At 64.0% G+C, this 57,489-nt stretch carries 50 protein-coding genes (2 of these 50 cut by a window edge); 33 read left to right on the top strand and 17 right to left on the bottom strand.

Features of this window, described 5'->3' with window-relative positions; all coding sequences use genetic code 11:
- On the bottom strand, positions 1–453 hold the start of the coding sequence (mutS, locus tag C7G41_RS04690; protein ID WP_106941431.1) for a DNA mismatch repair protein MutS. It extends 2,286 nt beyond the left edge of the window; 453 of the gene's 2,739 nt are visible here — the first part of the coding sequence; it begins with the start codon at positions 451–453; its stop codon lies off the left edge, out of view.
- A gap of 216 nt (positions 454–669) precedes the next feature.
- Between mutS and pcaF the strand changes: the two genes are divergently transcribed.
- The 7 genes from pcaF (at position 670) to C7G41_RS04655 (ending at position 9,544) form a co-directional block, all read left to right on the top strand.
- Entirely contained in the window at positions 670–1,878 is a 1,209-nt protein-coding gene (gene pcaF / locus C7G41_RS04685; protein WP_007598148.1) for a 3-oxoadipyl-CoA thiolase, read from the top strand.
- A 112-nt stretch (positions 1,879–1,990) separates the two neighbouring features.
- Positions 1,991–2,884: a dioxygenase gene (locus tag C7G41_RS04680; protein WP_106941430.1), complete on the top strand. Its 894-nt coding sequence runs from the start codon at positions 1,991–1,993 to the stop codon at positions 2,882–2,884.
- A 91-nt stretch (positions 2,885–2,975) separates the two neighbouring features.
- Positions 2,976–3,677, top strand: a complete 702-nt coding sequence (gene pcaH / locus C7G41_RS04675) for a protocatechuate 3,4-dioxygenase subunit beta (protein WP_106941429.1) — start codon at positions 2,976–2,978, stop codon at positions 3,675–3,677.
- A complete protein-coding gene (gene pcaG, locus C7G41_RS04670; protein WP_106941428.1) occupies positions 3,678–4,268 on the top strand; it encodes a protocatechuate 3,4-dioxygenase subunit alpha in 591 nt (196 codons plus the stop codon).
- Between the two features lie 224 nt (positions 4,269–4,492).
- Positions 4,493–6,484, top strand: a complete 1,992-nt coding sequence (locus C7G41_RS04665) for a methyl-accepting chemotaxis protein (protein WP_106941427.1) — start codon at positions 4,493–4,495, stop codon at positions 6,482–6,484.
- A gap of 226 nt (positions 6,485–6,710) precedes the next feature.
- The gene (locus C7G41_RS04660) at positions 6,711–8,402 is read left to right on the top strand and encodes a methyl-accepting chemotaxis protein (protein ID WP_106941426.1); all 1,692 of its coding nucleotides are present in this window, start codon (positions 6,711–6,713) and stop codon (positions 8,400–8,402) included.
- Between the two features lie 77 nt (positions 8,403–8,479).
- Entirely contained in the window at positions 8,480–9,544 is a 1,065-nt protein-coding gene (locus tag C7G41_RS04655; RefSeq protein ID WP_106941425.1) for a phosphotransferase, read from the top strand.
- Positions 9,545–9,705: 161 nt separating this feature from the next.
- Here the strand turns inward: C7G41_RS04655 and C7G41_RS04650 are convergent, their stop codons facing one another.
- Genes C7G41_RS04650 through C7G41_RS04640 form a run of 3 tightly spaced genes read right to left on the bottom strand, consistent with a single transcriptional unit; the run spans position 9,706 to position 12,917 of the window.
- Entirely contained in the window at positions 9,706–11,262 is a 1,557-nt protein-coding gene (locus C7G41_RS04650; protein WP_106941424.1) for an MDR family MFS transporter, read from the bottom strand.
- Between the two features lie 4 nt (positions 11,263–11,266).
- Positions 11,267–12,442, bottom strand: a complete 1,176-nt coding sequence (locus C7G41_RS04645) for an HlyD family secretion protein (protein ID WP_106941423.1) — start codon at positions 12,440–12,442, stop codon at positions 11,267–11,269.
- Complete coding sequence (locus tag C7G41_RS04640) at positions 12,435–12,917, bottom strand: MarR family winged helix-turn-helix transcriptional regulator (RefSeq protein WP_106941498.1); 483 nt, start codon at positions 12,915–12,917, stop codon at positions 12,435–12,437. The genes C7G41_RS04645 and C7G41_RS04640 overlap by 8 nt, the downstream gene beginning before the upstream one ends.
- A gap of 157 nt (positions 12,918–13,074) precedes the next feature.
- Here C7G41_RS04640 and C7G41_RS04635 point away from each other — a divergent pair, with 157 nt between their 5' ends.
- The 6 genes from C7G41_RS04635 to C7G41_RS04610 all read left to right on the top strand — a co-directional run bounded on the left by C7G41_RS04635 (position 13,075) and on the right by C7G41_RS04610 (position 19,157).
- Complete coding sequence (locus tag C7G41_RS04635; protein ID WP_007598132.1) at positions 13,075–13,569, top strand: Fur family transcriptional regulator; 495 nt, start codon at positions 13,075–13,077, stop codon at positions 13,567–13,569.
- A 36-nt stretch (positions 13,570–13,605) separates the two neighbouring features.
- Positions 13,606–14,559: a DMT family transporter gene (locus C7G41_RS04630; protein ID WP_106941422.1), complete on the top strand. Its 954-nt coding sequence runs from the start codon at positions 13,606–13,608 to the stop codon at positions 14,557–14,559.
- Positions 14,560–14,571: 12 nt separating this feature from the next.
- The gene (gene ispG, locus C7G41_RS04625; RefSeq protein WP_106941421.1) at positions 14,572–15,855 is read left to right on the top strand and encodes a flavodoxin-dependent (E)-4-hydroxy-3-methylbut-2-enyl-diphosphate synthase; all 1,284 of its coding nucleotides are present in this window, start codon (positions 14,572–14,574) and stop codon (positions 15,853–15,855) included.
- Positions 15,856–16,011: 156 nt separating this feature from the next.
- Positions 16,012–16,908, top strand: coding sequence for a TauD/TfdA family dioxygenase (locus tag C7G41_RS04620; protein WP_106941420.1), 897 nt, complete (start codon positions 16,012–16,014; stop codon positions 16,906–16,908).
- An 86-nt stretch (positions 16,909–16,994) separates the two neighbouring features.
- Entirely contained in the window at positions 16,995–18,332 is a 1,338-nt protein-coding gene (locus C7G41_RS04615; RefSeq protein WP_106941419.1) for a Rieske 2Fe-2S domain-containing protein, read from the top strand.
- A gap of 3 nt (positions 18,333–18,335) precedes the next feature.
- Complete coding sequence (locus tag C7G41_RS04610) at positions 18,336–19,157, top strand: N-acetylmuramoyl-L-alanine amidase (protein ID WP_199198143.1); 822 nt, start codon at positions 18,336–18,338, stop codon at positions 19,155–19,157.
- A 26-nt stretch (positions 19,158–19,183) separates the two neighbouring features.
- On the opposite strand, the gene C7G41_RS04605 is transcribed toward C7G41_RS04610, so the two are convergent.
- The 3 genes from C7G41_RS04605 to C7G41_RS04595 all read right to left on the bottom strand — a co-directional run bounded on the left by C7G41_RS04605 (position 19,184) and on the right by C7G41_RS04595 (position 22,275).
- Positions 19,184–20,791, bottom strand: a complete 1,608-nt coding sequence (locus C7G41_RS04605; protein ID WP_199198141.1) for a Na+/H+ antiporter — start codon at positions 20,789–20,791, stop codon at positions 19,184–19,186.
- 48 nt (positions 20,792–20,839) lie between these two features.
- Positions 20,840–21,709, bottom strand: coding sequence for a class A beta-lactamase (gene bla, locus C7G41_RS04600; protein ID WP_106941417.1), 870 nt, complete (start codon positions 21,707–21,709; stop codon positions 20,840–20,842).
- Between the two features lie 191 nt (positions 21,710–21,900).
- On the bottom strand, positions 21,901–22,275 hold the full coding sequence (locus tag C7G41_RS04595) for a nuclear transport factor 2 family protein (RefSeq protein WP_106941496.1): 375 nt from the start codon (positions 22,273–22,275) through the stop codon (positions 21,901–21,903).
- A gap of 92 nt (positions 22,276–22,367) precedes the next feature.
- Between C7G41_RS04595 and C7G41_RS04590 the strand changes: the two genes are divergently transcribed.
- Both C7G41_RS04590 and C7G41_RS04585 read left to right on the top strand, forming a co-directional pair.
- Positions 22,368–22,796, top strand: a complete 429-nt coding sequence (locus C7G41_RS04590) for a GFA family protein (RefSeq protein WP_106941416.1) — start codon at positions 22,368–22,370, stop codon at positions 22,794–22,796.
- 180 nt (positions 22,797–22,976) lie between these two features.
- Entirely contained in the window at positions 22,977–24,809 is a 1,833-nt protein-coding gene (locus tag C7G41_RS04585) for a caspase family protein (protein WP_106941415.1), read from the top strand.
- Positions 24,810–24,825: 16 nt separating this feature from the next.
- On the opposite strand, the gene C7G41_RS04580 is transcribed toward C7G41_RS04585, so the two are convergent.
- Together C7G41_RS04580 and C7G41_RS04575 are read right to left on the bottom strand one after the other, a co-directional pair.
- Complete coding sequence (locus C7G41_RS04580; RefSeq protein ID WP_106941414.1) at positions 24,826–25,515, bottom strand: DUF1345 domain-containing protein; 690 nt, start codon at positions 25,513–25,515, stop codon at positions 24,826–24,828.
- Between the two features lie 7 nt (positions 25,516–25,522).
- Positions 25,523–26,446: a polyprenyl synthetase family protein gene (locus tag C7G41_RS04575; RefSeq protein ID WP_106941413.1), complete on the bottom strand. Its 924-nt coding sequence runs from the start codon at positions 26,444–26,446 to the stop codon at positions 25,523–25,525.
- Between the two features lie 160 nt (positions 26,447–26,606).
- Between C7G41_RS04575 and mtgA the strand changes: the two genes are divergently transcribed.
- From mtgA to C7G41_RS04560, 3 genes are all read left to right on the top strand, one after another.
- The gene (gene mtgA / locus C7G41_RS04570) at positions 26,607–27,281 is read left to right on the top strand and encodes a monofunctional biosynthetic peptidoglycan transglycosylase (RefSeq protein WP_106941412.1); all 675 of its coding nucleotides are present in this window, start codon (positions 26,607–26,609) and stop codon (positions 27,279–27,281) included.
- Positions 27,282–27,450: 169 nt separating this feature from the next.
- Entirely contained in the window at positions 27,451–27,633 is a 183-nt protein-coding gene (rpmF, locus tag C7G41_RS04565; protein WP_007598106.1) for a 50S ribosomal protein L32, read from the top strand.
- A gap of 142 nt (positions 27,634–27,775) precedes the next feature.
- On the top strand, positions 27,776–28,408 hold the full coding sequence (locus C7G41_RS04560) for a hypothetical protein (RefSeq protein WP_199198139.1): 633 nt from the start codon (positions 27,776–27,778) through the stop codon (positions 28,406–28,408).
- Between the two features lie 6 nt (positions 28,409–28,414).
- Here C7G41_RS04560 and C7G41_RS04555 read toward each other — a convergent pair whose 3' ends face one another.
- The gene (locus C7G41_RS04555) at positions 28,415–28,675 is read right to left on the bottom strand and encodes a hypothetical protein (RefSeq protein WP_199198137.1); all 261 of its coding nucleotides are present in this window, start codon (positions 28,673–28,675) and stop codon (positions 28,415–28,417) included.
- A gap of 221 nt (positions 28,676–28,896) precedes the next feature.
- Between C7G41_RS04555 and C7G41_RS04550 the strand changes: the two genes are divergently transcribed.
- A complete protein-coding gene (locus C7G41_RS04550) occupies positions 28,897–30,591 on the top strand; it encodes a bifunctional diguanylate cyclase/phosphodiesterase (RefSeq protein WP_199198135.1) in 1,695 nt (564 codons plus the stop codon).
- 21 nt (positions 30,592–30,612) lie between these two features.
- Here the strand turns inward: C7G41_RS04550 and C7G41_RS04545 are convergent, their stop codons facing one another.
- The 4 genes from C7G41_RS04545 to C7G41_RS04530 form a co-directional block, all read right to left on the bottom strand.
- Positions 30,613–33,480, bottom strand: coding sequence for a PAS-domain containing protein (locus C7G41_RS04545; RefSeq protein ID WP_106941408.1), 2,868 nt, complete (start codon positions 33,478–33,480; stop codon positions 30,613–30,615).
- A 156-nt stretch (positions 33,481–33,636) separates the two neighbouring features.
- Positions 33,637–34,512 (bottom strand): acyl-CoA acyltransferase, encoded by an 876-nt coding sequence (locus C7G41_RS04540; RefSeq protein ID WP_106941495.1) that lies wholly within the window; start codon positions 34,510–34,512, stop codon positions 33,637–33,639.
- Between the two features lie 37 nt (positions 34,513–34,549).
- Positions 34,550–35,530: an amino acid--[acyl-carrier-protein] ligase gene (locus C7G41_RS04535; protein WP_106941407.1), complete on the bottom strand. Its 981-nt coding sequence runs from the start codon at positions 35,528–35,530 to the stop codon at positions 34,550–34,552.
- Between the two features lie 75 nt (positions 35,531–35,605).
- Positions 35,606–36,823 carry an acyl-CoA dehydrogenase family protein gene (locus C7G41_RS04530; RefSeq protein ID WP_106941406.1) on the bottom strand — a complete coding sequence of 406 codons (1,218 nt, stop codon included), beginning with the start codon at positions 36,821–36,823 and terminating at the stop codon, positions 35,606–35,608.
- A 357-nt stretch (positions 36,824–37,180) separates the two neighbouring features.
- On the opposite strand from C7G41_RS04530, the gene C7G41_RS04525 reads away from it, so the two are divergent.
- From C7G41_RS04525 to mtnA, 3 genes are all read left to right on the top strand, one after another.
- Positions 37,181–37,453 (top strand): phosphopantetheine-binding protein, encoded by a 273-nt coding sequence (locus tag C7G41_RS04525; RefSeq protein ID WP_106941405.1) that lies wholly within the window; start codon positions 37,181–37,183, stop codon positions 37,451–37,453.
- A gap of 266 nt (positions 37,454–37,719) precedes the next feature.
- A complete protein-coding gene (locus C7G41_RS04520) occupies positions 37,720–38,595 on the top strand; it encodes an S-methyl-5'-thioadenosine phosphorylase (RefSeq protein ID WP_018455934.1) in 876 nt (291 codons plus the stop codon).
- An 18-nt stretch (positions 38,596–38,613) separates the two neighbouring features.
- A complete protein-coding gene (gene mtnA / locus C7G41_RS04515; protein WP_106941404.1) occupies positions 38,614–39,723 on the top strand; it encodes an S-methyl-5-thioribose-1-phosphate isomerase in 1,110 nt (369 codons plus the stop codon).
- Positions 39,724–39,844: 121 nt separating this feature from the next.
- On the opposite strand, the gene C7G41_RS04510 is transcribed toward mtnA, so the two are convergent.
- Entirely contained in the window at positions 39,845–40,480 is a 636-nt protein-coding gene (locus C7G41_RS04510; protein WP_199198133.1) for an HAD-IA family hydrolase, read from the bottom strand.
- Positions 40,481–40,590: 110 nt separating this feature from the next.
- On the opposite strand from C7G41_RS04510, the gene C7G41_RS04505 reads away from it, so the two are divergent.
- On the top strand, positions 40,591–41,349 hold the full coding sequence (locus C7G41_RS04505; protein WP_199198131.1) for a trypsin-like serine protease: 759 nt from the start codon (positions 40,591–40,593) through the stop codon (positions 41,347–41,349).
- 125 nt (positions 41,350–41,474) lie between these two features.
- The gene (locus C7G41_RS04500; protein WP_199198129.1) at positions 41,475–42,974 is read left to right on the top strand and encodes an NAD(P)/FAD-dependent oxidoreductase; all 1,500 of its coding nucleotides are present in this window, start codon (positions 41,475–41,477) and stop codon (positions 42,972–42,974) included.
- Between the two features lie 221 nt (positions 42,975–43,195).
- On the opposite strand, the gene C7G41_RS04495 is transcribed toward C7G41_RS04500, so the two are convergent.
- Together C7G41_RS04495 and C7G41_RS04490 are read right to left on the bottom strand one after the other, a co-directional pair.
- Positions 43,196–44,125: a response regulator gene (locus C7G41_RS04495; RefSeq protein WP_199198128.1), complete on the bottom strand. Its 930-nt coding sequence runs from the start codon at positions 44,123–44,125 to the stop codon at positions 43,196–43,198.
- On the bottom strand, positions 44,109–47,480 hold the full coding sequence (locus tag C7G41_RS04490) for an ATP-binding protein (protein WP_106941400.1): 3,372 nt from the start codon (positions 47,478–47,480) through the stop codon (positions 44,109–44,111). The genes C7G41_RS04495 and C7G41_RS04490 overlap by 17 nt, the downstream gene beginning before the upstream one ends.
- Before the next feature lie 173 nt (positions 47,481–47,653).
- Here C7G41_RS04490 and urtA point away from each other — a divergent pair, with 173 nt between their 5' ends.
- The 9 genes from urtA to C7G41_RS04445 all read left to right on the top strand — a co-directional run.
- Complete coding sequence (gene urtA, locus C7G41_RS04485; RefSeq protein WP_106941399.1) at positions 47,654–48,913, top strand: urea ABC transporter substrate-binding protein; 1,260 nt, start codon at positions 47,654–47,656, stop codon at positions 48,911–48,913.
- Between the two features lie 130 nt (positions 48,914–49,043).
- Positions 49,044–49,970 (top strand): urea ABC transporter permease subunit UrtB, encoded by a 927-nt coding sequence (gene urtB / locus C7G41_RS04480; RefSeq protein ID WP_106941398.1) that lies wholly within the window; start codon positions 49,044–49,046, stop codon positions 49,968–49,970.
- A 17-nt stretch (positions 49,971–49,987) separates the two neighbouring features.
- A complete protein-coding gene (gene urtC, locus C7G41_RS04475) occupies positions 49,988–51,127 on the top strand; it encodes an urea ABC transporter permease subunit UrtC (RefSeq protein WP_106941397.1) in 1,140 nt (379 codons plus the stop codon).
- A 10-nt stretch (positions 51,128–51,137) separates the two neighbouring features.
- Complete coding sequence (urtD, locus tag C7G41_RS04470; protein WP_106941396.1) at positions 51,138–51,893, top strand: urea ABC transporter ATP-binding protein UrtD; 756 nt, start codon at positions 51,138–51,140, stop codon at positions 51,891–51,893.
- A gap of 11 nt (positions 51,894–51,904) precedes the next feature.
- Entirely contained in the window at positions 51,905–52,594 is a 690-nt protein-coding gene (urtE, locus tag C7G41_RS04465) for an urea ABC transporter ATP-binding subunit UrtE (protein ID WP_106941395.1), read from the top strand.
- Positions 52,595–52,621: 27 nt separating this feature from the next.
- Positions 52,622–53,851 carry a formamidase gene (gene fmdA / locus C7G41_RS04460; RefSeq protein WP_007615916.1) on the top strand — a complete coding sequence of 410 codons (1,230 nt, stop codon included), beginning with the start codon at positions 52,622–52,624 and terminating at the stop codon, positions 53,849–53,851.
- Between the two features lie 90 nt (positions 53,852–53,941).
- The gene (locus C7G41_RS04455; protein WP_106941394.1) at positions 53,942–54,304 is read left to right on the top strand and encodes a zinc ribbon domain-containing protein; all 363 of its coding nucleotides are present in this window, start codon (positions 53,942–53,944) and stop codon (positions 54,302–54,304) included.
- Positions 54,305–54,342: 38 nt separating this feature from the next.
- Positions 54,343–55,383, top strand: coding sequence for an aliphatic amidase (locus C7G41_RS04450; protein WP_106941393.1), 1,041 nt, complete (start codon positions 54,343–54,345; stop codon positions 55,381–55,383).
- A 298-nt stretch (positions 55,384–55,681) separates the two neighbouring features.
- Positions 55,682–57,489, top strand: partial view of an autotransporter domain-containing protein gene (locus tag C7G41_RS04445; protein ID WP_245446445.1) — the 5' portion only. 1,222 nt of this gene lie beyond the right edge of the window; only the first 1,808 of its 3,030 coding nucleotides appear in the window; its start codon is at positions 55,682–55,684; the stop codon falls past the right edge of the window.

Raw genomic sequence — 57,489 nt, 5'->3', positions numbered from 1 at the left:
GTTGGCGCGCGCGTCGAGCAGCGTGTCCTCGGTCAGCGTGCCCGGCGTGACCAGGCGCACCACGCCGCGGCGCACGACGCTCTTGTTGCCGCGCGCCCTGGCGGCGGCGGGATCCTCGGTCTGCTCGCACACCGCGACCCGGTGGCCGGCGGTGATAAGGCGATGCAGATAGTCCTCGGAACGCTCGACCGGCACGCCGCACATCGGGATATCGGCGCCTTGATGCTTGCCGCGCTTGGTCAGGACGATGCCGAGTGTCCTGGAGGCGATCTCGGCGTCCTCGAAGAACAGCTCGTAAAAGTCGCCCATCCGGTAGAACAGCAGGAGGCCCTGATGCGCCGCCTTGATTTCAAGGTACTGTTCCATCATCGGCGTGACGCGCGCGGCAGCTTCCGCCTGCGGCGCGGGCGTATCGTCGGGGGGCGGTACAGGGATCGGTTGTTGCATTGTCATGGGCGGCGCAACCTACAAAATTTCACCCCGCGCTCCTATCGCTTTGGCCGGCGAGGGGAGGTTTTCCACGTTGTCCGCACCGCGGCATGCGCAACTCGCGTGCGCACCCCTCGGAACAAGCGCGTATCGGTCAATTGACCTGCCGCAGGCGCCCTCCTAAAACTCCGTCGACATTGAAGAATTTAGGCCGGATCGCGGCATTCAGGGAGAACAACGATGCGTGACGTCTTTATCTGCGATGCCGTGCGGACCCCGATCGGCCGTTTTGGCGGCTCGCTCGCCAAGGTGCGTGCCGACGACCTTGCGGCGGCCCCGATCAAGGCGCTGATGGCCAAGCACCCCAATCTCGATTGGGCGCAGGTTGACGAGGTCTTCTTCGGCTGTGCCAACCAGGCCGGCGAAGACAACCGCAACGTGGCACGCATGGCGCTCCTGCTGGCGGGCCTGCCGGATTCGGTTCCGGGCCAGACCCTGAACCGCCTCTGTGCCTCCGGCCTCGATGCGGTCGGTGCCGCCGGCCGTGCTATCCGTTCCGGCGAGATCGAGCTTGCGATTGCCGGCGGCGTCGAATCCATGACGCGCGCGCCCTTCGTGATGGGCAAGGCGCAGGAAGCGTTCTCGCGCTCGGCTGAGATATTCGACACCACGATCGGCTGGCGCTTCATCAATCCGCTGCTGAAGGCGCAGTATGGCGTCGACGCGATGCCCGAGACCGGCGAGAACGTCGCCGAGGAATTCCAGGTCTCGCGCGCCGATCAAGACGCCTTCGCGATCCGCTCGCAGCAGCGCGCGGGCGCCGCGATCGCGGCCGGCTATTTCGCCGAAGAAATCATCCCGATCACCATTCCCGGCGGCAAGGCCGGCCCTGTTACCGTCGACAAGGACGAGCATCCGCGCCCCGAGACCACGCTCGAAGCCCTGACGAAGCTCAGGCCGATCGTGCGCAATCCCGGCACGGTGACCGCCGGCAACGCCTCCGGCGTCAATGACGGTGCCGCCGCGATGATCCTGGCGTCCGAGGCTGCCGTGAAGAAGCACGGCCTGACGCCGCGCGCGCGCATCCTCGGCCTCGCTTCGGCCGGCGTGCCGCCGCGCATCATGGGCATCGGCCCGGTGCCCGCCACCCGCAAGCTGATGGAGCGTCTCGGCAAGAAGATCAGTGATTTCGACCTGATCGAGCTCAACGAGGCCTTCGCCTCGCAGGGTATCGCCTGCATGCGCCAGCTCGGCGTTGCCGACGATGCCGATTTCGTCAATCCGCATGGCGGCGCGATCGCGCTCGGTCATCCCCTCGGCATGAGCGGCGCGCGCCTCGCGCTCACGGCGGTGCACGGCATGGAAAAGCGCGGCGGCAAACTGGCGCTCGCCACCATGTGCGTCGGCGTCGGTCAGGGCGTGGCTGTCGCGATCGAGAAGCTGAACTGACGGGACAGCGTCCCGTCATCCCGGAGCCGCTCGTTAGAGCGGACTCCGGGATCTCGAGATTCCGGGTTCAGCCCTGTCGGGCTGCCCCGGAACGGCAGGGAGAAAGTAGCCCATGATCATCGCGCGCGAGCAGGACGTCACGGCCGCGGCATTGGCGGTGATGGAGCAGACATCCGATCCCCGGCTGCGCCAGATCATGGTCTCCCTGGTCAAGCATCTGCACGGTTTTGTTCGCGACGTTCGCCTGACCGAGAAGGAATTCCGCGACGCCGCGGCTGTTATCGCCGAACTCGGCAAGCTCTCGACCGACACGCATAACGAGGTCGTGCTGTTGGCAGGCTCGCTCGGCGTCTCGTCGCTGGTGTGCCTGCTGAACAATGGCGATCAGGGCAACACGGAAACCGACCAGTCGCTGCTCGGGCCGTTCTGGCGGCTGAATTCGCCGCGGGTGGAAAATGGCGGATCGATCGTCCGCTCCGAGACGCCGGGCGCGCCGCTGTTCGTCAACGGCCGCGTTGTGGACAAGGACGGCCGTCCCGTCGCCGGCGCCGAGGTCGACGTCTGGCACGCGTCGCCGGTTGGTCTCTATGAAAACCAGGACCCCGAGCAGGCCGACATGAACCTGCGCGGCAAGTTTACGACCGACCAGGACGGAGGCTTCTCTTTCCGCTCCGTGATGATGATCGGCTATCCCATTCCGACCGACGGCGTGGTCGGCCGCCTCCTGGAGGCGCAGAGCCGGCATCCCTATCGTCCCGCGCACCTGCACGCGTTGGTCTTCAAGCCCGGATTCAAGGTGTTGATCTCGCAGGTCTACGACCCCGCCGATCCGCATATCGATAGCGACGTGCAGTTCGGCGTGACGAAGGCACTGGTCGGCAAGTTCCTGCGCCATGACACGCCGCATCCGACCGGGCGCGACGTCGCGACGCCCTGGTATTCGCTCGACCATGTCTACCGGCTCGAAGCCGGCGAGGCCGTCCTGCCGCGTCCGCCGATCAAATAGGGCTCAAAGTCGCTTCCCCCAATTAGTTATATCCTATAATGATTGGCGGAAGCGTTGACCGGTCGGAAAAGGGCCGGGGAGGAGTTCGCCAATGACATTCATCTATCCCGTCGACAGCAACGCGGCGCATCCGCTGCCGCTGTCGCCCGAGTACAAGAGTTCGATCAAGCGCGCGCCGAGCAAGCCCTTGATCCCGATGCGCCATACGCTGTCGGAGCTGACCGGACCGGTCTACGGCCACGAGACCGTGCGCGAGGGCGACAATGACCTCACCACCCAGCACACCGGCGAGCCGCTCGGCGAACGCATCATTGTGCACGGCCATGTGCGCGACGAGGATGGCCGCGGCGTGTCGAACTCGCTGGTCGAGATCTGGCAGGCCAATTCCTGCGGGCGCTACGTCCACGTCCGCGACCAGCATCCGGCGCCGCTCGATCCCAACTTTACGGGCGCCGGTCGTACCGTGAGCGACGCCTCCGGTTACTATCGCTTTGTCACGATCAAGCCTGGCGCCTATCCCTGGGGCAACCATCACAACGCCTGGCGTCCCGCACACATCCATCTCTCGGTGTTCGGCCATTCCTTCGTCACGCGTCTCGTGACGCAGATGTATTTCCCGGCCGATCCGCTATTCCCGTTCGATCCGATCTTCAATTCGGTGCCGGACGAGAAGGCGCGGGCGCGGATGGTGTCGTCGTTCGATCTCGAGAACACCCAGCCTGAATGGGCGCTGTGCTACCGCTTTGACATCGTGCTGCGCGGCAAGAACGCCACCCCTATGGAGAACCATTAAGTGCAGGACAATGGGATCACGCCGTCGCAGACCGTCGGCCCGTTCTTCAAATACGGCCTGACGCCGACCGGCGAGTACGCCTGGAACGATGCGTTCACCAACTCGACACTGACGCCCGACGTCACCGGCGATCGCGTCCGGATCGAGGGCCGCGTGTTCGACGGCGATGGCGTCGCCGTGCCCGATGTCATGCTGGAGATCTGGCAGGCCGATGCGCAGGGGCGCTTCGCCGATCCGCAGGACAAACGCGCGCTGCCGAATGCGAGCTTCCGTGGCTTTGCCCGCTGCGGCACCGACAAGGACGGCTATTATTCCTTTGAAACCATCAAGCCGGGCGCGGTTCCCGATCCCGACGGCAAGCCGCAGGCACCGCATATCCTGCTTGCGGTGTTTGGTCGCGGCATGCTGCGGCATCTCTATACCCGCATCTACTTCGGCGACGAGGCCGGCAATGCCGCCGATCCCGTCCTGGCGGTGGTGCCCGCCGACCGTCGCGCTACGCTGACGGCAGTGCGGGAGGCCGGCAAGCCGGTGTACCGGCTCGACCTGCGGCTTCAGGGCGACAACGAAACGGTGTTTTTCGACGTGTGACGCGACGGGACTTGGCGACGCTTTTGTTGTGATGCCCGGGCCCGTCCCCGGGCATTCCCTTCTCGGCGAGCAAATCACCGGTATTTTGGTATCGAGCATTTGCGACGCAGCCTAGCGACCTCCGGCATCGTACGGAGACTTTCGTGCCGGATTCCGACAGCGCAATTCAATCTCTGTTGAGGCCAACCCGATATGAGTTGAGCAACTCATGCTCGGGTAATTTCATGAAGCGTCTGTCGATCTCCTCGGCCATCATCGCATTCGGTGGTCTGCTCGTGCTCGGCTTCGCGGCCGTCGTCGCCAGCGGCAACTACGCGCTGCGCGAACTCAAAATTGGCGGACCGCTCTATTCCGACATCAAGCTCGGCAACGATCTCATTGCAGACATCCTGCCGCCGCCGGCCTATGTGCTCGAAGCCTATCTCGAAGCAACATTGGCGATGCACGAGCCGGATCAACTTACCGCTCATGGCGAGCGGCTAGTTCAGCTCCGCAAAGACTATGAGGACCGCAAGACGTTCTGGAGCGGCTCGAGTCTTTCCCCGGACCTGAAGACCGCGCTGGTCGCGAAATCGGATGCCGAGGTGCAGAAGTTCTGGAAGCTCGTCTCGGATCAGCTCCTGCCGGCGCTGAAAGGCAAGGATGGAGCCGCCGCCGAGCGCGCCTACGCCCAACTCAAAGATACGTACGCCGTGCACCGCGGCGTTATCGACGGTATCGTCGAGGGCGCCAACAAGAAGAACGCGGACATGGAGAAGCTTGCCGCCGATCGCGACGCCTCGATCTCCTATGTTGTGTGGGGCGTGTCCGCTGCCGTGCTCGCGCTGATCGCGGGTGGTCTTGCCTTCGTCGCTCTCGGGGTCGTCCGTCCGATCGTCCGAATGACCGGCGCCATGCAGCAGCTCGCGACCGGAGATCTCACGGCGGAGGTGCCCTATGCTGATCGTCGCGATGAAGTCGGCTCGATGGCGAGCGCACTCGCGGTTTTCAAGCAGGGCGCGCTGGACAATGCCAAGCTGCGTGAGGAACAACTCCGCGTCGAAGAGCAGTCCGCCGTTGCCAAGCGCTCTGCGCTGCTCGGCATGGCCGAGACCGTTGAACGCGAAACCGGGGCTTCTGTCGCAACCGCCGCCGGCGCGGTGCAAGGCGTGGAGCGGGCCGCGTCGAATTTGTCAGAGATCGCCCACGGTCTGTCGACGGAATCGCAGGCCGTCGCGGCTGCCTCCGAGCAGGCGTTGGCCAGCGCGGAAACCGTCTCCTCAGCCGCCGAAGAACTCACCGCCTCGATCCGCGAGATCACAAGCCAGCTTGCGCGCGCAAGCCAGGTGACAAAATCGGCCGTCGCGGGCCGCGAGCAGGCGCGTGCGACCATCCACGCCCTGTCAGGCTCGGTGAAGAAGATCGCCGATGTCTCCGACCTCATCGGCGGCATCGCCGGCCAGACCAATCTGCTGGCGCTGAACGCCACGATCGAGGCGGCACGTGCCGGCGACGCCGGACGCGGCTTTGCGGTGGTCGCCGCCGAGGTCAAGTCGCTGTCCAACCAGACCGCCAAATCGACCGAGGAGATCGCGCGCCTGATCGCCGAGATTCAAGGCTCGACCGACGCCGCCGTGGCCGCCGTCGAAGAGATGGGCGGCCATATCGTCGAGATCGACGGTGTCGCGACCTCGGTCGCGGCCGCGATGGAGGAGCAGGATGCCGCAACGCGCGAGATCGCGCGCTCGATCTCTGAATCGGCATCTGCTGCCAAGCAAGTTTCCGCCAAGATTGCGCATGTGAGCCGCGATGCCGATTCCGTCAATCAGCGTGCGTCCGAGATGCGTCAGGGAATCTCAAGCGTATCGTCGAACCTCGCGTCACTGCAGACCATCCTGGTTCGGACGGTGCGCGGTTCGACAACTGAAGTCGATCGACGTTCGAGCCCGCGCTACCCAACCGATTTGGAAGTCTCGGTGACCGACGGCGCGCGGGCCGTTCATGCGACGAGACTGGTAGATATATCGGACGGCGGCGCCTGGCTCCGTTGCGCGCCCCAGATCAAGGTCGGCGAAACCGGTGTGTTGCGAATCAAGAGCCTCGCGCTGCCCTTGCCGTTCGGTGTGCGCTCCCATGACGGCGAGGCCGCGCATGTTGCCTTCACGCTGGATGCCGGTCAGAAGGCCGACTTTTCCGGCTGGTTGGCACGCAATTTCGGCGCGGCCGCGGCAGCCTGAGTGCAAGACACGGTTCACGGTCTGGCCGGCGAGCCGCAGCCTGCGTGGTCGATGTAAGGATTCTCTTACGGCCATGCGTCAGCTTGGCTGACTCAAAAACGATAATTCGACGCTCCCGCCCGTACAATTGCGGAGTTTTCCTCACGACGACGTCCGGCGCTGCAATTCCGTATTTACCGTATTGATCTAAGATCCCCACGGATTTCAAGCGTGCCCGGGATTTTTCATGAAAATTCGCCTGTCGTTATCCTCCGCGATTGTCGCGTTTGGAATCGTTCTGGCCATCGGTTTCACCGCCGTGGTCGCCACCAGCCTCTACGCCTTGAAAGAGCTCAAGGTCGGCGGCCCGCTCTATTCCGACATCAAGCTGGGCAACGATCTCATCGCCGACATCCTGCCGCCGCCGGAATATGTGATCGAGGCCTACCTCGAGGCCACTCTCGCAATGCGCGAGCCCGACCAGCTGGCGGCCCATGGCGAACGCCTGGTCCAGCTCCGCAAGGACTACGACGAGCGCAAGGCATTCTGGGTCACCTCCAGTCTCTCGGCCGACCTGAAGACGGCCCTGGTGTCGAAATCCGACGCCGAGGTGCAGAAGTTCTGGAAGCTGTTGTCCGACCAGCTCCTGCCCGCCCTCAAGGCCAAGGACACGCCCGCCTCCGAGCGCGCCTACGCGCAGCTCAAGGACGCCTACACCGCGCATCGCGCCGTCATCGACAGCATTGTCGAGAGCGCCAACAAGCAGAATGCCGACATGGAGAAGCTGGCCGCGGACCGCGACAGCTCCATGCTTTATATCCTCCTCGGCGTTGCCGCCGCCGTCCTCACCTTCACTGCGGCGGGCTTGCTCGGCGTCGCCCTCGGCGTGGTCCGCCCGATCGTGCGCATGACCGGCGCGATGCAAAAGCTCGCGACCGGCGATCTCGCCGCCGACATCCCTTTCGCGCACCGCCAGGACGAGGTCGGCTCGATGGCGGGTGCGCTCCTGGTGTTCAAGCAGTCCGCGGTCGAGAATTCCCGCCTGCGCGAGGAGCAGTTGCAGAAGGAGCAGGAGGCGGCGCTCGCCAAGCGCGGCGCCCTGCACCAGATGGCCGAAACCGTCGAGCGCGAGACCGGCCGCTCGGTCGACACCGCGAGCGCGGCGACGCAAGGCGTGGAGCGTGCCGCCTCCAGTCTGTCCGACATCGCAAGGTCGCTCTCGACACAGTCGCAAGCGGTTGCAGCCGCCTCCACCCAGGCCCTGGCCAGCTCGCAGACCGTCTCGGCCGCGGCCGAAGAACTCAGTGCTTCGATCCGCGAGATCGCAGCCCAGGTCGCGCGGACCAGCACGGTTACAAAATCGGCGGTCGCCGGTCGGGAACAGGCGCGCTCGACCATCCAGGCGCTGGCCGGATCGGTGAAGAAGATCGCCGAGGTCTCCGACCTCATCGGCGGCATCGCCGGCCAGACCAATCTGCTGGCACTCAACGCCACGATCGAGGCGGCGCGCGCCGGGGAAGCCGGCCGTGGCTTCGCGGTGGTCGCGGCCGAAGTGAAATCCCTGTCCGACCAGACCGCCAAATCCACCGAGGAAATCGCGCGGCTGATTGCCGAGATCCAGGCCTCGACGCAGGCCGCGGTCGGCGCCGTCGAAACCATGGGAGGCCACATCGTCGAGATCGACGGCGTTGCCACCTCGGTTGCCGCCGCGATGGAAGAACAGGATGCCGCGACGAGAGAGATCTCGCGGTCGATCTCCGAATCGGCTTCCGCGGCCAAGGAGGTCTCGGCCAAGATCGGCGATGTCAGCCGCGACGCCGCCTCCGTGAACGAGCGCGCCGCGGAGGTCAGGCAGGCGATCGCCGGCATGGCGGCCAATCTCGAACAGCTCCGGTCGGTTGTCGTCAGGACTGTGCGCGACTCAACCGCCGCGGCTTGAGCCGGGGCTGCTGAGGCCGCTGGCGCCCGGCAGCGCGGTTGTGCAGAATGGAGCAACGCGACGGGGGTCGGGCGCTCATGACAGATATACGATTGCCGGAGGTGGCGGACGCGGCAAATCTCACCGCGGCGCTGCGCAAGGCCGGCGTACTGGACGCCGGTGCCGTGCGCGAGGTCAAGGTCCTGCATGAGCGCGACACGGTCGTGTCGCATATCACCCGACTCGGTCTGCGCTATGTCGGGGAATCCGCCGGCTCGCCGCAGTCTCTGATTCTCAAGACGCCGCATGCCGCGTTCGCCAAGCCGCTGGCGAATGCCGGTCGCCACGAGGTGGCCTACTACAGACAGCTCGCACCCAGAACGCCCGCGCAGTTGGTGCCGCGCTGCTTTGACGGGAATTTCGACGAGGAGAGCCTCGCCTGGCATCTCCTGCTGGAGGATCTCACCGATAGCCACGAGATCGCGACCCAATGGCCGCTGCCGCCATCGCACGGTCAGGCGATGGCCATCGTCGCCGCGCTCGCACGCTGGCACGCGGCGTGGTGGGATCATGCTGGTCTCGGCGAGACCGTCGGGATCTGGGCGAGCACCGACGATACCGCCGAGCATATGGAAACGTTCGCATCCCATTACGACCGGTTCGCTGATCAGCTCGGCGATCGTCTCAGTGAAGAGCGGCGCACGCTCTACCGCCGCTTCATCGATCAGTCCGACAGGTTGTCACTGCGCTACCATTCGCACCGACATCTCACCGTCACCCATGGCGATGCCCATATCTGGAATTTTCTGCTGCCGCGTGCCGGCGTGTCCGACACTGTCCGCATCTTCGACTTCGACCTGTGGGATATCAACGTGCCGACCCACGACCTCGCCTACATGGTGGCGCTGCACTGGTATCCGGAACGCCGGCAGGCGTTCGAACGTCTTCTGCTCAACCATTACCACGACACGCTGATCGCGCACGGCGTCAGCGGCTATACGCGTGGCGCACTCGATCGGGACTATCGCTGGTCGGTGCTCTGGCACATCACCAAGCCGGTCCGGCAATGGAGCATCAACATCCCGCCGGTGATCTGGTGGAATAATCTGGAGCGCGTGATGATGGCGGTCGAGGATCTGGGCTGCGAGGAGCTTTTGGGTTAGGCGGTGCTCCACGCTCGCCGTCGTCCTGGCGAAAGCCAGGACCCATTACCCCAGGGAAAGGTTGTGGTGCGAGGTTGGTAACCACGAGTTACCGCCAAACTCCTCCTTGGGGTAATGGGTCCTGGATCTGCGCTTCGCTTGTCCAGGACGACAGTGAAGGTCTACTCCATCACCGCATGTTCCGGCCCCGCCGCCTGCTTGCGCAGGGTGGCCTTGGTCGAGCCGATCAGCAGGGCGAGCGGGATGGTGCAGAGGATGAAGAACATCACCAGCTCGTAGTCATGCGCGAAGGCGATGATCTGCGCCTGCACGCTGACCATGCGGTCGGCCATGGCGCGGCCGGCGTCGGTGGAGAGATTGATCATGCCGCTGACGCTGGGCATCTGGAGCGCATGGTTGAACGGGTTGATGTGCTCGGACAGGATCGCATAGGTCCGCCGCGTGCCCTGCGTAAGCTGGGCGATGACGACGGAAATGCCCACCGAGCTCGCGACGTTGCGCATCAGGGTCAGCATCGCGGTGCCGTCGGTGCGCAGCTCATTCGACAAGGTCAGAAACGCCACCGTCGATAGCGGCACGAAGACCAGGCCGAAGCCGAAGCCCTGGATGACGCTGACGGTCACGATCTCCGGCACCTGCGTCAAATCAGTCCAGCCGGTCATCTGGAACAGTGAGCCCGCGGTCAGTGTCAGGCCCGTGATGATCAGCGTGCGGGCCTCGACATAACGCATCATGCGGCCGACCAGCATCATGGCGAAGAAGGTGCCGAAGCCGCGGCTCGCCAGCAGCAGGCCCGCGGTGATGATGGGATAGCCGATCACGTTCTGCATGTAGGGCGAGGCCAGCGCCATGGTCGAGAACAGCACGAGGCCCATCACGACCATGAACATGCAGCCGGTGACGAAATTGCGATCCTTGAACAGCGCGAAGCGGATGAACGGCGTCGAGGTCGTGAAGGAGTGCGCAATGAAGAAGTAGAAGGCGACGGCCGAGACGATGAACTCCGCAATGATCTCGCCCGATTCGAGCCAGCCCAATTGCTCGCCGCGGTCGAGCGCGAGCTGAAGCGAGCCGATCGCGACCGCCAGCGCCGCGAAGCCGAACCAGTCGAATCTGAGGCTGAGATCCTTCCGGGTCTCGTCCATGAAGATGATCAGCCCGATCACGGTGATGGCGCCGAACGGCAAATTGACGAAGAACACCCAATGCCAGGAATAAGTCTCGGTCAGCCAGGCGCCGAGCGATGGGCCCATGATCGGCCCCATCATCACGCCCATGCCCCAGATCGACATCGCCTTGGCGCGTTCCTGGAGCGTGTAATAGTCGAGCATTACCGATTGCGACAATGGCACCAGCGCCGCGCCGAACACGCCTTGCAGCAGGCGGAAAAGCACCATCTGGTTGATGTCCTGCGCAAGCCCGCACAGCACCGACGCGAAGGTGAAGCCGGCCGAGCAGATGATGAAGATGCGCTTGCGGCCGAAGCGGTTGGCGATCCAGCCCACCGGCGCCGTCATGATCGCGGCGGCGACGATGTAGGAGGTCAGCACCCAGTTGATCTGGTCCTGCGAGGCCGACAGCGTGCCCTGCATGTAGGGCAGGGCGACGTTGGCAATGGTGGTGTCGAGCGCCTGCATAATCGTTGCCGTCATGGCGCAGATCGTCACCATGTTCCGGCGCAGGCCGGGAACCATAAGGGCGGGATTGGACTCCGCCATAGGGTTAGTCCTTGTCCTGATCTTTGTCCTGGCTCGCGGTCGCCGACAGGCCGAGGAGGCCGGCGAGCGAGCGCTGGTGGCCGGTGTCAATGGTGGCGTAGACGCTCATGCCGGCTTTCAGCTTGCGCACGGATTTGTCGGTCTCGTCGAAATAGATGCGGATCGGCACGCGCTGCACCACCTTGACGAAATTGCCGCTGGCGTTCTGCGGCGGCAGGATCGCGAATTGCGCGCCGGTGCCGGGCGAGAGCGAGCCGATCTTGCCCTTGAAGATATGGTTCGGAAACGCGTCGACCTCGAGCGTGACCGGCTGTCCTTCGGTGACGTAGGTGAGGTCGCTCTCCTTCGGATTGGCGTCGACCCAGGGATGGGCGACGTCGATGATGGAGAACACCGGCGTGCCGGCGGCGACGTAGCGGCCGAGCTGGATCTGCTCGACCTGTGTTGCCACGCCATCCATCGGCGCGCGCAGCACGGTGTGGTCAAGGTTGCGCTGGGCCTCGTCCAGCTTGGCTTTCGCTTGCGCATAGGCCGGGAACTGCTCCAGCGGCAATTCGGGATTGCCGAGCAATTGGGTCCTGGCATTGGAGAGTTGCTGCTTGATGAATTGCGCCTGTGCACCGGCGGTGACCAGTGCATTCGACGCGTTGTCGAGGTCCAGCTGCGAGCCGTAATTATTCTTCACCAGCGCCTGCTTGCGCTCGACGTCGCGCTGCTTCAGGTCGACGCCCTGTTGGGCGAGATTGAGCATGTCGCCGTAGATCTTGATGTTGGCAACGAGATTGTCATAGGTCGTGCGGGCCTGGGCGAGTTGCGCTTTGGCTTCTTCCAGCGTGTGACGGAACGGAGCGGGGTCGATCTCGAACAGCTCGTCGCCGTGCTTGACGATCTGGCCTTCCTTGACGACGACCTTCTGGATTTTGCCGGAGATGTCGGGCGTTACCAGCACCTTCTGCGCGCCGACATAGGCGTCGTCGGTGCCGACATAGCGACCGCCATTGAGATAGAAGGTGAAGCCGGCGACCGCGACGACGACCGGCAGCACGACCAGGAGCAGGACGCGGCGATAGCGGCGCAGGCCGGCCACCAGGCGGCGACGCGGATTGGTGCCGGCTTTCTTGGTGGGCTTGCCGCCGTCGATTTTCTGCTCGGGCTGGAACTTGAGAACCTGATCAGCCATAGCGCTGCTCCTTACGCGCTTGTTCCGCTCCGCTGGTCTGGATCGCGGACCGCACGTTTTCCTTGATTGTTTCGAGTTGGGTGAGGAGGCGATGGGCGTCCGCCGGAGTGATGCCGTCGAGCGCGCTGGCGGTGAGCTCGGACTTCAGCCCGCTCATCCGCCCGAGCAACTGCCGCCCGGCCTTCTTCAGGTACAGCCGCTTGACGCGGCGATCCGAAGGATCGTTGCGTCGCTCGATCCAGTCGCTGTCGCAGAGTTTATCGATCAGGCGCGTCAGCGTGATCGGCTGCACCTCGAGAAGTTCGGCGAGCTCCGACTGCTTCATGCCTTCGCTGCGCTCGACCTTGGCCAGCACCGCCCATTGCGCGCGGGTGATGCCGAAGCGCGAGGCTTCCTTGTCGGCATAAACCCGGAGCAGGCGATGGAGCTCGGCGAGTGTAAACAGGAAATTCTGGTCCACGGGCCCGGGGCTCATGAGCTTGGTCTCCAATAAGCTTGGCATATAATAAGCAAGCTTATGATTATTCCATAGTGGCTTTGCGGGACGCTGTCCCGCAGGCCGAGCATGGCTGATCGCCGCATCGCTGGTCCTGCTTTGGGTTCCCCTTTCGAAATGCTAGAACGCCGGTCGCATGACCCTCGCAAAGCCGGCATTTCCCGCGCCCGACCACGATCACGGCCGCTGCACCGCGGATGCGCTGGCGCATGCCGAGGCCGTCTGCGGAGAGCGCGCGCAGAAATTCACGCCTATACGCCGCCACGTGTTGGGGGCGCTGCTCTCGAGCCACCGGCCGCTTGGCGCTTATGAGGTGATCGACGAACTCGCGAAGTCGATGCCGCGGCCGGCGCCGATCACGGTCTATCGTGCTCTCGATTTCCTGATGGCCAATGGCCTCGTGCACCGCATCGAAAGCCGCAACGCCTATCTCGCCTGCGCCGCTCACGACCACGACGCGACCTCGGCGGTGACGTTCCTGATCTGCGAGCGCTGTGGCCTGGTCGGTGAGATTCCGTCGGCATCTTTCGCCAAGGACCTCAACGCCGCCGCACGCAGCTCAGGCTTCGCTCCCAAATTGTCCGTGGTGGAAATCACGGGCGTCTGCGCGCATTGTCAGAAAGCTGCATAGAGCAACAACGGCGCAAAGCCGGTTTTTCAGGAAGAAATGTCCTCACCTCAAGCCATACCGTCCGCCGGTCGTCCCCTCAGTGCCGGCGCCATCGCCCTGATGCTCATGCTGTGCCTGACCTGGGGGTTCAACCAGATCGCGGTGAAGCTGGTGCTGCCGGACATTCCGCCGATGCTTCAGGCCACGTTCCGCTCGATGGGCGCGCTGCCGGTGCTGTTCATCATCGGCACCCTGCGCGGCGTTAAATTCTTCGAGCGCGACGGCACCTGGAAGCCGGGCGTCATCGCCGGACTGATGTTCGGCATCGAGTTCGTGCTGATCTTCCAGGGCCTGCGCTTCACACCGGCGTCGCGGGCGGTCGTGTTCCTCTACACCGCGCCGTTCTTCGTCGCGCTCGGCTCCTATCAGGTGCTCGGCGAGCGACTTGGCGGGACGCAATGGCTGGGGCTCGCCATTAGCTTTGCCGGCGTCGCACTCGCGATCGGCGTGCCGCAGCCCAATGTCGATTCGCACGTTCTGCTCGGCGACCTGATGATCGTCGGCGGCGCCGCGCTGTGGGCGGCGACCACGCTGGTTGCCAAGGGAACGCGGCTGCGCTTCGCCGCGCCCGAGAAGGCGCTGGGCTATCAGGTCGCGACCTCGATCCCGATCCTGGGGCTGGCCGCCTGGCTGTTCGGGGAGACCATCCCGCACACCCCGTCGCCGCTGTCGCTGGGCCTGATGGCCTTCCAGGCGATCTGGGTCGTGGGAACCACGTTCACGCTTTGGTTCGCGCTGGTGAAGACCTATTCGGCCAGCAAATTGTCGGCTTTTACCTTCATCACCCCTTTGTTTGGCGTGGTGGGTAGCTATTTCATCATGCACGACACGCTGAACCTGACCTTCGGGGCGGCCGCCGTCCTTGTCATTGCTGGGCTTTTTCTGGTTAACCGTCCCAGTCAATCCGCTGCGGCGCCGCGCGATGCATTGCTGAACGTCACCAAAACCTGATATTTGGACGCCATGAACAAGCTCGAAAACACCATCGATTCCGACATCGCGGGGCCTGCGCCGCGTCATCACACCACCCAGGTCAAGGTCGGCGACGTTGCCGTCGGCGGCGGTGCGCCGATCGTCGTGCAGTCGATGACCAACACCGACACCGCCGATATCGACGGCACCATTGCCCAGGTCGCAGCGCTCGCGCGCGCCGGCTCCGAAATGGTCCGCATCACCGTGGACCGTGAGGAGGCCGCCGCCGCCGTCCCGCACATCCGCGACGGCTTGCTCAAGCGCGGCATCACCACGCCGCTGATCGGCGACTTCCACTATATCGGCCACAAGCTGCTCGCGGCCTATCCGGCCTGCGCCGAGGCGCTCGCCAAATATCGCATCAATCCCGGCAATGTCGGCTTCAAGGACAAGCGCGACACCCAGTTCGCCGACATCATCGAGATCGCCAACAAGAACGAGAAGCCGGTCCGCATCGGCGCCAATTGGGGCTCGCTCGATCAGGAACTGCTGACCAGGCTGATGGATGAGAACACCGCCTCGGCCAATCCGCGCGATGCGCGCGCGGTGATGCGCGAAGCCATGGTGCAGTCGGCGCTGCTCTCGGCGGCGCGCGCCGAAGAGCTCGGCATGCCCAAGAACCGCATCATCCTGTCGGCCAAGGTCTCGGCGGTGCAGGATCTGATCGCGGTCTACGAGGTTCTCGCCAGCCGTTCCGATTACGCGATCCATCTCGGCCTGACCGAGGCCGGCATGGGCACCAAGGGCATCGTGGCGTCATCCGCGGCGCTCGGCATCCTGTTGCAGCAGGGCATCGGCGACACCATCCGCATTTCGCTGACGCCGGAGCCCGGCGGCGACCGCACCCGTGAGGTGCAGGTCGGCCAGGAGCTCCTGCAGACCATGGGCTTCCGCACATTCGTGCCGCTGGTTGCGGCGTGCCCCGGCTGCGGCCGCACCACCTCGACCACGTTCCAGGAACTGGCCAGCTCGATCCAGGGTTTCATCCGCGACGAGATGCCGACCTGGAAGACGAAATATCCCGGCGTGGAAGAGCTCAACGTCGCGGTGATGGGCTGCATCGTCAACGGCCCCGGCGAATCCAAGCACGCCAATATCGGCATCTCGCTGCCGGGCACGGGCGAGGCGCCGGCTGCCCCGGTGTTCGTCGACGGCAAGAAGTTCCGCACCCTGCGCGGCCCGACCATCTCCGCCGACTTCAAGGCGCTCGTGATCGACTACATCGAGCAGCGCTACGGCCAGGGCGCCAAGGTGCCGGTCACCGCGGCGGAGTGATTTAGCTCCGCTCGCCGCGCTTTGCGCTGCAATGTAGCCCGGATGGAGCGAAGCGAAATCCGGGGCCCGTCAGATCCTGACAAGCCGTTCCCGGATTGCGCTTCGCTCCATCCGGGCTACCATGCCTCCAATCAATAATGATTGGGAGCAGCGCCCATGAGTTCACTCGCCGGCAAGCAGGGTCCGCGCTATCGCCACACGGCCGAGGACGGCGCGCCGTATGAAACTATCGCGGTCGAAAAGCTAACCCCCATCATCGGCGCGGAAATCTCCGGCGTCGACGTCGGCAAGCTGGTCTCGGACGATGCCCGCTCCAACCGCCAGATGGACGAGGTCCATCGCGCGCTCGCCGAAAACCTCGTCATCTTCTTCCGCGACCAGCACATCACGCCACAACAGCATCTCGCCTTCGGCCGCAAGTTCGGCGAGCTGCATTTCCATCCTGCCGCGCCGCATGAGGATGAAGACCCGGCGCTGATGAAGATCTATGCGGATGCGAATTCGCCGCGCGCCAACGGCGAGGGCTGGCATTCCGATGTCTCCTGCGATCTCGAGCCGCCGATGGGCTCGATCCTCTACATCAAGCAGTGCCCGCCGCGCGGCGGCGACACGCTGTTCGCCAACATGTATGCCGCCTATGAGGCGCTGTCTGACCGGATGAAGGCCTATCTCGACGGGCTGACCGCGCTGCATGACGGCGAGCCGATCTATCGCGGGCTCTACGCCAATTACGGCGTCGCCGACCGTCCGTCCTACCCAAATGCAGAACACCCCGTGGTGCGCACGCATCCGGTCACCGGCAAGAAGGCGCTCTACGTCAACCGCGGCTTCACCCGTCACATCAACGGCATCCCGCGCGACGAGAGCGATGCGATGCTTGCCTATCTCTATCAGCACGCGGAAAACCCGCTATTCCAGTGCCGCTTCCGCTGGACCGAGAACGCCATCGCGTTTTGGGATAACCGCTGCACCCAGCACCGTGCGATGTGGGACTACTGGCCGCACACGCGCTCCGGCACGCGCGTGACGGTGAAGGGTGAGCGGCCGGTTTAACCCGCCTGCGCACCGCGTTCCGCGTTGACGTCTTCCCACGTCCGCGCCAATCTTGCGGAAAACGAAGACCGTCGGGAGGGTTTTCCATGCTCCGCGCCGAGGACAACAAATTCCTGACCGAGTCGGGCCCCGGAACGGGCATGGGCGAATTGCTGCGCCGGTTCTGGATTCCCGTGCTGCTGTCGGAAGAACTCCCCGAGCCCGACGGCGAGCCGAAGAAGATCATCGTGCTCGGCGAAGAGCTGCTCGCTTTCCGCGATACGCGCGGCGTTGTCGGACTCATCGACCAGTACTGCCCGCATCGCGGCGCCAATCTCTGGCTTGGCCGCAATGAGGAATGCGGTATCCGCTGCGTCTATCACGGCTGGAAGTTCGACACCGACGGAAGGTGCGTGGACATGCCGACGTCCTATCCCGACCTCAACGCCAAGGATCTCATCCGCATCAAATCCTATCCGGTGCGCGAATGGGGCGAGATGATCTGGGCCTATATGGGCCCGGCTGACGCGATGCCCGAGCTGCCCGACCTCGAAATGGCGCTGCTGCCGGCTTCGCACCGCTACGTCAGCAAGAAATGGCAGGACTGCAACTGGGTGCAGGCGCTGGAAGGCTCGATCGACACCGCGCATTTCACCTTCGCCCATCTCTCCTTCGACAAGGAGGAGAACGAGATCTTGGACATCAAGAAGCATTTCGTGAATCCGATCGCGCGAATGTCGAGCGATCACATGCGCTGGATCGCAGAGGATCCGCGCCCTGTGATCAAGATCGCCCCGCACGAAGCAGGCCTCACCATCGCCGGCGGGCGGCTCACCGGCGGCGACAACATCTACTGGCGCGTCGCGCAGTTCCTGATGCCGTTCCACACCTATGCCCCGAGTGCGATGCCGGGTGAGAACATCTTTGGCCAGACCTTCGTGCCCGTCACCGACACCAATTGCTGGATCTACACCTATGCCTGGAATCCGGAGCGGCCGCTGACGCAAGCCGAGCGTGATGCCTTTGACCGCGGCAATGGCGTGATCGCGGAGGTCGGCGACAATTACGTGCCGCTGCGGCACAAGGGCAACGACTATCTGATCGACCGCAAGCTGCAGAAGACCAGGAGCTACACCGGCATCAAGGGTGTCTCCGAGCAGGATGCGGCCGTGCAGGACAGCCAGGGCCCGATCGCCGACCGCACCCGCGAGCATCTCGGTCCGACCGATCTCGGCATCATGCATTTCCGGAAAGTCGTGTTGGAGCTGGCACGGGCGCTTCAACAGGGCGAGCCGCCGCCGCACGCCGCGCATCAGGATCGCTACGCCGTGCGCTCGGGCGCCTGCGTCACCAGCAAGGCCAAGGACCTTTCCGCGGTGATGCTGGAGCGTTTCGGTAACGTCACAGGCTTTGTCGGCCGGCCGCGATTCGCGGCAGCGGAGTAGCGCTTGGGGCAGCCGCGCAGCATCGTTGCAAGTCTCGTCTGGACGCTCGTCGCGTCGATTTTGCTATGGTCGCTGGCGCCTGCAGGCACCGGTCATGCCGCTCTCTCGCGCAAAATCGCGAAACCCAAGCCGCCGCACTCGCCGGTCAAATGCGAGATGTCGAAATTCCGGATCATCGTGGATGTCGGGCACACCCCTGACTCCTACGGCGCGTTGAGCGCACGCAACGACACGGAGTTCGGCTTCAACTTCCGGCTTGCAAGTCTGATCACGGCGAAGCTCAAGGCCGAAGGCTTTGCCGCGGCCCGCCTGCTCGTCACGGACGGCAAGGCGCGGCCGAGCCTGCTCAAACGCGTCGGTACCGCGAATGATGCCCGGGCCGATCTCTTCCTGTCGATCCATCACGATTCGGTGCCGGACAAGCTGATCGAGCGGTGGGAGTTCGACGGGGCGAACAGCTATTTCAGCGACCGCTTTTCGGGCCACTCTCTGTTCGTGTCGCAGCGGAATCCGCACTACGCTGCGAGCCTGATGCTGGCCCGGATGATCGGCCGGCAGCTGAAGGATCAGGACCTGCATTATGCCGGCCAATATGCCCTGCCGGTGATGGGCCGCTACCGGCGCCAATTGCTCGACAAGGATGTCGGCGTCTACCGCTATGACGGGCTCGTCGTGCTCTCGCAAACCCGCAGCGCCGCAGTGCTGCTCGAAGCGGGCTCCATCATCAACCGCGACGAGGAGATGACGATGAACTCGCCGGAGCGGCAGGAGATCATTGCGGGCGCCGTGGCGGTGGCGATGAGGGAGTTTTGCGAGAGGCGGTAGTTAGACACGCTCGCGATGACGAGAATCTATAGCGGCCCTCCTCGATACTCCCGGTTCGCCAAACTCGCCTCCTCCAGGTCCAGATCCCGCTCGATCCTCCGGCGCGTCTCGTCGGTGATCTGGCCGTCGCGCAGCAGGTCGTGGATGAATTTGCGCTCGGCGGCGATCAGGTCCCGGGTCAGGGCGGTGCCGGCAGCGGAGACGTCGTGGTGGGTGGGATCGAGCGAATCGGGCAGCTGGTTGACCCGGATCTCGTGTCGCGCGCGCAGGAGCCGCATCACCTCGTCCGACACGTCCTTCTCCTCGGTCAGCGCATCGAGCGACTTCAGGGCCGCATCGAGGGCCTGGCGCCGTGCTGCGATCTCGGACTCGTGTTCGGCGGTATGCTCGTTGCGACCGGCTTCCGCGACACCGAGCCAACGCACCACCGGAGGCAGCGTGAGGCCGACGCCGATCAGCGTGATGAAGATGACGCCGAAGGCGACGAACAGGATCAGGTCGCGAAACGGAAAGGCCTCGCCGCCCGGCAGCGTGAACGGCAGCGCCAGCGCCGCCGCCAGTGACACCGCGCCGCGCACGCCGGTGAACGCAAGCACGAACGGCCATTGCCATGGTGGTGACGGATCGCGCGCGCGCAGCGACTTGCTGAGCATTCGCGGCAGATAGGTCGCGGGATAGAGCCAGGCGAAACGCGCGATCACGACGACCGCCAGCACCACGACGGTCGCGATCACGATGTCGTCGAGCGGGAACGCCTTCGATTTCTCGTAGAGCGCGCGCATCTGGAAGCCGGTGAGCAGGAACAGCAGGCCCTCGATCAGATAGATCACGAGGTCCCAGAAGAAGATTCCTTGCAGGCGCGTCGATGCCGAGATCAGTAGCGGGCCGTTCCAGCTCACATAGAGACCACAGGCGACGGTGGCGATCACGCCGGAGCCGCCGAGATGCTCGGGCAGCCAGTAGGACACGTAGGGCGTGATCAGCGACAGTGTCAGCTCGACCTGCGGATCCCCCGACCATTTGCGGAACCGCAAGGAGAGCCAGCCGACACCGATGCCGAAGGCGATCTCGCCGGCGACGATGAGCAAGAACTCGCCGCCCGCCAGAGGCAGCGAGAAATGCCCGACCATGATCGCGGCGAGCGCGAAGCGGTAGAGGATCAGCGCGGTGGCGTCATTCGCGAGCCCTTCGCCTTCGAGGATGACCATGAGCCTACGCGGCAAGTGCAGCCGGCGCGCGATCGCGAGCGGCGCCACCACGTCGGGCGGCGCGACGATGGCGCCGAGCAGGAAGCCGATCGTCCAGGGCAGGCCGATGAAATAATGCGTGGCGGTTGCGACCAGCGCTGTGGTGAAGATCACCGCGCCGACCGCGAGCAGCACGATCGGGCGAAGATTCTTTTTGAATTCGCGCCAGCTCATCGCGACGCTCGCCGAGTAGATCAGCGGCGGCAGCACCATCAGCAGCACCAGTTCCGGCGGCAGCTCGACCGGCGGCATGCCCGGCACGAAAGCGAGGCCGACGCCGGAGAGCATCAGCAGAATGGCAGGCGCGATGTTGAAGCGGCGGGCGACAAGCGCGGTGCCCGCCAGCACGGCGAGCAGGATGAGAAAGGTCTGAAATTTCGCTTCCATGATGATCTGTCTTCACCCGGAAGCGGTCGCAAGGTCAATGCGTGCGGCTTACGCCAGCCGCTCGGCCACCAAGCGGCCGATGCCTGCGAACACGGTTTCGATCTGCGCCGCGGTCGGCGTGCCGCCCTGGGTATAGGCTGCGATCAGGATCGGTGCATCGGGCTTCGCATCGGGCTTGGGCCAGGCCGCTGCGATGTCGCCCGAGGCGTCCTTGCCGTTATTGCCGGTCTTGTCGCCGATCTTCCAGCTTGCGGGGAGCCCGCCACGCAGCCGGTTCGCGCCGGTCTTGCAACCCACCAGCCACTCCGTAAGCTGCGCGCGCGAGGTCGAAGACAGCGCCTCGCCCGTGAGCAGCCGGCGCAGATTGCCTGCCATCGCCGCCGGCGTCGTGGTGTCGTGGGGATCACCGGGCGGTGAGCGGTTGAGCTCGGGCTCATTGTGGTCGAGCCGCGAGGTGGTGTCGCCGAGTGAGCGCCAGAATGCCGTGAGCGCGGCGGGGCCGCCGATCCGTGCCAACAGCAAATTGGCGCAGGTGTTGTCGCTGAGCTCGACGATCGCCTTGCACATCTCGGTGACCGACATTGCGCCGACGGCAATGTTCTGCCTGGCGACCGGTGCGTACTCCAGCAGGTCGGCCTTGCCGTACGGGACCATGGCCGCAAGCTGATCCTCGCCCCGATCGACCCGCGCCAGGACGCAAGCCGCCAGCGAAGCCTTGAAGGTCGAGCACATGACGAACCGTTCGTCAGCGCGCCAGGCGAGCTTTGCGCCGGTCGCGAGGTTTTCGGCATAGACCCCGATCCGGCCGCCACTCTCGCGCTCATAGGTTTCGAGCTCAGGCTGCGCGTCCGCGGCGAGCGCAGGGGAGGCGGCCATCCAGCACAGCGAGGCGAGCAGCGAACGGCGGTCGAGAAGCATGGGGGACCTTTTGAGCGAGACGGGGGCGGGGTGGAGATGCGGCATGCACTCCATCCGCATCGTCATTGCGAGCGCAGCGAAGCAATCCAGTCTACCTCCGCGGAAAGACTCTGGATTGCTTCGCTGCGCTCGCAATGACGGAGGATGTGGGACGAGTGCGCCAGATTTCGGGCAGCGGAAGACTAAGCCCCTCACTCCCGCAGGTCATACCGATAGGACTTCGACACGATCTGCCAGCCGTCGGCGAGCTTCATCGCCACCAGATAGTCGGTGAAAAAACGCGGCGGCAATTGGCACCGGACCTTGATGAAGGCGGTCTTGTCGTCCGAACGGTCGATGGTGACGATGAAATCCTCGCGCGCCTTGCCTTCGGCCTTGCCGGAGGGACGCTTGCGCACGCGGTCGAGCCAGTCCGGCACGGTCAGCACCTGCAGCTCGCCCTTCTCGACCCAGCGCAAATCGGCGGAGGGGTGGAAGATGGCGCCAAGTTTTTCGGCATCGCCCTCGTAAAGTCCGTCGAAGTAAGATTGCACGACGGCTTCGACGCTCGAACGGTTCTGGCTCATGGTCATCCCTTTGAATGATGGCTCGGGGCGAACTTAGTCGTACACGTCAAAATGCGCTATGGTGTCCGTACCATTTGCGCAGGGACGCTGTAATGACCGGATCAGAGAATTCGAACGCTTCCTTCCTGATCGGCGAATGCTACTGCCGCGCCGTGCGCTACGAGGTGGCGGACGCGTTCTCCTATGCGATGAACTGCCACTGCTCGGATTGCCGCCGCACCACCGGCGCCGCCTTCAAGCCGTTCGCCGGCATCGAGCACAGCAAGCTCCGCATCATCAGAGGCGAAGACCAGCGCACCATCTACGGTGACGACACCACCCACGACGTCCACTGCGCCCGCTGCGGCTCGCTGCTTTATTCCCGGGTGCGCGAGGGAAAATGGGTCCATGTCGCCATGGGAACCCTGGTCGATGTCCCCTCCATCCGACCGAGCGCCCACATTTTCGTGGGCTCGAAGGCGCCCTGGCACGAGATTACGGACAATCTGCCTCAATATCGGGGCCATATCGGGGATGCCTGAGGGAACCTGCTGCGCACCTGTTTCGCGGCGAACCGCGGCCGGACTGGCGCGACAAACAAAAGGGGTCTTTCGGCCCGCCGCCGGCGCCACCTTCGTGACCTCCGTCACAAGCGTCCGCGACGGACCCTGCTAAAGCCGTCCCAAAGGGGCTCGAACTGCCCTGAACTCGGAAGTCGTGTCATGCGCAAACTGCTCAGACTTTGCCCACTTCTCCTCGCCGTCGCGCTGCTATTCGGCACCGGCCCCGCTTTGGCCGGGAAGCGCGTCGCGCTGGTGATCGCCAACTCCGCCTATCAGCATGCGCCGTCGCTTACGAACCCCGTCAATGACGGTTCGGTGATGGCCAGGACGCTGAAGGAGGCCGGGTTCGACATCGTCGATTCCCGGCGCGATCTGACGGCGCAGGAAACCCGGCGTGTGCTGCGCGAATTCGCCGACGGCACGCGCGATGCCGATATCGCCGTGGTCTATTATGCCGGCCACGGCATCGAGGTCGAAGGCTCGAATTATCTGATCCCTGTCGACGCCAAGCTGGAGCGTGACACCGACGTCTTTGACGAGGCGCTCTCCCTCGACCGCGTCCTGGTCGCGGTCGAACCGGCCAAGCAGCTTCGCCTGGTGATCCTGGATGCCTGCCGTGACAATCCGTTCGGCAAGACCATGAAGCGCACGGTCGCCTCGCGCGGCATCGGCCGCGGCCTCGCCCAGGTTGAGCCGACCAGCTCCAACACGCTGATCGCCTATTCGGCCAAGGCCGGCTTCACGGCGCAGGACGGCGACGGTGCGAACAGCCCCTTCACCGTGGCGCTGTCGAAGCATCTGACGACGCCCGGCCTCGACGTCCGCCGCGCCTTCGGCTTCGTGCGCGACGACGTGCTCAAGTCGACAGGTAACAAGCAGGAGCCGTTCGTCTATGGCTCGCTCGGCGGCGAAGACGTGCCGCTGGTGCCGGTCAAGGTGACCGCTGCGGCTGCCGCTGCGCCCGCGCCGAACCCTCAGGCTGACATTCGCCGCGATTACGAGCTCGCGCTCCAGGTCGGCAACAGGCCGGCGTGGGATGCCTTCCTTGCCCAGCATCCCGACGGCTTCTATGCGAGCCTCGCCAAGCTTCAGGTCGAAAAAATCGGCGCCGAGCAGGCTCATGCGGCGGCCACCGAGAAGGCCAAGCAGGCCGAGGCCGAGCGCGATCGTCTCGCCGCACTTGGCGCGCAGAAGGATACGCAGGCCAAGGCAGCCGCCGATGCGAAGGCCGCAGAGCAGGTACAGCTTGCCGCGCAAAAGGCCAAGGAGCAGGCGCAGCAGCAGGCGGCCGCCGCCGAGCAGCAGCGCGTCAATCTCGCCGCCGCGGCGCCGGGTGCAGCGCCCGCCAGCACGGCGAGCCCAGCCGGCACCAACGTCGCGTCGCTGACGCCGGCCACCGCGCCGGCCGATCTCAGCCGCTCGGTGCAGACCGAACTCGGCCGCGTCGGCTGCTTCTCCGGCGCCGCCGACGGCAACTGGACCACGTCCGCACAGCGCTCGTTGTCGCAGTTCAACCGTTATGCCGGCACCAAGCTCGACGTGAAGGTGGCGAGCACCGATGCGCTCGACACGGTCAAGTCGAAACAGTCGCGCGTCTGTCCGCTGGTTTGCGAGCACGGCTTCAAGGCCGACGGCGACAAGTGCACCAAGATCGTCTGCCGCGATGGCTATGCGCTCAACGACGACAACGAGTGTGAGAAGCAGCGTGCCGCCAAGCCCGCGACCGCCAAGCCTGCGACCGCAAAGCGTGACGACGGCGACGAGCGTCCCGCACGGCAGCGTCGTCAAGCCGGCGGTGCGGCTGCAGAAGCGGCGGGCGGCTTTGGTGGCGCTGCCGGCATTGCTGCCGCCGCTGGCGCCAGCCGTCGCTCGAGTGGCGGGCAGATGTTCTGCAATAGCGGCGGCTGCCGTCCGGTCAACCGCGGCTGCCATCTCGAATATCGCGGCGGCGGCGGCCCCGGCAACGATGCCAATGCCGAGGTCTGTAACTAGGATTGCGGGAGTGAGTTCAGGTCGAAATCGCGCTCGCCGCGATGTTGACAGTCAGCGCCAGCAAGGCCGTGTTGTAGATGAATGAGATGATGCCGTGCGCGGTGGCGGTGCGGCGGATGGTCTTGTCGGTGATGCCGACGTCGGAGACCTGCGCGGTCATGCCGATCACGAACGAGAAATAGACGAAGTCCCAATAATCCGCGTGGTCTTCCTTATCCCCACTCGGAAACTGAAGGCCGCCCGGCGTTGGGTGACGATAATAATCATGCGCGTAATGCAGCGCGAAGGTCGTATGCACGGCGGCCCAGGACAGCGCGATGGTGCTGATCGCGATGGTCAGCTCCGCGGCGCCGCGGTGGACGCCGAGCTCGGCGACAATGGCTGCGATGCTCGCAAACGCGCCGATCGCCGTCACCAGCAGGATCACAAAGCGGCCATCGTCCTGCATCGCGGCGCTTCTACGGATATGCTGGTGATCGTTGCAAAGCATCATTGCATAGACCAGCACGAGATAGACCGCGATCAGCGCATCCCAGCCGAGCACAAGCCGCGTCGTGAGCCGGGGTGAGCCTGGCATAAGCAGGCAGACGATGATGCCGACGGCAAGTGAGATGAACGTTCGCGGCCGGGCGTAGATCAGCCGCATCGGCCGCGACATCTGGCGGAAGCGGACGAGGGCGGGATCCTCTTTGGTGCCGCCCGTCATCGCGCGGCTAGTTCTTGCGTTCGGCGACGAACCGCGCGGCCGCTTGCAGCACTGCGGCCCGATCGCCGAAGATCGACACGGCGCTGTCAGCCCGCGCGAGCAGGTCGCGGACCCGCTGCCTGGCGCCCTCGATTCCGAGCTGGGTGACGAAGGTGGTCTTGCCGAGCGCGGCGTCCTGGCCCGAGGGCTTGCCGAGCGCCGCTGCATCTCCTTCGACGTCGAGCAGATCGTCGGCGATCTGGAAGGCCTCGCCGAGCGCGCGGCCGTAATCGTCGAGCGCCTGATATTCCTTTTGCGAGGCCTGGCCGAGGATCGCACCGGCGATACAGCCGTAGCGCAGCAGAGCCCCGGTCTTCATCTGCTGAAGACGGGCGACGTCGACCGGCTCACGGTCGCCAAAGCGGCCTTCGCCGGCGAGATCGAGGATCTGACCGCCGACCATGCCGCCGATGCCGGCGCAGCGCGCCAGTGCGCGGGTCAGCAGGAGCCGCACATTGGCGTCGCGATGGATCTCGTCGCGGGTGATGATGTCGAAGGCGAGCGTCAGGAGGCCGTCGCCGGCGAGGATCGCCGTCGCGTCGTCGGTCTTCTTGTGCAGGGTCGGGCGGCCGCGGCGCAGGTCCGAATTGTCCATCGCCGGCAGATCGTCATGGATCAGCGAATAGCAGTGGATGCACTCGAGCGCCGCACCGGCGAGCAGCGCGGCTTCGCGCGTCACGCCGAACACGGCCGCGCTCTCGACCACCAGGAAGGGCCGCAGGCGCTTGCCGCCGTTGAGGCTCGAATAGCGCATTGCGTCCATCAGTCGCTTGGGCCGGGCGATCTCATCGGGCAGGATGTCGTCCGACAGCAGGCGCCCGAGCAGGGCTTCGGTGTCATCAGCGGTCTTGTCCAGACGTTTGGCGAAATCGGACGGGGACGTGCCGGTCATCAAGAAGGGCTCCAGAACTAAAATTCGGCGGGACAATCCTTTATGCGCCCGCCTCAGTCAATCGTTTGGAAGGCCTAAAAAGTGCTGGAAAAGGCCCGAATTATCACAGACTTAATGCCGGGCTTGTGGCCGCGTTTCGTTCTGCGCCGGAAAGGTTGATTTGCGCGTCGTCAAAATCCTTCTCCTGGTGCTCGCGGTCGCGGCTCTCGCGCCCTATGTCGTCGCGCCGTTCTACCGCACCGGCCATCCCGTTTCGACGCTGATGGCCTGGCGCTCGCTTCGAGGTGCGCCGATGCAGCGGGAATGGATCGATCTGGCGGCGATGTCGCCCTCGCTGCCACGCTCGGTGGTGGCGGCCGAGGACGCCCATTTCTGCAAGCATCACGGCATCGACTGGGGTGCGCTGCGTGAGGCGGTCGACGATGCCCGGGAGGACGGCACCCCGTTCCGGGGTGCGTCCACCATCACCCAGCAAGTGGCGAAAAACCTGTTTCTCTGGCAGGGGCGGGACTTTGTCCGCAAGGCGCTGGAATTCCCGTTGGCGCTGTGGATCGATCTCGTCCTGCCCAAGGCTCGGATTCTCGAGATTTACCTCAATATCGCCGAGCTCGGCCCGCAGGGCCAATTTGGGGCCGAGGCGGCCAGCGCCTATGCCTTCGGCAAGTCGGCGGCGAACCTCTCCCCCCGGGAGGCGGCGCTTCTGGCCTCGATCCTGCCGAATCCGGTCAAACGCAGCGCCAGGACGCCTGGACCGGGCGTCCGGCGGCTGGCCGGGACCTATGTGGCGAGGGCGCAGGCCAGCTCGCTTTCGACCTGCTGGCGGGAGAATCGCTGATTTCGGGTCCTTTTCGGGCGCATTTTCCGGCCCAGAGCCCTAGATTTAGGGCAGGCCTTCCTCTATAAGCCCGGCCTTGACCGGCATTCAGCTCGCCTCGGTTTGCGGGTGCTGAGCCGTCCCTTCGCGGACGATGCCCTGATGACACCAATCCCTAGAGGATACTGAAATGGCCGTTCCGAGAAGAAAAACCTCGCCGTCGCGCCGTGGCATGCGCCGCTCGGCTGACGCCATCAAGAAGCCGACCTATGTGGAAGACAAGGATTCCGGCGAACTCCGTCGTCCGCATCATCTCGACCTCAAGACCGGCATGTACAAGGGCCGTCAGGTCCTGAAGAAGAAAGAGTCCTGAGTCAGGACCTTTCTGTGGGCAGGACGATCGGGCCTGCCTGATTTCGGCCAACCCATGAGATATGACAGTGACGGCGGCGGAGCGAATGCTTCGCCGCCGCATTGTCCTGTCTGGATATCTTGATCGAGAAGGCATTTCGCCGATGGTCGGTTTCCCGCTGCTCCTGATCCCGCTCGCGGTCTACAACATCATCGCCTTCCTGATGCCGAGCGTGTCCTTTACGGACGTGCTGTTCAAGGTGCCGATGATCACGGGCGAGGCCTGGCCGGTCACGCTCTCCGACGTGATGCTCGCGCTAGGTGTCGTGCTGCTGCTGCTCGAAGTGGTCAAGGGCGCGCGGCCCGGCTCGAAATTCCTGATGGATCATTTGCTGTCGCTGATCGTGTTCGGCGCAGCTGCGGCCGAATTCGTGATGTGGCCGAAATTTGGCAACTCCACCTATTTCCTTCTGGTGCTGCTCGCGATGGCCGATTTCCTCGGCGGCATCGCCCAGCGCACGCGCCGCCGCGTCGCTTATGTCGCCGAAACGGCACCAGCGCCGCGCAAGGCCAGACGTCAGGCTGAAGCGGCAGTCGATGAAGCGGTGGTCGAGCCCAAGTTCGAGCCGGTCGTTGCCCCGCCCGCATCCGCACCTTCCGCGCAGTCGGTGGCCGAATCCGTGCTGATGGATCATCCCGCGCCGAAGCCGGTCCAGAGCACGCCCTCGCCGGAAATCCCCTCGCCGCACTTGCAGCCGGGCAACGGCACGCAGCCGTCTCCCGACGCGCCGCGCTGAGCTATTTCAAGCCATCTGCCGCGTACGCGCAGTGACGCTCGGAAGCGGGCGCTTGCTGCCATAGGCGACCTGCGCATCCTCGGAAGACGCGCGGCGGAGCCGGCTCGCCTGGGGCAGGTGCTCGGCATTGGCGATGAGCTGGGTGACGAAGCTGGGATCGGGGCGCGGCAGCGGTGCCTTGTGCACCCACTGCAAAATCGGCAGCAGCGGCACCAGGGCCGAGCCCGGGCCGTTGTCCGACGCGTTCGATCGATCGGTACTGAACATCGCAATCACCGTTGACCCGGCAAAGATCGTCTCATTTCGAGACGCTGGCGCCGGTGCGTGTCATGTACTCGCAAGGCCTATGCCGGGCGGGCCGGTTTGGTTCCTGCGCGTGAGGAAACGTGGTTTCCAAATTGTTTATCAACTTTGCCTAGGGTCAATGGCGAATCTGGCTTTATCCTGTGCCGACTCAGGACTCCCCGCTGTCCCGAAACGAGGCGATTTTGACCCCCGCATTGCCGCAAGCCTCCGACATCCTGGCCGCCCTCGGTCAGGCCGTGTTCGCCTGGGACATCGCCAGCGATGCCATCGTCTGGGGTGAGCAGGTCGGCGCCATCTTCCCCGGAATTCCCGCCGAGCGGCTGGCCACCGGCGCCGAATTCGCCAGGCTGATCGAGCCCGCGCAATCGCTGCGGACCGCCGCGCTGGCGCAGACCTCAGCCGTGCATGGCGCCGACGGCACGCCCTATCGGGTCGAGTACGGCGTGCGCATGAGCGCCGCCGATCCCGTGGTCTGGATCGAAGAGACCGGCCGCTGGTTCGCCGGCCCCGACGGCCGCCCGGTGCGTGCGATCGGCTCAGTCCGCATCAACAATGAACGCCACGCCCGCGACGAGGAACTGACGAAGCTGGCCCGGCTCGATCCGCTGACGGGCGAGCTCAATCGCTCGCATCTGATCGCCGCGCTGGCCGAGGCCATCGAAGAGACGACCCGTTTCCGCTCGACCGCGGCCTTCATGCTGGTCGGCATCGATCATCTCGCGCGTGTCAACGAGGCCTTCGGCTTCGACGTTGCCGACGCCGTGATACTCGACGTCGCCACGCGCATTCGCGCGCGCTTGCGCGGCGGCGACGTGCTGGGTCGCTTCTCCGGCAACAAGTTCGGCCTGATCCTGAAGAACTGCACGGTCGACGACATGAACGTCGCCGCCGAGCGCTTCCTCGCCGGCATCCGCGACGAGGTGGTGCCGACCAAATCCGGCCCGGTGTCGGTCACGGCTTCGATCGGCGCGGTCAGCGTGCCGCGCTATGCCCGCAACACCGATGAAGCGGTCAATCGCGCCCACGAGACCCTGGACACCGCGAAACAACGTCGCGTCGGCTCGTTTGCAGCGTGGCGCCCGGATGCCGCGCGCGACGCCCAGCGCCGCGTCAACATCCGCGTCACCGACGAGATCGTCACCGCACTGAACGAGCGCCGCATCAAGCTCGCCTATGAGCCGGTGGTTGCCGCCCTTTCGCGCGAGTGCGCTTTTCACGAATGCCTGGTGCGGATGGATCAGGGCGACGGCCAGGTGCTGCTCGCGCCCGACATCGTGCCGGTCGCGGAACGGCTCGGCCTGATCCGCCTGGTCGATCACCGCGTGCTCGAGCTCGTGGTCGCCGAGCTCGCCGCCGCGCCCGACATCTGCCTCAGCCTCAACATTTCGCCGGACACCACCATGGATCCGGATTGGTGGGCGGGAATCGAATCTCTGATGCGCGCCCATCCCGGCGTCGCCGAGCGGCTGATCGTCGAGATCACCGAAACCGTCGCGATCCAGGACATCGACGACGTGCGCGGCTTTGTCACCCGGCTGAAGAATTTCGGCAGTCGCATCGCCATCGACGATTTCGGCGCCGGCTACACCTCGTTCCGCAATCTGCGCAAGCTCGGCGTCGACATCGTGAAGATCGACGGCGCCTTCGTGCAGAACATCACTCGTTCCGCCGACGACCGCGCCTTCGTGCAGACCCTGATCGACCTCGCCCGCCGCCTCGACATCAAGACGGTGGCCGAATGGGTGCAGGACGAAGAAGCTGCGAACATGCTGCGCGACTGGGGCTGCGACTACATCCAGGGCCGCCTGATCGGGCTCGCCTCAGCCGACCGCCCCTGGGGCGCGTCGCCGGACAGCGCACTGCCGGCGGCAGGGTAGAGGTCAATCTGAGCCGGAGCCTTACGCCACGCGCCGAACGGTGTTCAGGCGCTCGATAACACGCACGACCTCCGCGGCCGGGGAGGGCTTGCCGAAATAATATCCCTGCACGGCGGTGCAGCCGCATTCGCGGACGAAGTCGAGTTGTTCAATCGTCTCCACGCCTTCCGCCGTGGTCTCGACGCCGAGCACCGAGCCGAGGCTGGCGATGGTGCGGACGATCGCCACACTCTCCGGGCTTTCACCGAGCGTGCCGACGAAGGAGCGGTCGATCTTGATGCGGTCGAACGGAAACTTGCGCAAATAGCTCAGCGAAGAATAGCCGATGCCGAAATCGTCGAGGCTGACGCGCACCCCCAACGCGCGGAGCTGGTGCAGGATCTCGATCGTCGCTTCGCTGTCGTCGAGCAGCGCCGTCTCGGTGACCTCGAGCTCGAGCCGATTCGGCGGCAGGCCGGCCTCCGCAAGCGCGCTCGTCACCATCGTCACCAGCCCGCGTGAGCGGAACTGCACCGGCGACAGGTTGACGGCGACGGTGAGATCGGGCCAGGTCGCGGCGGTCGCGCAAGCCGTGCGTAGCACCCACTCTCCGATCGGAACGATCAGCCCGTTCTCTTCCGCAATCGGAATGAATTCGGCCGGCGAGACGAGACCGCGTGAGGGATGTTTCCAGCGCAGCAGCGCCTCGAAGCCGGTAAGTTCGGTGGTATCGAGCCGCACCTGCGGCTGGAACGCCAGGTGGAATTCACGGCCCTCCAGTGCGCCGCGCAGATCGCGCTCCAGCGCGTGCCGGCTGCGAGCCTCTTCCTCCATTTCGGGCTCGAACAGCCGATAGGCGCCGCGCCCCTTGGCCTTGGCCTGGTACAGCGCGAGGTCGGCGCATTTCATCAACTCGTCGGCGTCGAGCCCATGATCGGGCGCGATTGCGATGCCGACGGAGACGCCGACATGGATCGACTGGTTCTCCAGCGGCGGCGGGTGACCGATGATCTCGACCAGGCGGCGTGCGAGCCTTTCCGCCGATTGCGGCTGCGGTCCGCGCTGGAGAACCGCGAATTCGTCGCCGCCGAGCCGCGCGACGGTGTCGTGCTCGCCGACATTCTCCTGCAGCTGGGCCGCGACCCAGCGCAACAGCCGGTCGCCGGCCGCGTGGCCGAGGCGGTCGTTGACGGTCTTGAAATTGTCGAGGTCGAAGCACAGCACGGCCATTGCGCCACCGGCGATCGCGACCTGGTTCAGCCCCTCGCCCATCTTCTCGCGGAACAGCGTGCGATTGGGCAGGTCGGTGAGCGAATCGTGCCGCGCCATGTGCGCGACGCGGGCCTGGGCCTTGTGGCGCTCGGTGACGTCCTCATAGGTGACGACCCAGCCGCCGTGCTCCATTCGCTTGTGATTGAGCTTGATGATGCGGCCGTCGCTCAAATAGCGGTGCAGCGTGTGCTCGCCCTCGCGCAGCCTCTCGACATAATCGGCATACAGCCGCGCGGCGGTCGTGTTTGGATGGATGCCGAGCTCGCAGCTGTGCTCCATGATCTCGCGCATCGACACACCCGGCTTCACCAATTCGGGCGACAGTCCGTACATCTCGATATAGCGCCGATTGCACACGATCACGCGCAAGTTCGAATCGAGCATGCACAGGCCCTGGCTCATGTTGTTCAGGGCCGCGTCGAAGCGCCGATACTGCTCGCCCAGCTCCTCGACTGCATGCTCGCGCTCGGTGATGTCCTCGTAGGTAGCCACAAAACCACCCTCGGCCAGGGCGCAATAGCGCACCGAGATCGTGGTGTCGTTCGACATGCGCCGGCGTATCGGCGAGGAGTTGCGGTCGGCAATCCTTGCGCTGGCGGCTTCCAGGAGCTGTTGCGGGCTATATTCGGAAGAGAACGCGCCGTTTGCCATCGCGCGTTCGATCAGTTCGGCGAGATGCGTGCCTGGCTTGGTTTCCTCCGGCGAGAGCCGATAGATCTTCCGGTAGGTGGTGTTGCAGACGCGCAGGCGCATGTCGCTGTCGTAGAAGGCGAGTCCGTGCGCCATGTTCTCCAGCGCCGCATCGAGCATGAAGTTCTGCTGCCTCAGCATCTCCTCGTATTGCAGCCGCTCGGTGACGTCTTCGTGCACCGTCACCCAGCCGCCGTCGGGCAGAAAACGGGAGGCTGCCTGCACCATCCGTCCGTCATAGCGCATCACCAGCAGGTTTTTCGCCTTCCTGGTGCGCACGTCCTCCAGCCGGGAGTCGTGGAATTCCTCACCCGCCATGCCCGGCAGGTTGCCGCGCGACATCCAATGCTCAATGACCGTACAATGCGAGACGCCCGGCTTCACGATTTCCGGGTCGAGATTGTAGAGCTTCAGGAAGCGATCGTTGCAGACGACCACGCGGCTGTCGGCGTCGTACATGATCAACCCGTGCGACATGTTGGCGAGCGCGTGCTGGCTGCGCTCGGTCTGTACGCGCAGCTCCGCCTCGACCCGGGCGAGGCGGCTGACGTCGTCGCAGATCGTCATCCAGCCGCCGCCGGGAAGCGGCTTCATCTCGAGCGCCATGACGAGGCCGCTCGCGAGCGTCTGTTGAGTCCGGAACGGCTGGCCGGCCGCGATCCGCGCCAAGCGCACGGCATAGAGTGCGTCGACTTCCCCCGCGGGGATGTTGCCGAGAGCCACGCTGTGGGCGAGCACGTCGCGGTAGCTCGTGCCGACCCGCACTTTCTCGGGCGACATGTTGAACAGGTTGAGGTAGCGCTGATTGACCAGCACGATCCGGTTGGTGGCGTCGTAGACGCAAACGCCTTGCTCCATGTGGTCGAGCGCAAGCTGGCTCAGCCCGACCAGGGCCTTCGGGCCCTGCTCGCGGCGTGCATCAAACTCGTTGTTGCGGATCGACGTCATGGGGCGGCTGGGTCTCGGCGGCAATAGACCTAACGCAAGGTAATTCAGTCGCCGAGGCTAGCGAAGAGGCGGGAAAATTCCCTTAAGCGCCGTAGTTTACGTAGGGTGACCGGCGATGCAGGGATGCGTTCGAATGCGGAGGGCGTGCGAGGCGGTCTACGGCCCGTACAGCACGAGTTCCGTATCGGTGAGATTGGCGAGCTGCGGCCGGTGCGGTCCCTTGAAATATTTGCGGCCGCGACGCTCGGTGTAGATGCCGACGAGGCCGGGAACCGGGCCGTTGGAATCGACGGCGACCGCGATCTTGCCGAGCCGCAGCAGCAGCCGGCCGATGCGGCCTGCGCATTCGGTGTATTCGGCCGCGTTGCGGCAGTAGATCAGCTTCATCGCGGGCGGCGCAATGAAGCCACGGCGGATGCGCACGGGTTGCAGGATGAAGGGGAAGGTTCCCTTCGGCGTGCGGCAGACGAGGCTGAGGCAATTGTAGCGCGCGTGCCGCGTCAAGAGATCGGTCTCGGCATCGGAAAGTCCGTCGATCGTCTTGGCGTGCTGCGAGATGACCTCGATCTTGCTCCAGCGTGGGACGCGCGTCAGCGCAGGCACCGAGAAGAATATACCGCGGCAATAGGCGCGAAAGCCCTGCGTCTCGATGATCGGCCAGGTCCACGGCGCCGGGCTGATGTTGAGATAGGTAACGTCCTTGTGCCGCTGCGCGATCTTGGTCAGGAGCGGGGCGTAGTTGCGGTAGGCCGGGTCGACGTACCAGCTCGACAAATTGCACTGGATGGCGGTCTCACCGCCGTCCGTCCGCGCCGTGTAGATCAGCAGCAGCACGCCGACCGGCGTACCGTCATTGTCGAGCATGTAGCCGAAGCGCGGGTAGCCCTCCGGCACGGGCCGGAAGGCTTGCCGGCGCAGGCCCTGGATCCAGTAGCTGCGCGAGCGGCCGACGAAGCCGCGCGTCAGCAAGTCCGCGACCGCATCGACGTCGGACTCGGTGATCTCGCGGCATCGGACCTTGGTATGGATCACGCTCGTCTTTCCCGTGGAAATGACCGGCCTCGTTCCGTTAGCGCCAGCCTTCGCCGTGGGCATCGGCCGCGATCTGCGGCTGCAGGCCCATGATCTCTCGCACCTTGACGGGCCATGCGGAAGGGTCGGTGCCGTGGGTGTGGAACATGGCGACGGCCAGGCGGTCCATGCCGAAGGCGACGCAACCGGTGTGGGCCGGTTCGCCATTGGCGTCCTGGATGTCCCAGGTCGTGCCGAAATGCTCGCGGTGATAATTGAAGCTCATGCAGGCGGTCGGCTGCTCTTCCGAGCGCAGCGGGATCAGCAGTTCGAACTTGAGCTGCTGCTGCTTCTGGCTTACGGCCTTCATCTGACCGACGCGACCGAAGAACGGATCGCTGGCATAGTCGACGCGGAAGGTAAGGCCGAGATCGGTCGCAATCGCCTGCGCGCGCACCATCCAGCGCTCGCGGAAGTCGGCGACGTCATCGGGGCTGCCGATGCAGACATATTCCCGCATCCGGAACGATTGCAGCCGGTCGAGATGTTTTGACGGCTCACGGCGGAAGCAGTCGGCGGCGACGTCGAAGCGCAGGCCACCCTTCGGCAACTGGCCGCGGCTCGCCGCGATCGGATAGACGGGATAGCAGGCTGCCGGCGACAGCACGAGGTCTGCCGGCGAGAGCGAGCTGGTCCAGTCGCCGCCGGCATCGAAGCGGCTCACCGCGGCGTTGATCTCGCGCTCGGTGCCGTGCAGGCCGCAGACGCAACCGAGCAGATTCGGAAAGCTCTTGAGGTAGCCGGATTTTTCCAGCTGGGACCGGCTCATCACCGGAGGGAAGCGCATCACTTCGGTGCCGGCCTCGCGATGGCTCGTGATCAGCGCGGCGAGCTTTTCGACGATGCCCTCATAAAGCGCGGTGCGGGCATAGACGCCGTCCGAGCCCATGGGGTGGAACAGCTTCTCGGCGAGATGATCGAGCGGATCCGCGATTTGCGGGGCGGTCTCGGGCGAATTCGGGAGGACGGCAATGTTCATGGTTCGATGTCCTGCTATCTCAAAATTGTTCTTGTTGGTTGGGTCGCTAAGGCATGTCATTCACGAAAAGGTACGTCAGTCATTAAGGCTCAATGGCACTCCGCTCATCAGGGTCGACGTCGCGGCATTGGCCAGAATGCGGTCGTTGTTGATCATGATCGGCGACGACAGCACATCGCGCAGATGGCGGCCCATGGTGAACTCACCGTCGTTGCGGTAACCGGAAAGGCCAGCGGTGCGCATCGCATGCATCACGGTCTCGACCGCGAGCTCCGAGGCCTGCACCTTCAAAAGCGTGATCGAAGACTGGAAGCCGAGCGAGCCGAGCGCGCGTTCGTCGTGCTCGGCGCGAGCAAAGGCGTCGATATTGGCCGATATCAGCGCCCGCAGCTTGGCCAGCGACATTTTGGCGGCGGTGAAATGCGCGGCTGCCGGGGGCATCTGGCCGCCTGAGGTGCGAGCCGCCTTGCGGACGAAGGCCTGCGCACGGGTGACTGCGGCTGCAGCGATACCAGCCCAGGCCGAGGACCAGCACAGATGCGCGAACGGCGTCATGGTCTGAGCGTGGATCTTATCGTAGGATTCCGGGAAGACACGGTCGGTCGGGCAGTCGACCTTCAGCTCGAAACCGGTCGAGCAGGTGCCGCGCATGCCGAGCGTCTCCCAGCCCAGCGTCCGCTTCAGCGAATAATCGTCCCTGGCGAGCGCCAGCAGCACCTGGTCGGACGCAGAAGCATCGGTGGCGCGGCGGGCGATGGTGACGAGGCCGTCGGCCTCGGCGCCGTAGGAGATCACGGTGGCATCGCGCAGCAGCGAGACGGTGTCGCCTGCGACGTCGACGGCGGCTGCGCTGGCGCGGATGTTGCCGCCGTTCTGGCCTTCGGTGGTGGAGGAGGCGAGCAGCCACTGGTCGCGCGCGACCCGGCGCATCATGGTTTCCATCCAGGGGATGCCGTGGCCGTGCCTGACGACGCAGGCGACCTTAGTGGTGTGCATGGCGTAGATCATCGCCGTGGAGGCGCAGGCGCGTCCGAGCGTGTAGCAGACGTCGGTGACGTCGTGGATCGAGGCACCGAAGCCGCCGAACTCGACCGGGATCATGACGCCGAGCAGTTTCTGCTCGCGCGCGACCTCGAAGGCCTTGTGGGGGAAGCGGGCATCGCGATCGACCCCGTCTGCGTCGGCAGCCGCCACGGTGGCGGTTCGAGCGGCGCGTTCGATGAGGGACGGACCCTGCTCGAGAAAGCTCGTCTGCGTCTCGTCGACAGTGAGGACTGCTTCACGCACGTTCATACTCGTCCGCCTCCGGTTTGCCGTTCAGGATCGCCGGCATCATTCGCGATGCCGCTTGAGCGATCCTTCGACCATCTTTGCTTATGAGATGAGGCTACGGATTTAATTCAAATTCGTCGATGAAATAGAGGGTAAACAAAGCCCAATTCCAAACGAACAGTTAAGTTCGGGTTGTTTGCATCGCCCGGATTTCCGCGATCGCGTTAGGGATCTGTAAGAAGGCGGAAATCCAGACAATCTGAGTCATCGTTTACTAAGAAACGCGAAGTAATGGTGGCGTCCATTGCGGGATCGGCCTGCCGTGCCCATCGTAGCCGGCAACCGGTCCGACCTTTGTCGACAGATGGGAATTTACCGATGCAGGCTTTCGATACCGAATTGCGCAATCGCATCATCAAGCTGGTGAAGGGCATCCTCGCCCAGAACTCGCTGTCCGCCGAGGTCACGCCTCACGCCAAGCTCGTCGACGTCGGCCTGACCTCCATGGACATGGTCAATCTGATGCTCGGCGTCGAAGCCGAGTTCGACTTCACGATTCCCCAGTCCGAGATCACGCCGGAGAACTTCCAGTCCGTCGAGACGCTGGAGCGTATGGTCGCGACCCAGTTGCAGTCGGCGGCCGCGGCTTAGTAGAATCTATTTGGGTCGTCCTGGCGAAAGCCAGGACCCATCACCCCAGGGAGCAGTTTGACGAAGACTGCCCGTCCGGGACTAACAGCATTTGCCATCGACAGACCTCGCGGTACGGGTCCTGGCCTTCGCCAGGACGACGCCCAGGCTGTGGTGGGCGTGTCGTTTTCCTTACGACATTCCCAGCCCCGCCACCCCGTTTCAAAACCGCCGCAAAACTGGCATAGCTTGCCCATGTCGCACGGCGCGAACGGGGTGGAGCAGGCATGACGCAGGCGGTATTGGGCATCATCGGCGGCTCCGGCATCTACGATCTGCCGGGGCTGGAGGACGCTCGCGAAGAGGTGATCAGGAGCCCCTGGGGTGAGCCGTCGGCGCCCCTGCGGCGCGGCTCAATTGCCGGCCTGCCGATCGTATTCCTGCCGCGCCACGACAAGGGCCACCGGCTGTCGCCCTCCGACATCAATTATCGCGCCAATATCGACGTCCTCAAGCGCGCTGGCGTCACCGACCTCATCTCGCTGTCGGCCTGTGGCTCGTTCAGGGAGGAGCTGCCGCCGGGCACCTTCGTTCTCGTCGACCAGTTCGTCGATCGCACCCACAAGCGCGAGAGTTCGTTCTTCGGGAGGGGATGCGTCGCGCATGTGTCGATGGCGCACCCCGTCTCGCCGCGGCTGCGCATCCATCTTGCCACGGCGGCCGAAGCCGAGGGCATCGCGTTCGCGCGCGGCGGCACCTATGTCTGCATGGAGGGACCGCAATTCTCCACCTATGCGGAAAGCATGACCTACAAGACGCTTGGCTATTCCGTGATCGGCATGACCAACATGCCTGAAGCGAAGCTCGCGCGTGAGGCCGAGCTTTGCTACGCCACCGTCGCGATGGTGACGGATTTCGATTGCTGGCATCCCGATCACGACGCCGTCACCGTGCAGGACATCATCCGTGTTCTGAGCTCGAACGCCGACAAGGCAAAAGCGCTGGTGGCGCGGCTGGCGAAAGACTTCCCGCGCGAGCATGAGCCGTGCCCGATCGGCTCGGACCGCGCGCTCGATACCGCGCTGATCACCGCGCCCGAGGCGCGCGATCCCGAGCTCTTGAAGAAGCTCGATGCGGTGGCCGGGCGCATCCTGCGAACGTGATACGAAAGGCAGAATGCCATGAAGGTCGACGGCAAGCATTTCCGCAGCATCTGGCGTGAGCGCGACGGCTGGTCGGTCGGCGCGATCGACCAGCGCCGGCTGCCGCACGAGTTCATCGTTGCGAAGCTGACCTCGTGCGAGGACGCGGCCCTCGCCATCCGCGACATGCTGGTGCGCGGTGCGCCGCTGATCGGCGCGACCGCAGCTTACGGCATGGCGCTGGCAATGCGTGAGGATGCCTCCGACGCCGGCCTGAAGCGCGCCTACGACACGCTCGTGGTGGCGCGGCCGACGGCGATCAATCTGAAATGGGCCCTGGACGAGATGCGCGCGAGCCTCGCGCCGATCGATCCGCTGGAGCGCGCGGAAGCCGCCTATGCGCGCGCCGACGAGATCGTCGAGCAGGACGTCGAGATCAACCGCGGCATCGCCGCCAATGGCCTGAAACTCATCGAGGCGATCGTCGCAAGGAAGAAGCCGGGCGAGACGGTCAATTTGCTGACCCATTGCAATGCCGGCTGGCTTGCGACCGTCGACTGGGGCACGGCGACGGCGCCGATCTATCTCGCGCATGAGCGCGGCATCAAGGTCCATGTCTGGGTCGACGAGACGCGTCCGCGCAACCAGGGCGCCTCGCTCACGGCTTGGGAGCTCGGCCATCACGGCGTGGCGCATACGGTGATTCCCGACAACACCGGCGGGCATCTGATGCAGCACGGCATGGTCGATCTCGCCATCGTCGGCACCGATCGCGTTGCCGCCAATGGCGACGTCTGCAACAAGATCGGCACATATTTGAAGGCGCTCGCCGCTCACGACAATAACGTGCCGTTCTACGTCGCGCTGCCGTCGCCGACGATCGATTTCACCGTTGATGACGGCATCCGCGACATCCCGATCGAGCAGCGCAGCGGCACGGAGGTCACCGACATGACCGGCCGCACCGCGGACGGACGGCTTGAGACAGTGCGCATCGTGCCGGAGGGCTCGCCGGTCGCGAATTATGCCTTCGACGTCACGCCGGCGCGACTCGTCACCGGCCTCATCACCGAGCGCGGCGTGCTGAAACCCGATCGCGCCTCGCTGGCGGCTGCGTTTCCCGAGCGTATTGCCGCCGCTGCGGAATAATCCGTTCGCCAGGCGGGATTTTTCCACGCTGTTATTGCGAGCGCAGCGAAGCAATCCAGAATCCCACCGCGGAGGCGGTCTGGATTGCTTCGCTGCGCTCGCAATGACGGAGAAGGACGCTCTAGCTCAGCTTCAACCCCGTCGCTGTCTCGAGCTCGGCGATCGCCTGGGCGCCGCTGGTGACCTTGATCGTCGTCATGCCCATCTCGCGTGCCGGCTTCAGATTGACGCCGAGATCGTCGAGATAGACGCAGTTTTTGGGATCGACCTTCAGCGTTTCGACCATCAGCTGATAAATGCGCGGGTCGGGCTTGCGCAGGCCGATCTTGGCGGACTCGATCACATGGTCGAACAGCACCATCACCTCGGCGACATAGAGTGAGCGACCGGTCATGCTGCCGATCGCATTGGCCGGCAGATTGTTGGTAATGCAGCCGGTCTTGAATTGCGCCTTGATGCGCTTCAGCGCTTCGACCATCTCGGGGCGCAAATCGCCCTGAAGCAGCGGGAGCACATCGCGGCCGCGCACCTCAGCGCCGAGAGCCAGCGACTCCGTCGCGAACAAATGATCGAACGTGTCGATATCGACCTCGGCGCGTTCGAATTTGGCCCAGGCATTTTCCAGATGATTGGCGGCATTGGTGCGCCGGATGATGTCGATGGGCAGGCCACGCTCTGTCTCGAACCGCGTGAACGCCTCGAACGGCGAACTCGTCAGCACGCCGCCAAAATCAAAGATCACAGCCTCGATCGTCAAGGTCCCGCCCTCGTCAATTCCTTTCCAAGAGCGCTAGCATGCGCTATCGGCAAGGGCCAGTCCGAAGCCATCCCGCGCCGCCACCGATGCCGATACCGAAGCGTGTTCCCATGAAAAAGCTTGCAACCCTCATTACAACCGCGCTGCTGCTCGCCACGCCCGCTTATGCCATCGTTGGCGGCGGCACGCCGCAGGCCGATGGCGTCGCGCGCGCCGTCGTCACGATCGTCGGCTCGCGCGGTAATTTCTGTACCGGCACCCTGGTTGCGCCAAAGCTGGTGCTCACGGTTGCCCACTGCGTGCAGCCCGGCGCGGACTACAAGATCGTCGATCGCGGCACCGACGGACAGCCGCAACTGCTGAATGTCCGCACCGTCGCGATCCATCCAAATTTCAACATGCAGGCGATGCAAGCGCATCGCGCCACCGCCGACCTGGCGCTGCTCCAACTGGAAATTCCACTCAAGGGAAAATCGACGGTACCCGTCGGTGCGCCGAATATTCCGATCCAGGTCGGCAGCCGCTTCGTCATCGCCGGTATCGGCGTCACCGTGCGTGGCGACGGCAAGAGTGGCGGCGCGACGCGTGTTGCCGGCCTCGTCGCGACCGGTCAGCCCGGTACGCTCCAGATCCGGCTGGTCGACCCCGTAACCAACGGGGTTCGCGACGGAATTGGCGCCTGCACCGGTGATTCCGGCGGTCCCGTGTTCGAGGACAAGCCGACCGGAGCCGTGCTCGTCGGCGTCATCAGCTGGTCCACGGGGCCGAACGGAGCCGCCGGCTGCGGCGGGCTGACCGGCGTCACGCCGCTCACGCTCTATCGCGACTGGATCGTGCAGACCGCGCGGAGCTGGGGTGCGACGCTGTGATTTGACCGCGTCCTGATCTATGTCATCTTGAAGCGGAAGCGCGATGGGCAACCACGTCCGTCGCGGAGGAAACGCGTCGCCCAATCAAGGGCGGCCACAAAAACAAGCAAGGCATAGAAGCAACAATGAATGTCGCTGTTCGCAGTCACGCGGCCAAACAGGCTTCTGAACATTTCGACGTGCTGATCGTCGGCGCCGGTATCTCGGGCATCGGCAGCGCCTATCACATGACCAAGCAGCTTCCGGATGCGAGCTTTGTCATCCTGGAAACGCAGGCGACGTTCGGCGGCACCTGGACCACGCATCGCTATCCCGGCATCCGCTCCGACAGCGATCTCCACACCTTCGGTTATAGCTTCAAGCCCTGGGTCGGGCCGCCGATCGCGACCGCCGAGGAAATCCTCGCCTACATGAACGAGGTGATCGACGACAACGATCTTGCGAGACACATCCGCTACAAGCACAAGATCAATTCGGCGAGCTGGTCGAGCGAGCAAAACCTCTGGACCATCGAGGCGGTGACGACCGACACCGGCGAAGCGAAAACCTTCACGGCGAATTTTCTCTGGATGTGCCAGGGCTATTACCGCCATTCGGAAGGCTATACGCCGGAATGGAAGGGTACGGATCGCTTCAAGGGCCGCATCGTTCATCCGCAGACCTGGCCTGATGATATCGACCTTTCGAACAAGAAAGTCGTCGTGATCGGCTCCGGCGCGACGGCGGCGACGCTGGTGCCGAACATCGCCGACAAATGCGCGCATGTCACGATGCTGCAGCGTTCGCCGACTTATTTCCGCCTCGGCCGCAACGCCATCGAGATCGCGGAGGAGTTGCGCCGGCTGCAGGTCGACGAGGCCTGGATCCACGAGATCGTCCGCCGCAAGATCCTGTTCGAGCAGGACGCGTTCACCAAGCTTTGCTTGTCAAAGCCCGAACAGGTGAAGAAGGAGCTGATCGGCCAGATCAGCGCGGTGCTCGGTCCGGAGTACGATGTCGATACACATTTCACACCGAGCTACCGGCCGTGGCGGCAGCGCATCGCCTTCGTGCCCGATGCCGATCTGTTCAAGGGGATCGCCAGCGGCAAGGCGTCCGTCGTCACCGACGAGATCGAATGTTTCGTCGAGAACGGCATCCAGCTCAAATCCGGCAAGCTGCTCGAAGCCGACGTCATCGTCACCGCAACCGGCTTCAATCTCGCGGCGCTCGGCGACATCGCCTTCGAGGTCGACGGCAAGCCGCTCGCGTTCGGCGACACCGTCACCTATCGCGGCATGATGTTCACGGGCGTGCCGAACATGGTCTGGGTGTTCGGCTATTTCCGCGCCAGCTGGACGCTGCGCGTCGACCTCGTCGCAGACTTCGTCTGCCGCCTGCTCGGTCACTTGAAGGCCAAAGGCAAGAAGAAGGTCGAGGTCCAGTTGCGTGCCGAAGACCACAACATGCCGATCCTGCCCTGGATCGATCCGGAAAACTTCAACCCCGGCTACATGATGCGCAACATGGATCTGCTACCCAAGCGCGGCGACAAGCCGGAATGGCAGCACAGCCAGGATTACTGGACCGAAAAGGACGAGATCCCGAAGACGGATCTGGATGGCGGGGAGTTTGTGTATGGGTGAGGGCCGCTAGGCGCTAACCAAGCATTGCAATGTCGTCCCGGCCTAGTGCGCAATTGCGCACGGGGGCCGGGACCCATACCGCGGAATCTATCGACTGCGGTTGGTGGTAGTCCCACGATAACGAGTCATCGCCAAACTACGTCTTGTGGCTATGGGTCCCGGCCTGCGCCGGGACGACACTGGTTATTGGGTGGGCAGGTCTCAACTCACCCGCAGCACCGCTACGAATTCCTTCTCGTCGCATTTGTCGCAATCGCCGCCGCAGCCGTCCGGTTCTCGACGCCGAGCTTGGCGTAGATCTGCTCGAGATGCTTGTCGACCGTGCGGGGGCTTAAGCCCAAAATCTGCGCGATGTCGCGGTTGGTTTTGCCCTTGCTGAGCCAGGCCAGCACCTCGCCTTCGCGGGTGGTGAGGCCAAGCTCGCTGGTGAATTCGGGTGGCGGCGCGGTGCCGGACTCCTTGGAGAGCCGCAGCAGGAACTCGTTCGGCGCGGTCTCGCCCATGTAGTACAGCCGGAGCTGAGGATTGTCGGGCAGGGAAGCCGCCTGGGACTTCGAGCTGCCCTTGCCCTTTGCCTGCTCCAGCCATTGCAGCAATGATACTGGCAGGACGAAGTCGTCGTCGGCCTGCGCGCCGTGGTGGTCCGCCAGCAGCTTCTGCGCCTGCGGGGTCGCCCACAACAATTTGCCCTGGCGGTTGACCGCGAACAGGAATCGGCCGGACACGTCGAGCGCGGCACGTGCGCTTTGCGTCAGCCGCGCATTGCCGAGATGAACGCGGATGCGCGCCAGCATCTCCTCGATCACGATCGGCTTCGTCACGTAGTCGACGCCGCCGGCCTCCAGCCCGCGCACGATGTGCTCGGTCTCGGCGAGCCCCGTCATGAATATCACCGGGACATTGGCAAGGCCCGCATCGCGCTTGAGGCGGCGGCAGGTCTCGAACCCGTCCATGCCCGGCATCACCGCGTCGAGCAGCACGATGTCAGGCGTGATCTGGTCGACAATGCGCATCGCGGCCGCGCCGTCGAGCGCCACCATCACCGTCATCCCGGCGCTGTCGAGCGCGTCGGTGAGCAGCCGCAGCGTCTCCGGGGAGTCGTCGACAACGAGCGCGACGTCGCGCTTTTTCGACTCAGTGCTCATACGCATGCAACGTCTTCAATGTGGCCATGTACTGGTCGAGATCGAAGCGGTCGATCAGCGACCGCATTTCCGCGACGAAGTCGGCATGCTCAGGATGCTCACTGCCGATCTCGTCCAGCTTCAACTGGATAGCCTTGACGTAGCCGATCTGACCGAGCCCGATCAGCGCCTCGATGTGTCGTACAGGCGGCCGCGAGCCGCTCTCAGGCCGCCATAGCGGCACGGCGATCTCGTCCGAGCCGTATTGCCATTCGAGCTTGAGAAGCTGGCGAATGCCTTCCAAAAGCCTGGGAATGTCGATCGGCTTCATCAGATAGCCGTCGTGGAAGGGCTGCGCCAGCGGTGTGCCGTGGGCTTCGAGCGCGCTGGCCGACACCATCAGGATGCGTGCCTGATGATGGCCGTTCGCGCGCAGCGTCTCCGCGACCGTCCAGCCGTCCATGCCCGGCATGGAAATATCGAGCAGGAACAGATCGGGCCGGCAGTGCTGGGCCAGCGCGAGGCAACCAGGTCCATCTGGCGCACTGAGCAGGATGAAGCCGAGCGGTGTCAGCACCTCGCGCAGGAGGTCGCGATGCACGGGATCGTCGTCGGTGATGAGAATGGTCTTGCGCGCGCCGTGATAGCCGGAGATCGGGGCCTCCACCGGCGCAATGCGCTGCGGATTGGTGACTTCCGATAGCAGCATCTTGACCTTGAACGTGCTGCCGCGGCCGACCGTGCTCAAGACCTTGATGTCGCCGCCCATGACGCCGGCGAGCAGCCGGCTGATGGTCAGGCCCAGCCCGGTGCCGGTGTGCGGCTGCGAGACACCGAGCGCGCCGCGTTCGAAGGGTGCGAAGATGCGTTCGAGATCGTCGCCCTGGATGCCGGGGCCAGTGTCGATCACCTCGAACTCTGCAACCGGGCTGCGATAGTGCACCACGAAATGGACGCTGCCGGCTTGGGTGAATTTGATCGCGTTGGACAGCAGATTGATCAGCACCTGGCGCAGCCGCTTCTCGTCGGCATAGACCACGACCGGCAAATGCGCCGGCCGCCTGAACACGAAGTCGATGCCCTTGGCGGCGGCTTGAAGGCGGAACATGCCGACGAGCTGGTCGAGGAATTCGGACAAGCGCACCTCGTCGCGCGACAGGTACAGCCGCCCCGCCTCGATCTTGGAGATGTCCAGAATGCCGTCGATCAGGCCGGAGAGGTGGTCGGCGCTGCGGCGGACGACGCGGACCTGGTCGCGCGGCTTGGTGTTGAGCGTCGTGTCCTGCTCCAGGAGTTGGGCATAGCCGCTGATCGCATTCAGCGGCGAGCGCAGCTCGTGGCTCAGGCCCACCACGTAGCGGCTCTTGGCGAGGTTGGCGGATTCGGCGATCTCCTTGGCGCGCTGGAGCTCGGCATCGGTGCGCTTGTGCGCGTCGATCTCCTGGATCAGCAGCGTGGTCTGGCGCCTGGTCTCGGCCTCGGCGGCCCGTCGGCTCTGCTGCGCCAGCACGAACAGCCAGGCCACGACCCCGATGATGATGCTGAGCGAGAAGAACACCTTCCAGAGCACGTTGGAGACGAGCATGTTCTCGCCAGGTACGCTGACCGAGGTCTGGAGGTAGATCAGCCCCAGCACCAGCGCGACGAGGCCCGCGGAGACCACGAACACGCCAATGTAGTGGCCGAACTGCGAGTTGATCCGCTGATAGATCGCCTGCGGCAAGATCCTGGCGAGTGCGTCGGCGAACTGCACCTGCGCCCGCGCATGCGGCTTGCACAAATCGTGGCAGCGCGCATCGAGCGAGCAGCAAAGCGAGCAGATCGGGCCGGCATAGGCAGGGCAGGAGGTCATGTCCTCCGGCTCGAAATGGTGCTCGCAGATGCAGCACTGGATCGATTCGATATTGGCCCAGCTCCTCTTGGGCTTGCGCGCGATGTAGTATTTTCCGTCGGTGAGCCACGCGATGACAGGCGCGGTGACGAAGGCGACCGTCAGCGCGACAAAGGCCGCGAGCGCTTTCATGGTCGAGCCGAACAGGCCGTAGAATGCGGCGATCGAGACGATGGTCGCGATCGTCATCGCACCGACGCCGACCGGGTTGATGTCGTAGAGATGGGCGCGCTTGAATTCCATCTGCGGCGGCCGCAGGCCGAGCGGCTTGTTGACCACGAGATCGGACACCAGCGCGCCGACCCAGGCGATCGCGACATTGGAATAGAGCGCGAGCGTCTGCTCCAGCGCCTTGTAGACGCCGATCTCCATCAACAGCAGTGCCACCATCACGTTGAACACCAGCCAGACGACCCGGCCGGGATGGCTATGCGTCAGACGCGAGAAGAAGTTCGACCAGGCGATCGAGCCTGCATAGGCATTGGTGACGTTGATCTTGAGCTGCGACAGGATCACGAACGCGCCGGTGAGTGCCAAGGCCATGTCCGGCTGCGACAGCACGTAGCGAAACGCTTCGAGATACATGTGCGCAGGCTCGGCCGCCAGCTCGCTGGAGAGGCCGTGGCTCAGCGCGAAGAAAGCGAGAAACGAGCCCAGCAGCAGTTTCAGCGCGCCGAAGATGATCCAGCCGGGGCCCGCGATCAGCAGGGCTGCCCACCACGACGTTCGCGAGGTGCGGCGGTCGCGCGGCAGGAACCTGAGGAAGTCGACCTGCTCGCCGATCTGGGCCACCAGCGAAAACACCACCGAGGATGCGACACCGAACAGCAGCAGATCGAAATGTCCGTTGGGGTCGCCGTGCTCGCCGGCGAATTTGCGCCACTCCGTGAACGAGTAAGGGTTGGCCCAGGCGATCGCGGCGAAGGGCAGGATGTGCAGAATGATCCAGATCGGCTGCGTCCAGAGCTGGAAGCGGCTGATCAGCGTGATGCCGTAGGTGACAAGCGGGATGATCGCGACCGCGCTGATGAGGTAGCCGATCGGACGCGGAATGCCGAAGCACATCTCGAGCGCCGTCGCCAGGATCACCGCCTCGATGGCGAAGAAGATGAAGGTGAAGGAGGCGTAGATCAGCGACGTGACGGTCGAGCCGATATAGCCGAAGCCGGCGCCGCGGGTGAGCAGGTCAATGTCGATGCCGCATTTGGCTGCATAATAGGCAATCGGAACGCCGCAGCAGAAGATGATGGTGGAGACGACGAGGATCGCTGCGGTGGCATTGGTAACGCCGTAGTTCAGGGTGATTGTGCCGCCGATCGCCTCCAGCGCGAGAAAGGAGATTGCGCCCAGTGCAGTGTTGGCGACGCGGGCGGCGGACCACCGGCGCGCGCTTTTGGCGGTGAAGCGCAGCGCGTAGTCTTCCAGCGTCTGGTTGGCGACCCATTGATTGTACTGGCGCCTGACGCGATCTATTCGCTGCCGCCCTGCCACTTAAGCCCCACTCCCACTCCCGAACTTACCGGACCCCTCGCAAAACCCGTACCAAAAGCCTACGTCGTCATTTTGCGGTGCAGTATACGCGATCTTGCGTATGCTTGCAGTGCACAAATTCGAGCCATCCTCACGGCACCAATCGCGTGTCCTCGAACAACAGTGGGGTGCTCATGTCAGACGAAGCGAACAAGGGCCTGTTATCGCCGCTCCGGCGCAAATTATTGATGGGAATGGCGGCCTTGCCGGCCATCACGATGCTGCCGCGAGCATCTTTTGCACAGGCCCCGGCGACCTCGGCGGTCAATAGCACGGGCCTCGCGGTCACCGACACCGAGGTGACGGTCGGCATCCTGCATTCGGCGACCGGCACCATGGCCATCTCCGAGACCGGCTCGATCGAAGCCGAAAAGCTCGCCATCGAGCAGATCAATGCCATGGGCGGCGTGCTCGGGCGCAAGATCAAGTTCATCCAGGAAGACGGCGCCAGCGACTGGCCGACCTTTGCCGAAAAGGCCAAGAAGCTGCTGGTCAACGACAAGGTCGCGGCGATCATGGGCTGCTGGACCTCGGCGTCCCGCAAGGCCGTGCTGCCCGTCATGGAGCAGTACAACGGCATGCTCTATTACCCGACCTTCTATGAAGGTCTCGAGCAGTCCAAGAACGTCATCTACACCGGCCAGGAAGCCACTCAGCAGATCCTCGCCGGCCTGAACTGGATCGCCAAGGAGAAGGGCGCGAAGTCGTTCTTCTTCATCGGCTCCGACTACATCTGGCCGCGCACCTCGAACAAGATCGCGCGCAAGCATGTCGAGAACGTGCTGAAGGGCAAGGTCGTCGGCGAAGAATATTATCCGCTCGGCAATACCCAGTTCAACTCGGTCATCAACAAGATCAAGCTGACCAAGCCCGACGTGATCTTCACCGACGTCGTCGGCGGTTCGAACGTTGCGTTCTACAAGCAGCTCAAGGCCGCCGGCATCGACCTCTCGAAGCAGGCGCTGCTGACGATCTCGGTGACCGAAGACGAGATTGACGGCATCGGCGGCGAGAACATCGCGGGCGCCTATGCCTGCATGAAGTACTTCCAGTCGCTGGACAATCCGAACAACAAGACCTTCGTCCCGGCGTTCAAGAAGATGTGGGGCGAGAAGACCGTGATCGGAGACGTCACCCAGGCTGCCTATCTCGGCCCGTGGCTGTGGAAGTTGACGGTGGAGAAGGCGGGCTCCTTCGACATCGACAAGATCGCGGCGGCGTCGCCGGGCATCGAGTTCAAGGGCGCTCCGGAAGGCTATGTGCGCATTCACGAAAATCATCACCTCTGGTCGAAGACCCGGGTGGGACGCGCGAAGCTGGATGGCCAGTTCGAATTGATCTACGAGACCGCCGACCTGGTCGAGCCGGATCCGTTCCCCAAGGGCTACCAGTAAGTCACGGCCATCGCCGCCGTTTCCCTTTCAGGCAAAACCTCTCCCTGGCGTGGATCGCAAGTCCACGCCTAAGACCCCCGCGTCGCGAACCTGCTCGCGACGCGGGACCCTTTCCCGACGGAGGACATCGATGTTCGGCGACTACTCGCTTGGTGACCTTGGCTCCATCTTCGTCATGCAGGGCTTTGCAGGACTGATCCTGTTCTCCGTCTACGTCCTGATGGCGCTGGGTCTTGCGATCATCTTCGGCCAGATGGGCGTCATCAACATGGCCCATGGCGAGTTCATGATCCTCGGGGCCTACGTCACCTGGATGACCTCGAATTTCTTCCAGTCCTATTTGCCGAGCTTGTTCAGCGGCTACTTCTTCCTCGCGATGATCCTGGCCTTTTTCGCGTCCGGTGCGCTGGGGATGTTGGTGGAATGGGTGCTGATACGGCATCTCTACAAGCGACCGCTCGACACGCTGCTTGCGACCTGGGGCCTCAGCCTGATGCTGCAACAGGCCTATCGCTCCGTCTTCGGCGCGCGCGAGGTCGGCGTCGAGCTGCCGCAATGGATGCTGGGCTCGCTGCACGTCTCGGACAGTATCGAGGTGCCGATCAACGGTGTCTTCGTGATGTGCCTCACCGTGCTGATCACCGTCGCCGTCGCCTACGTGATGTACAAATCGCGCTGGGGCCGCCAGGTGCGCGCCGTCGTGCAGAACCGCATCATGGCCGGTGCCGTCGGCATCAACACCGAAAAGGTGGATCGTTACACCTTCGGCCTCGGCTGCGGCATTGCCGGTGTCGCCGGGAGCGCCTTCACCATGATCGGCTCGACCGGGCCGACCTCCGGACAGCTCTATATCGTCGATACGTTCCTAGTGGTCGTGTTCGGCGGCGCGGCTAGCCTGCTCGGCACCATCGCATCGGCCTTCTCGATCTCGCAGACCCAATCCACCCTCGAGTTCTTCTTGTCGGGCTCGATGGCCAAGGTGCTGACACTGCTCGCCGTCGTCGGAATCCTGATGCTGCGGCCGCAAGGGCTATTCGCCCTCAAGGTCCGCAAATAACAAGAAGCAGACAAATCATGGTCATCAACTCACGCTTCTTCAATCGATCCGAGCTCATCGGCTTCATTGTTCTGGCCGCCGTGCTGTTCGTGATCCTGCCGCTGTCGCTCGATGTATTCCGCCTCAATCTGGTCGCGAAATATCTGACCTACGCCTTTGTCGCACTCGGCCTCGTGCTGTGCTGGGGTTATGGCGGCATTCTGAGTCTCGGGCAGGGCGTGTTCTTCGGACTCGGCGGCTATTGCATGGCGATGTTCCTCAAGCTGGAAGCCTCCAGCGTCGAGAACACGAAAATCCAGTCGACGCCCGGCATTCCGGATTTTATGGACTGGAATCAGATCACGTCACTGCCGCTGTTCTGGCAGCCGTTTCACAGTCTCACCTTCACCATCCTCGCCATCATCCTGGTTCCCGGCATCTTCGCGCTGATCATCGGCACCGCAATGTTCAAGCGCCGCGTCGGCGGCACCTATTTCGCGATCATCACCCAGGCCGTCGCGGCCATCCTGACCATCCTGATCGTCGGTCAGCAGGGCTATACCGGCGGCATCAACGGCATGACCGACCTACGCACCCTCAAAGGTTGGGACATCCGGCCCGACCACGCCAAGGTCATCCTGTACTTCGTCGAGGTCGTGCTGCTGTTCGCCTGCATCGGCATCGCGCAGTTCATCCGCCTGACCAAGCTCGGCCGCATCCTGGTGGCGATGCGCGAACAGGAGGATCGCGTCCGCTTCTCCGGCTACAGCGTCGCCAACTTCAAGATCTTCGCGTTCTGCATGGCCGCGGTCTTTGCCGCGATCGGCGGGGCGATGTTCGCGCTCAATGTCGGTTTCATGTCGCCGTCCTTTGTCGGCATCGTGCCCTCGATCGAGATGGTGATCTACACCGCCGTCGGCGGACGGATGTCGATCTTCGGCGCGATCTGGGGGGCCATTCTGGTGAACTTCGCCAAGACCAGCCTGTCGGAATCCTTCCCGCAACTCTGGCTGTTCGGCCTCGGCGCCCTGTTCATCGCGGTGGTGCTCGCCTTCCCGAACGGTCTGTCCGGGCTCTGGGCCGACTACGTGCAGCCGCGGATCGACCGTCTGTTCGCCTCGCGCAAGAAGTCGGACTGGAAAGACAATTCGGTCGCCGACGGCGCGCCGGCAGAGTGAGGAGACGATAATGCTTGTCGGAAGTCAGCCCAAGGAATTCCTGCTCGCGGTCTCCGGACTAACCGTCTCGTTCGACGGGTTCAAAGCCGTCAATGACCTTTCCTTCTATATCGAGGAGAACGAAATCCGCGTCATCATCGGGCCGAACGGCGCTGGCAAGACCACCGTACTCGACCTGATCTGCGGCAAGACCAAAGCGACCGAGGGCTCGATCCAGTTTCGCGGCACGGAGCTGACGAAGCTGAAGGAGAACGAGATCGTCAAGGCCGGGGTGGGACGCAAGTTCCAGACGCCGTCGGTGTTCGAGGATCTCACCGTGTTCGAGAATCTCGAGATCTCCTTTCCGCGCGGTCGCACCGTGTTCGGCTCGCTGACCTTCCAGCGCGACCAGCAGGTCAAGGACCGGGTCGAGGAGGTCGCCGAGATGATCTTCCTCAGGGACAAGCTCAACACCTATGCATCCGAGCTGAGCCATGGCCAGAAGCAATGGCTCGAGATCGGCATGCTGCTGATCCAGGACCCGGACCTTCTGATGTTAGATGAGCCCGTCGCCGGCATGAGCGTCTCAGAGCGCGCCAAGACCGCCGAGCTGCTCAACCGCATCATCAAGAACCGCTCGGTGCTCGTGATCGAGCACGACATGAAGTTCGTCGAGGACATCGCGCACAAGGTCACCGTGCTTCACCAGGGCCAGATCCTCTCGGAAGGGACCATGGAGAAGGTGAAGAACGACCCCAAGGTGGTCGAAGTCTATCTGGGTCACTGAGGAGCACGACGATGCTGGCTATTTCTGATCTTCACGTCGCCTACGGCCAGAGCGAGGTGCTGCACGGTCTCAACGTCAAGGTCGCGCCCAACGAGATCGTTGCGATCATGGGCCGCAACGGCATGGGCAAGACCACGTTGATGAAATCGCTGATGGGCATCCTGCCGACGAAGAGCGGCTCGGTGACCATGGACGGCGCCGAGCTCGGCAGCCTGCCGAGCTACGAGCGCGTCGCCAAGGGCCTTGCCTATGTGCCGCAGGGCCGCATGATCTTCTCCACCATGACGGTGAAGGAGAACATCGAGACCGGCCTCGTCGTCTCCGGCGGAACCGAGGTGCCCGGTGACATCTACGAACTGTTTCCGGTGCTGCTGGAGATGAAGGACCGCCGTGGCGGCAATCTCTCCGGCGGCCAGCAGCAACAACTCGCGATCGCTCGCGCGCTGGCGACCAAGCCGAAAGTGCTGCTGCTGGACGAGCCGACCGAAGGCATCCAGCCGTCGATCATCAAGGAGATGGCGCGCACGCTCAAGCGCATCCGCGACGAGAAGGGGCTTTCGATCGTCGTGTCCGAGCAGGTCCTGAGCTTCGCGCTCGACATCGCCGACCGCGTGCTGGTGATCGAGAACGGCGAGATCGTCCGCGACGATCCGCGCGACGCCGTCGATGCCGCGCAGGTCTCGAAATATCTGTCCGTCTAACCAACCGTGTAAAAGGGGAGCATCTCGATGCCAGAGACACTGATCAAGGTCGATCTCACCAAGTCGGCCTATGAAAATGACATGGTGCATAACCGCTGGCACCCCGACATTCCGATCGTAGCCTGGGTCAATCCCGGCGACGATTTCATCATCGAGACCTATGACTGGACCGGCGGCTTCATCAAGAACAACGATTCTGCCGACGATGTGCGCGACATCGATCTGTCGATCGTGCACTTCCTGTCCGGACCGATCGGCGTCAAGGGCGCAGAGCCCGGCGACCTCCTCGTCGTCGACCTGCTCGACGTCGGTCCGATGAAGGAGAGCATGTGGGGCTTCAACGGCTTCTTCTCCAAGCAGAACGGCGGCGGCTTCCTCACGGATCATTTTCCGCTTGCGCAGAAATCGATCTGGGACATCAAGGGCCTCTACACCTCGTCGCGGCATATTCCGGGCGTCAACTTCGCCGGCCTGATCCATCCCGGCCTGATCGGCTGTCTGCCCGATCCGAAGATGCTGGACACCTGGAACAAGCGCGAGGCCGAGCTGATCGCGACCAACCCGACCCGCGTGCCCGGACTGGCGAACCCGCCATTCGCGCCGACCGCTCATGGCGGCCGCGCCAAGGGTGACGTCAAGGACAAGATCGGCGCCGAAGGCGCGCGCACCGTACCGCCGCGTGAGCATGGCGGCAATTGCGACATCAAGGACCTCTCGCGCGGCTCGAAGATCTACTTCCCGGTCTACGTGCCCGGCGCCGGTCTCTCGATGGGCGATCTGCACTTCAGCCAAGGCGACGGCGAGATCACCTTCTGCGGCGCGATCGAGATGGCCGGCTGGCTGCATCTGAAGGTCGAGGTGATCAAGGACGGCATGGCGAAGTACGGTGTCAAGAATCCGATCTTCAAGCCGTCGCCGATCACCCCGAACTACAAGGACTATCTGATCTTCGAAGGCATCTCGGTCGACGAGGCCGGCAAGCAGCACTATCTCGACGTCACCATCGCCTATCGCCAGGCCTGCCTGAATGCGATCGAATATCTGAAGAAGTTCGGCTACTCCGGCGCCCAGGCTTATTCGATCCTCGGCACCGCACCGGTTCAGGGCCACATCTCCGGCGTGGTCGACGTGCCCAACGCCTGCGCCACATTATGGCTGCCGACGGAAATCTTCGACTTCGACGTGATGCCGTCCTCGGCGGGTCCGATCAAGCACATCAAGGGCGATATCCAGATGCCGATCTCGCCGGACAAATGATCCCTGCGCGACGAGATGTGGGACGGCGTAGCTGCCGCCCCGCATCCGCCGCGGCAGTTCTCTCACAGACAACAGCGTAGGGATGATGCGATGCCGGTCTATGAATATCTCTGTGACGATTGCGGTCCGTTCAAGGATATGCGCCCGATGGCCGAATGCGACGATCCGCAGGTCTGTCCGCAATGTGAAATCATGGCGCCGCGCGTCATTCTGACCGCCCCGAACTTCTTCTGCATGCCGTCGGAGACGCGCAAGTCTCACGCCGTCAACGAGCGCAGCACGCACGCGCCGCAGACGCTCGCGCAATACAAGGCCTCGCATGGCCCAGGCTGCGGCTGCTGCTCCACGGGGAAAAACTCGTCGGACAAGAAGAAGCCGGCGCGGCTGGTGACCAAGACCAGGAGCGGCGCGAAGGGCTTTCCGACCGCGCGGCCCTGGATGATCAGTCACTGATTCACGCAGCAATCTCAAACACAGTAGAGGAGCAATCAATGCTTCACGGTGACATCTCCAGCAGCAACGACACCGTCGGCGTCGCGGTGGTCAACTACAAGATGCCCCGCCTGCACACCAAGGCCGAGGTGCTCGATAACGCCCGCAAGATCGCCGACATGGTGGTGGGCATGAAGACCGGCCTTCCCGGCATGGATCTAGTGATTTTCCCGGAATACTCCACCCAGGGCATCATGTACGATTCCACGGAGATGTATGAGACCGCTTGCGCGGTACCGGGTGAGGAGACCGCGATCTTCGCCGAAGCCTGCCGCAAGGCCAAGGTTTGGGGCGTGTTCTCGCTCACGGGCGAACGCCACGAAGAGCATCCGCACAAGGCGCCCTACAACACCCTGATCCTGATGAACGACAAGGGTGAGATCGTGCAGAAGTATCGCAAGATCATGCCGTGGGTGCCGATCGAGGGCTGGTATCCCGGCAATTGCACCTATGTCTCCGACGGCCCGAAGGGGATGAAGGTCAGCCTGATCATCTGCGACGACGGCAACTTCCCGGAGATCTGGCGCGACTGCGCCATGAAGGGCGCCGAGCTGATCGTGCGCTGCCAGGGCTACATGTATCCAGCCAAGGAGCAGCAGGTCATGATCTCCAAGGCGATGGCGTGGGCCAACAACGTCTACGTCGCGGTCGCCAACGCCGCCGGCTTCGACGGGGTCTATTCCTATTTCGGTCACTCCGCGATCATCGGCTTCGACGGCCGCACCCTCGGCGAGTGCGGCGAGGAGGACTACGGCATCCAATATGCCCAGTTGTCGAAGCATCTGATCCGCGATGCGCGCCGCAACGGCCAGTCGCAGAACCATCTCTACAAGCTGGTCCACCGCGGCTACACCGGCATGATCAATTCCGGCGAAAGCCCGCGCGGCGTCGCCGCCTGCCCCTATGATTTCTACAAGAACTGGATCGCCGATCCCGAGGGCACCCGGGACATGGTCGAGGCGATGACGCGCGCGACGCCCGGGACCGCCGAATGCCCGATCGACGGCATCCCGAATGAAGCGGCGCCCACCAATTACTAGGCTACTATCGCTCGGGGCACTTAGGCAGCGATGTGAACGGGCATACATGCGCGGACATTCTGACGCGGGCCCGCGCGCGTGGAATGCGATTGTGTCGTGCAAACCGTGGCGCGGTTGCAACATCGCCGGCGGAATCAACTCCAGTTGTGCCCTCGACTGTCGATTCCACGGATTCCGTAGTTTCACGGAGGGAACTCGTCGCCTAACTTGCCGGCGGCGCGGGTGAGAGCGCCGGTCATGAGGCGTTGGGGTGGAATTTCGGTCGCCATCGAGCGGGCAGAGCCGGCTACGTATTGGCGTGGCGGCATCGTCCGTCGTTGCGGTGCTGTTCGGCCTCTTCCTGTCGACGAACCCTGTTGGTGCCCAGCAGGTCTTCAACGGATCGCAGACCACGCCGAACGGTGCCATCAACGGCGGCAACGGGGTATGGGACACCACCACCACAAATTGGACGGACGTCGTTGGTTCGACCAGCAACGCCTACGATCCCGCATCAGCCGGCACGATATTCGGCTACTCGGGAGCCTCGACGCCGGCCACGGCCGGCACCGTGACGGTCGCGCCGGGTGGCGTCCAACTCACCAGCCTCGTGGGCTTCGATGTCACCGGCGACAATTCGGTCTACACCATCCAGGGCGGCGACCTCCGGCTGGCCCCGGGCGGCACCACATTCTTCACCAACGATGTCACCGGCACGGCGGACCCGTCGGCCGTGATTGCCTCGCGGATCACCGGCAGCGGCGGGATCAACGTCCAGCGGTCCGGTATCCTGGCGCTGCTCGGCGCCAACACCTATACCGGTGACACCTTCATCTGTTCCTGCGCGGCCTTGCAGCTTGGCGACGCGACCCATACCGCGAGCATCATCGGCGCCGTCGTCAACGAGGGCCTCTTCAACATCGTCAACGCCGACACGTCGGGCATCACAACGCTCTTGAATGACTTCTCCGGCACGACGCAGTTCTTCAACGCGACCTCTGCCAGCGCGATGGTGATCACCAACAATGGCCAGATATATTTCGGAGATCCGACCGGGGGCGGCACAGACACTGCCACGGCCGGCCGCGCGACCATCATTAATGACGGCGGTCTGACCGGTTTCTTTGGCCGGACCAATGCGGGCACGGCCAACATCACCAACCAGAACAACGGCGGCACCGCGTTCGTTGACCAATCCTCGGCCGCGTCAGCCACGATCGTGAACAAGGATTTTGGTGCCACCTTGTTTGGTACGCCGCTCGGATCCGATACGGCGACTGCCGGCAACGCAACGATCACCAACGAGGCCGATGGCCTGACCAATTTCGCCGCGTTCACGACGGCCGGCAACGCAACGATCATCACCAACGACGGCGGCAAGACTGAATTTTACGACAATTCCACCGGCGGCAACGCGCGCTTCATCACCACCGGCACAGGTGTCGTTGACTTTGGGATCAGCCTCGGCCCGAACGGTGACGGCCGCATCACGGCAGGTTCGATCGAAGGCAATGGCACCTACTATATCGGCGGTGGCAACACGCTCGTCGTCGGTAGCAACAATCGCTCGACGCTGGTCGACGGTGTCATCGGCGACTACGATCCGTGCGGGTGCGGTTTCATCGGCTCCGGCTCCCTTGAAAAGGTCGGCAGCGGAACGCTGATCCTGTCGGGTACCAACACCTACACCGGCACGACGACGGTGAATCGTGGCATCTTGCGGGTTGATGGTGATATCTCCCAATCGAGCCTGACCACTGTGAACGCGGGCGGCGCGCTGTTCGGCGCCGGGATCGTCGGCAACACTGTTGTCGCGACCGGCGGCATCTACGTGCCCGGCGACGGCGGGCCGGGCTCGAGCATGCAGGTTCTAGGGGACCTCAGCTTCCAGTCCGGCGCGCTCTACCTCGTGCAGGTCGGTAGCGGAACCACTGCGAGCTTTGCCAATGTTTTCGGCAGTGTCACCCTGAATGGCACCGTCGGCGTCTCGCTGTATGCCGGCAGCACCATCTTGCCGCAGTACAAGATCATGCAGTTTTCCGGCTCTGCCACTGACAATTTTGCCGGGGTCGCGGCTCCGGGAGGCCTGATCGGCACGACGACGGTGGATCCCAGCGGCACCGTCTA

It is taken from the genome of Bradyrhizobium sp. MOS002 (assembly GCF_003020115.1).
Classification (GTDB): Bacteria; Pseudomonadota; Alphaproteobacteria; order Rhizobiales; family Xanthobacteraceae; genus Bradyrhizobium.
Note: the sequence above shows the minus strand (reverse complement) of the source record. Positions and strands in the feature narration are given on the sequence as shown.

Coding starts and splice junctions, on each gene's coding strand:
- pcaF (WP_007598148.1), top strand. CDS start 670: ATGCGTGACGTCTTTATCTGCGATGCCGTGCGGACCCCGATCGGCCGT.
- C7G41_RS04680 (WP_106941430.1), top strand. CDS start 1,991: ATGATCATCGCGCGCGAGCAGGACGTCACGGCCGCGGCATTGGCGGTG.
- pcaH (WP_106941429.1), top strand. CDS start 2,976: ATGACATTCATCTATCCCGTCGACAGCAACGCGGCGCATCCGCTGCCG.
- C7G41_RS04665 (WP_106941427.1), top strand. CDS start 4,493: ATGAAGCGTCTGTCGATCTCCTCGGCCATCATCGCATTCGGTGGTCTG.
- C7G41_RS04660 (WP_106941426.1), top strand. CDS start 6,711: ATGAAAATTCGCCTGTCGTTATCCTCCGCGATTGTCGCGTTTGGAATC.
- C7G41_RS04655 (WP_106941425.1), top strand. CDS start 8,480: ATGACAGATATACGATTGCCGGAGGTGGCGGACGCGGCAAATCTCACC.
- C7G41_RS04650 (WP_106941424.1), bottom strand. CDS start 11,262: ATGGCGGAGTCCAATCCCGCCCTTATGGTTCCCGGCCTGCGCCGGAAC.
- C7G41_RS04645 (WP_106941423.1), bottom strand. CDS start 12,442: ATGGCTGATCAGGTTCTCAAGTTCCAGCCCGAGCAGAAAATCGACGGC.
- C7G41_RS04640 (WP_106941498.1), bottom strand. CDS start 12,917: ATGAGCCCCGGGCCCGTGGACCAGAATTTCCTGTTTACACTCGCCGAG.
- C7G41_RS04635 (WP_007598132.1), top strand. CDS start 13,075: ATGACCCTCGCAAAGCCGGCATTTCCCGCGCCCGACCACGATCACGGC.
- C7G41_RS04630 (WP_106941422.1), top strand. CDS start 13,606: ATGTCCTCACCTCAAGCCATACCGTCCGCCGGTCGTCCCCTCAGTGCC.
- ispG (WP_106941421.1), top strand. CDS start 14,572: ATGAACAAGCTCGAAAACACCATCGATTCCGACATCGCGGGGCCTGCG.
- C7G41_RS04620 (WP_106941420.1), top strand. CDS start 16,012: ATGAGTTCACTCGCCGGCAAGCAGGGTCCGCGCTATCGCCACACGGCC.
- C7G41_RS04615 (WP_106941419.1), top strand. CDS start 16,995: ATGCTCCGCGCCGAGGACAACAAATTCCTGACCGAGTCGGGCCCCGGA.
- C7G41_RS04605 (WP_199198141.1), bottom strand. CDS start 20,791: ATGGAAGCGAAATTTCAGACCTTTCTCATCCTGCTCGCCGTGCTGGCG.
- bla (WP_106941417.1), bottom strand. CDS start 21,709: ATGCTTCTCGACCGCCGTTCGCTGCTCGCCTCGCTGTGCTGGATGGCC.
- C7G41_RS04595 (WP_106941496.1), bottom strand. CDS start 22,275: ATGAGCCAGAACCGTTCGAGCGTCGAAGCCGTCGTGCAATCTTACTTC.
- C7G41_RS04590 (WP_106941416.1), top strand. CDS start 22,368: ATGACCGGATCAGAGAATTCGAACGCTTCCTTCCTGATCGGCGAATGC.
- C7G41_RS04585 (WP_106941415.1), top strand. CDS start 22,977: ATGCGCAAACTGCTCAGACTTTGCCCACTTCTCCTCGCCGTCGCGCTG.
- C7G41_RS04580 (WP_106941414.1), bottom strand. CDS start 25,515: ATGACGGGCGGCACCAAAGAGGATCCCGCCCTCGTCCGCTTCCGCCAG.
- C7G41_RS04575 (WP_106941413.1), bottom strand. CDS start 26,446: ATGACCGGCACGTCCCCGTCCGATTTCGCCAAACGTCTGGACAAGACC.
- rpmF (WP_007598106.1), top strand. CDS start 27,451: ATGGCCGTTCCGAGAAGAAAAACCTCGCCGTCGCGCCGTGGCATGCGC.
- C7G41_RS04560 (WP_199198139.1), top strand. CDS start 27,776: ATGGTCGGTTTCCCGCTGCTCCTGATCCCGCTCGCGGTCTACAACATC.
- C7G41_RS04555 (WP_199198137.1), bottom strand. CDS start 28,675: ATGTTCAGTACCGATCGATCGAACGCGTCGGACAACGGCCCGGGCTCG.
- C7G41_RS04545 (WP_106941408.1), bottom strand. CDS start 33,480: ATGACGTCGATCCGCAACAACGAGTTTGATGCACGCCGCGAGCAGGGC.
- C7G41_RS04535 (WP_106941407.1), bottom strand. CDS start 35,530: ATGAACATTGCCGTCCTCCCGAATTCGCCCGAGACCGCCCCGCAAATC.
- C7G41_RS04530 (WP_106941406.1), bottom strand. CDS start 36,823: ATGAACGTGCGTGAAGCAGTCCTCACTGTCGACGAGACGCAGACGAGC.
- C7G41_RS04525 (WP_106941405.1), top strand. CDS start 37,181: ATGCAGGCTTTCGATACCGAATTGCGCAATCGCATCATCAAGCTGGTG.
- C7G41_RS04520 (WP_018455934.1), top strand. CDS start 37,720: ATGACGCAGGCGGTATTGGGCATCATCGGCGGCTCCGGCATCTACGAT.
- mtnA (WP_106941404.1), top strand. CDS start 38,614: ATGAAGGTCGACGGCAAGCATTTCCGCAGCATCTGGCGTGAGCGCGAC.
- C7G41_RS04505 (WP_199198131.1), top strand. CDS start 40,591: ATGAAAAAGCTTGCAACCCTCATTACAACCGCGCTGCTGCTCGCCACG.
- C7G41_RS04500 (WP_199198129.1), top strand. CDS start 41,475: ATGAATGTCGCTGTTCGCAGTCACGCGGCCAAACAGGCTTCTGAACAT.
- C7G41_RS04495 (WP_199198128.1), bottom strand. CDS start 44,125: ATGCGTATGAGCACTGAGTCGAAAAAGCGCGACGTCGCGCTCGTTGTC.
- urtA (WP_106941399.1), top strand. CDS start 47,654: ATGTCAGACGAAGCGAACAAGGGCCTGTTATCGCCGCTCCGGCGCAAA.
- urtB (WP_106941398.1), top strand. CDS start 49,044: ATGTTCGGCGACTACTCGCTTGGTGACCTTGGCTCCATCTTCGTCATG.
- urtC (WP_106941397.1), top strand. CDS start 49,988: ATGGTCATCAACTCACGCTTCTTCAATCGATCCGAGCTCATCGGCTTC.
- urtD (WP_106941396.1), top strand. CDS start 51,138: ATGCTTGTCGGAAGTCAGCCCAAGGAATTCCTGCTCGCGGTCTCCGGA.
- urtE (WP_106941395.1), top strand. CDS start 51,905: ATGCTGGCTATTTCTGATCTTCACGTCGCCTACGGCCAGAGCGAGGTG.
- fmdA (WP_007615916.1), top strand. CDS start 52,622: ATGCCAGAGACACTGATCAAGGTCGATCTCACCAAGTCGGCCTATGAA.
- C7G41_RS04455 (WP_106941394.1), top strand. CDS start 53,942: ATGCCGGTCTATGAATATCTCTGTGACGATTGCGGTCCGTTCAAGGAT.
- C7G41_RS04450 (WP_106941393.1), top strand. CDS start 54,343: ATGCTTCACGGTGACATCTCCAGCAGCAACGACACCGTCGGCGTCGCG.